The 56,571-nt window shown below is 71.6% G+C and carries 52 protein-coding genes and 1 riboswitch (1 of these 53 cut by a window edge); of the genes, 28 read left to right on the forward strand and 24 right to left on the reverse strand.

Annotated features, from left to right (window positions below; genetic code table 11):
• The 8 genes from ACSQ2D_RS10895 to ACSQ2D_RS10930 all read left to right on the forward strand — a co-directional run.
• Positions 1-1,102, forward strand: the 3' portion of a protein-coding gene (locus ACSQ2D_RS10895; RefSeq protein ID WP_435985965.1) for a DUF881 domain-containing protein. 74 nt of this gene lie to the left of the window's left edge; 1,102 of the gene's 1,176 nt are visible here — the last part of the coding sequence; its start codon lies beyond the left edge, outside the window; its stop codon occupies positions 1,100-1,102.
• Positions 1,103-1,289: 187 nt separating this feature from the next.
• On the forward strand, positions 1,290-1,679 hold the full coding sequence (gcvH, locus tag ACSQ2D_RS10900) for a glycine cleavage system protein GcvH (RefSeq protein ID WP_435985966.1): 390 nt from the start codon (positions 1,290-1,292) through the stop codon (positions 1,677-1,679).
• 107 nt (positions 1,680-1,786) lie between these two features.
• The gene (locus tag ACSQ2D_RS10905; RefSeq protein WP_435985967.1) at positions 1,787-2,257 is read left to right on the forward strand and encodes an FHA domain-containing protein; all 471 of its coding nucleotides are present in this window, start codon (positions 1,787-1,789) and stop codon (positions 2,255-2,257) included.
• The gene (gene ftsR / locus ACSQ2D_RS10910; protein ID WP_435985968.1) at positions 2,254-2,979 is read left to right on the forward strand and encodes a transcriptional regulator FtsR; all 726 of its coding nucleotides are present in this window, start codon (positions 2,254-2,256) and stop codon (positions 2,977-2,979) included. The genes ACSQ2D_RS10905 and ftsR overlap by 4 nt, the downstream gene beginning before the upstream one ends.
• 41 nt (positions 2,980-3,020) lie before the next feature.
• Positions 3,021-3,539, forward strand: coding sequence for a bifunctional nuclease family protein (locus tag ACSQ2D_RS10915; protein ID WP_435985969.1), 519 nt, complete (start codon positions 3,021-3,023; stop codon positions 3,537-3,539).
• A 250-nt stretch (positions 3,540-3,789) separates the two neighbouring features.
• Complete coding sequence (locus ACSQ2D_RS10920; RefSeq protein WP_256795659.1) at positions 3,790-4,374, forward strand: MerR family transcriptional regulator; 585 nt, start codon at positions 3,790-3,792, stop codon at positions 4,372-4,374.
• A 130-nt stretch (positions 4,375-4,504) separates the two neighbouring features.
• Positions 4,505-4,604, forward strand: a riboswitch (glycine riboswitch).
• A gap of 77 nt (positions 4,605-4,681) precedes the next feature.
• Entirely contained in the window at positions 4,682-7,609 is a 2,928-nt protein-coding gene (gene gcvP, locus ACSQ2D_RS10925) for an aminomethyl-transferring glycine dehydrogenase (protein ID WP_435985970.1), read from the forward strand.
• A 106-nt stretch (positions 7,610-7,715) separates the two neighbouring features.
• Positions 7,716-9,203: a glutamate--cysteine ligase gene (locus ACSQ2D_RS10930; protein ID WP_435985971.1), complete on the forward strand. Its 1,488-nt coding sequence runs from the start codon at positions 7,716-7,718 to the stop codon at positions 9,201-9,203.
• Positions 9,204-9,289: 86 nt separating this feature from the next.
• On the opposite strand, the gene ACSQ2D_RS10935 is transcribed toward ACSQ2D_RS10930, so the two are convergent.
• Positions 9,290-9,916 (reverse strand): histidine phosphatase family protein, encoded by a 627-nt coding sequence (locus ACSQ2D_RS10935; protein WP_435985972.1) that lies wholly within the window; start codon positions 9,914-9,916, stop codon positions 9,290-9,292.
• Between the two features lie 72 nt (positions 9,917-9,988).
• Between ACSQ2D_RS10935 and ACSQ2D_RS10940 the strand changes: the two genes are divergently transcribed.
• On the forward strand, positions 9,989-10,933 hold the full coding sequence (locus ACSQ2D_RS10940; protein ID WP_435985973.1) for a PhzF family phenazine biosynthesis protein: 945 nt from the start codon (positions 9,989-9,991) through the stop codon (positions 10,931-10,933).
• A 1-nt stretch (position 10,934) separates the two neighbouring features.
• The gene (locus ACSQ2D_RS10945) at positions 10,935-11,474 is read left to right on the forward strand and encodes a DUF1697 domain-containing protein (protein ID WP_435985974.1); all 540 of its coding nucleotides are present in this window, start codon (positions 10,935-10,937) and stop codon (positions 11,472-11,474) included.
• A 10-nt stretch (positions 11,475-11,484) separates the two neighbouring features.
• Here ACSQ2D_RS10945 and ACSQ2D_RS10950 read toward each other — a convergent pair whose 3' ends face one another.
• A complete protein-coding gene (locus tag ACSQ2D_RS10950) occupies positions 11,485-12,246 on the reverse strand; it encodes a TrmH family RNA methyltransferase (protein ID WP_435985975.1) in 762 nt (253 codons plus the stop codon).
• A gap of 176 nt (positions 12,247-12,422) precedes the next feature.
• Here ACSQ2D_RS10950 and ACSQ2D_RS10955 point away from each other — a divergent pair, with 176 nt between their 5' ends.
• The 4 genes from ACSQ2D_RS10955 (at position 12,423) to ACSQ2D_RS10970 (ending at position 16,866) form a co-directional block, all read left to right on the forward strand.
• Positions 12,423-13,586, forward strand: a complete 1,164-nt coding sequence (locus ACSQ2D_RS10955) for an LLM class flavin-dependent oxidoreductase (protein ID WP_435985976.1) — start codon at positions 12,423-12,425, stop codon at positions 13,584-13,586.
• On the forward strand, positions 13,583-14,203 hold the full coding sequence (locus ACSQ2D_RS10960; protein ID WP_435985977.1) for a CE1759 family FMN reductase: 621 nt from the start codon (positions 13,583-13,585) through the stop codon (positions 14,201-14,203). The genes ACSQ2D_RS10955 and ACSQ2D_RS10960 overlap by 4 nt, the downstream gene beginning before the upstream one ends.
• Before the next feature lie 125 nt (positions 14,204-14,328).
• Positions 14,329-15,591, forward strand: a complete 1,263-nt coding sequence (locus ACSQ2D_RS10965; RefSeq protein ID WP_435985978.1) for an APC family permease — start codon at positions 14,329-14,331, stop codon at positions 15,589-15,591.
• A gap of 96 nt (positions 15,592-15,687) precedes the next feature.
• On the forward strand, positions 15,688-16,866 hold the full coding sequence (locus tag ACSQ2D_RS10970) for a hypothetical protein (protein WP_435985979.1): 1,179 nt from the start codon (positions 15,688-15,690) through the stop codon (positions 16,864-16,866).
• A gap of 89 nt (positions 16,867-16,955) precedes the next feature.
• Here the strand turns inward: ACSQ2D_RS10970 and lhgO are convergent, their stop codons facing one another.
• Both lhgO and ACSQ2D_RS10980 read right to left on the reverse strand, forming a co-directional pair.
• Positions 16,956-18,155, reverse strand: a complete 1,200-nt coding sequence (lhgO, locus tag ACSQ2D_RS10975; RefSeq protein WP_435985980.1) for an L-2-hydroxyglutarate oxidase — start codon at positions 18,153-18,155, stop codon at positions 16,956-16,958.
• A gap of 7 nt (positions 18,156-18,162) precedes the next feature.
• Complete coding sequence (locus ACSQ2D_RS10980) at positions 18,163-18,564, reverse strand: GNAT family N-acetyltransferase (RefSeq protein WP_435985981.1); 402 nt, start codon at positions 18,562-18,564, stop codon at positions 18,163-18,165.
• Positions 18,565-18,589: 25 nt separating this feature from the next.
• Between ACSQ2D_RS10980 and ACSQ2D_RS10985 the strand changes: the two genes are divergently transcribed.
• The 3 genes from ACSQ2D_RS10985 (at position 18,590) to ACSQ2D_RS10995 (ending at position 22,482) form a co-directional block, all read left to right on the forward strand.
• Entirely contained in the window at positions 18,590-19,210 is a 621-nt protein-coding gene (locus ACSQ2D_RS10985) for an L-threonylcarbamoyladenylate synthase (protein WP_435985982.1), read from the forward strand.
• Between the two features lie 63 nt (positions 19,211-19,273).
• Positions 19,274-21,235 carry an amylosucrase gene (locus ACSQ2D_RS10990; RefSeq protein ID WP_435985983.1) on the forward strand — a complete coding sequence of 654 codons (1,962 nt, stop codon included), beginning with the start codon at positions 19,274-19,276 and terminating at the stop codon, positions 21,233-21,235.
• Between the two features lie 59 nt (positions 21,236-21,294).
• Positions 21,295-22,482, forward strand: a complete 1,188-nt coding sequence (locus ACSQ2D_RS10995) for a Fic family protein (protein ID WP_435985984.1) — start codon at positions 21,295-21,297, stop codon at positions 22,480-22,482.
• A 104-nt stretch (positions 22,483-22,586) separates the two neighbouring features.
• Here ACSQ2D_RS10995 and ACSQ2D_RS11000 read toward each other — a convergent pair whose 3' ends face one another.
• From ACSQ2D_RS11000 to ACSQ2D_RS11015, 4 genes are all read right to left on the reverse strand, one after another.
• Positions 22,587-24,686 (reverse strand): CotH kinase family protein, encoded by a 2,100-nt coding sequence (locus tag ACSQ2D_RS11000; RefSeq protein ID WP_435985985.1) that lies wholly within the window; start codon positions 24,684-24,686, stop codon positions 22,587-22,589.
• Positions 24,687-24,939: 253 nt separating this feature from the next.
• Entirely contained in the window at positions 24,940-26,091 is a 1,152-nt protein-coding gene (locus ACSQ2D_RS11005; RefSeq protein ID WP_435985986.1) for a DUF2332 domain-containing protein, read from the reverse strand.
• Positions 26,084-26,617, reverse strand: coding sequence for a mycothiol transferase (locus ACSQ2D_RS11010; RefSeq protein ID WP_435985987.1), 534 nt, complete (start codon positions 26,615-26,617; stop codon positions 26,084-26,086). Before ACSQ2D_RS11010 ends, ACSQ2D_RS11005 begins: the two co-directional genes overlap by 8 nt.
• Complete coding sequence (locus tag ACSQ2D_RS11015) at positions 26,614-27,816, reverse strand: methyltransferase domain-containing protein (RefSeq protein WP_435985988.1); 1,203 nt, start codon at positions 27,814-27,816, stop codon at positions 26,614-26,616. The genes ACSQ2D_RS11010 and ACSQ2D_RS11015 overlap by 4 nt, the downstream gene beginning before the upstream one ends.
• 282 nt (positions 27,817-28,098) lie before the next feature.
• Here ACSQ2D_RS11015 and helR point away from each other — a divergent pair, with 282 nt between their 5' ends.
• Positions 28,099-30,282, forward strand: coding sequence for an RNA polymerase recycling motor ATPase HelR (helR, locus tag ACSQ2D_RS11020; protein WP_435985989.1), 2,184 nt, complete (start codon positions 28,099-28,101; stop codon positions 30,280-30,282).
• On the opposite strand, the gene ACSQ2D_RS11025 is transcribed toward helR, so the two are convergent.
• Positions 30,269-30,805 carry a MarR family winged helix-turn-helix transcriptional regulator gene (locus ACSQ2D_RS11025; protein WP_435985990.1) on the reverse strand — a complete coding sequence of 179 codons (537 nt, stop codon included), beginning with the start codon at positions 30,803-30,805 and terminating at the stop codon, positions 30,269-30,271. The two genes, helR and ACSQ2D_RS11025, sit on opposite strands and share 14 nt — an antisense overlap.
• A gap of 76 nt (positions 30,806-30,881) precedes the next feature.
• Here ACSQ2D_RS11025 and ACSQ2D_RS11030 point away from each other — a divergent pair, with 76 nt between their 5' ends.
• Entirely contained in the window at positions 30,882-31,394 is a 513-nt protein-coding gene (locus ACSQ2D_RS11030) for a hypothetical protein (protein WP_435985991.1), read from the forward strand.
• An 80-nt stretch (positions 31,395-31,474) separates the two neighbouring features.
• Here the strand turns inward: ACSQ2D_RS11030 and ACSQ2D_RS11035 are convergent, their stop codons facing one another.
• Positions 31,475-32,890, reverse strand: a complete 1,416-nt coding sequence (locus ACSQ2D_RS11035) for a M20/M25/M40 family metallo-hydrolase (RefSeq protein ID WP_435985992.1) — start codon at positions 32,888-32,890, stop codon at positions 31,475-31,477.
• Positions 32,891-33,119: 229 nt separating this feature from the next.
• Here ACSQ2D_RS11035 and ACSQ2D_RS11040 point away from each other — a divergent pair, with 229 nt between their 5' ends.
• Positions 33,120-34,496 carry an MFS transporter gene (locus tag ACSQ2D_RS11040; RefSeq protein WP_435985993.1) on the forward strand — a complete coding sequence of 459 codons (1,377 nt, stop codon included), beginning with the start codon at positions 33,120-33,122 and terminating at the stop codon, positions 34,494-34,496.
• Positions 34,497-34,615: 119 nt separating this feature from the next.
• Positions 34,616-34,978: an RNA polymerase-binding protein RbpA gene (locus tag ACSQ2D_RS11045; protein WP_028785601.1), complete on the forward strand. Its 363-nt coding sequence runs from the start codon at positions 34,616-34,618 to the stop codon at positions 34,976-34,978.
• A gap of 146 nt (positions 34,979-35,124) precedes the next feature.
• On the opposite strand, the gene ACSQ2D_RS11050 is transcribed toward ACSQ2D_RS11045, so the two are convergent.
• The 7 genes from ACSQ2D_RS11050 to ACSQ2D_RS11080 are packed head-to-tail and all read right to left on the reverse strand — an operon-like array spanning position 35,125 to position 42,086.
• Positions 35,125-35,688, reverse strand: coding sequence for an FxsA family protein (locus ACSQ2D_RS11050; protein ID WP_435985994.1), 564 nt, complete (start codon positions 35,686-35,688; stop codon positions 35,125-35,127).
• Positions 35,685-36,476 carry a polyprenol monophosphomannose synthase gene (locus ACSQ2D_RS11055; protein WP_435985995.1) on the reverse strand — a complete coding sequence of 264 codons (792 nt, stop codon included), beginning with the start codon at positions 36,474-36,476 and terminating at the stop codon, positions 35,685-35,687. Before ACSQ2D_RS11055 ends, ACSQ2D_RS11050 begins: the two co-directional genes overlap by 4 nt.
• A complete protein-coding gene (gene lnt, locus ACSQ2D_RS11060) occupies positions 36,457-38,043 on the reverse strand; it encodes an apolipoprotein N-acyltransferase (protein WP_435985996.1) in 1,587 nt (528 codons plus the stop codon). The genes ACSQ2D_RS11055 and lnt overlap by 20 nt, the downstream gene beginning before the upstream one ends.
• 38 nt (positions 38,044-38,081) lie before the next feature.
• A complete protein-coding gene (locus ACSQ2D_RS11065; RefSeq protein ID WP_435985997.1) occupies positions 38,082-38,558 on the reverse strand; it encodes a hotdog domain-containing protein in 477 nt (158 codons plus the stop codon).
• Positions 38,555-39,352, reverse strand: a complete 798-nt coding sequence (locus ACSQ2D_RS11070) for an OAM dimerization domain-containing protein (RefSeq protein WP_435985998.1) — start codon at positions 39,350-39,352, stop codon at positions 38,555-38,557. Before ACSQ2D_RS11070 ends, ACSQ2D_RS11065 begins: the two co-directional genes overlap by 4 nt.
• A complete protein-coding gene (locus ACSQ2D_RS11075; RefSeq protein ID WP_435985999.1) occupies positions 39,349-40,962 on the reverse strand; it encodes a lysine 5,6-aminomutase subunit alpha in 1,614 nt (537 codons plus the stop codon). Before ACSQ2D_RS11075 ends, ACSQ2D_RS11070 begins: the two co-directional genes overlap by 4 nt.
• A complete protein-coding gene (locus ACSQ2D_RS11080) occupies positions 40,959-42,086 on the reverse strand; it encodes an L-erythro-3,5-diaminohexanoate dehydrogenase (protein WP_435986000.1) in 1,128 nt (375 codons plus the stop codon). The genes ACSQ2D_RS11075 and ACSQ2D_RS11080 overlap by 4 nt, the downstream gene beginning before the upstream one ends.
• 136 nt (positions 42,087-42,222) lie before the next feature.
• Between ACSQ2D_RS11080 and ACSQ2D_RS11085 the strand changes: the two genes are divergently transcribed.
• The 5 genes from ACSQ2D_RS11085 (at position 42,223) to ACSQ2D_RS11105 (ending at position 46,992) form a co-directional block, all read left to right on the forward strand.
• On the forward strand, positions 42,223-43,668 hold the full coding sequence (locus tag ACSQ2D_RS11085) for a KamA family radical SAM protein (protein ID WP_435986001.1): 1,446 nt from the start codon (positions 42,223-42,225) through the stop codon (positions 43,666-43,668).
• A 162-nt stretch (positions 43,669-43,830) separates the two neighbouring features.
• Positions 43,831-44,568, forward strand: a complete 738-nt coding sequence (locus ACSQ2D_RS11090) for a VOC family protein (RefSeq protein ID WP_435986002.1) — start codon at positions 43,831-43,833, stop codon at positions 44,566-44,568.
• The gene (locus tag ACSQ2D_RS11095) at positions 44,565-45,185 is read left to right on the forward strand and encodes a TetR/AcrR family transcriptional regulator (RefSeq protein WP_435986003.1); all 621 of its coding nucleotides are present in this window, start codon (positions 44,565-44,567) and stop codon (positions 45,183-45,185) included. Before ACSQ2D_RS11090 ends, ACSQ2D_RS11095 begins: the two co-directional genes overlap by 4 nt.
• Positions 45,185-45,682, forward strand: a complete 498-nt coding sequence (ybaK, locus tag ACSQ2D_RS11100; RefSeq protein WP_435986004.1) for a Cys-tRNA(Pro) deacylase — start codon at positions 45,185-45,187, stop codon at positions 45,680-45,682. Before ACSQ2D_RS11095 ends, ybaK begins: the two co-directional genes overlap by 1 nt.
• Positions 45,679-46,992, forward strand: a complete 1,314-nt coding sequence (locus ACSQ2D_RS11105) for a multidrug effflux MFS transporter (RefSeq protein WP_435986005.1) — start codon at positions 45,679-45,681, stop codon at positions 46,990-46,992. The genes ybaK and ACSQ2D_RS11105 overlap by 4 nt, the downstream gene beginning before the upstream one ends.
• A 34-nt stretch (positions 46,993-47,026) precedes the next feature.
• Here ACSQ2D_RS11105 and ACSQ2D_RS11110 read toward each other — a convergent pair whose 3' ends face one another.
• Positions 47,027-47,485, reverse strand: a complete 459-nt coding sequence (locus ACSQ2D_RS11110) for an Lrp/AsnC family transcriptional regulator (RefSeq protein ID WP_056777054.1) — start codon at positions 47,483-47,485, stop codon at positions 47,027-47,029.
• Between the two features lie 131 nt (positions 47,486-47,616).
• Entirely contained in the window at positions 47,617-49,458 is a 1,842-nt protein-coding gene (locus ACSQ2D_RS11115) for an adenylyl cyclase (protein ID WP_435986006.1), read from the reverse strand.
• A 122-nt stretch (positions 49,459-49,580) separates the two neighbouring features.
• Between ACSQ2D_RS11115 and ACSQ2D_RS11120 the strand changes: the two genes are divergently transcribed.
• A complete protein-coding gene (locus ACSQ2D_RS11120) occupies positions 49,581-50,522 on the forward strand; it encodes a 5'-3' exonuclease (protein WP_435986007.1) in 942 nt (313 codons plus the stop codon).
• A gap of 131 nt (positions 50,523-50,653) precedes the next feature.
• Positions 50,654-50,878, forward strand: coding sequence for a hypothetical protein (locus ACSQ2D_RS11125; RefSeq protein ID WP_435986008.1), 225 nt, complete (start codon positions 50,654-50,656; stop codon positions 50,876-50,878).
• Between the two features lie 200 nt (positions 50,879-51,078).
• Here the strand turns inward: ACSQ2D_RS11125 and ACSQ2D_RS11130 are convergent, their stop codons facing one another.
• From ACSQ2D_RS11130 to tatA, 5 genes are all read right to left on the reverse strand, one after another.
• Positions 51,079-51,279: a cold-shock protein gene (locus tag ACSQ2D_RS11130; RefSeq protein WP_020144233.1), complete on the reverse strand. Its 201-nt coding sequence runs from the start codon at positions 51,277-51,279 to the stop codon at positions 51,079-51,081.
• Between the two features lie 220 nt (positions 51,280-51,499).
• Positions 51,500-54,379 (reverse strand): DEAD/DEAH box helicase, encoded by a 2,880-nt coding sequence (locus ACSQ2D_RS11135; protein WP_435986009.1) that lies wholly within the window; start codon positions 54,377-54,379, stop codon positions 51,500-51,502.
• Complete coding sequence (locus ACSQ2D_RS11140; protein WP_435986010.1) at positions 54,376-55,281, reverse strand: diacylglycerol kinase; 906 nt, start codon at positions 55,279-55,281, stop codon at positions 54,376-54,378. Before ACSQ2D_RS11140 ends, ACSQ2D_RS11135 begins: the two co-directional genes overlap by 4 nt.
• Before the next feature lie 9 nt (positions 55,282-55,290).
• Positions 55,291-56,097, reverse strand: coding sequence for a twin-arginine translocase subunit TatC (gene tatC, locus ACSQ2D_RS11145; protein ID WP_435986011.1), 807 nt, complete (start codon positions 56,095-56,097; stop codon positions 55,291-55,293).
• A 39-nt stretch (positions 56,098-56,136) separates the two neighbouring features.
• Entirely contained in the window at positions 56,137-56,508 is a 372-nt protein-coding gene (tatA, locus tag ACSQ2D_RS11150) for a Sec-independent protein translocase subunit TatA (RefSeq protein WP_435986012.1), read from the reverse strand.
• Positions 56,509-56,571: the final 63 nt, after the last annotated feature.

The raw sequence follows: 56,571 nt of genomic DNA on the forward strand, positions 1-56,571 counted from the left end.
TACCGCGGAAGTCACCGGTACCGCGGAAATCACTGACACCGCGGAGGTCGCCGACACCGCGGAGGTCACCGAAACCAGCGACGTCGTCGACGCCACGGACGCACCGCCGACCGAGGTGCCGACGTCGTCCGACCCGGATGCCGCGCCGACTCCAGGGCTCCCTCCCACGGCCGGAGCGACTCCCGAGCTCGCTCCCGACTCCACGGACGAGGCGACTGGGGAGGCGACGTCGGGACCGCCCGGGCCGTCGTCACCCGAGCCGACCGCACCGTCGCTCGAGCCGACCGCCGAGCCCGCCGCGGCTCCTGCTCCGGTCTCCGGGACGGATGTCGGCGAGTCCGCCACGGGCGACGGTCCCGAGACCGGGACGAGCCGGGTGCCCGTCGAGGGCCGGGCCGCCTGGACGCGCCTGCGCAAGATGAGCAGGCCCCGCGCCACCCGGGCCAACGTGCTCGGGGCCCTGCTCGCGGTGCTCCTCGGCGCAGGCATCGCGGCCCAGGTCCAGCTGACCAACCAGCGCGGCCTCGACGAGCTGAGCCAGACCGACCTCGTGCGCGTTCTGGACGACATCTCGCTGCGGTCGTCCCGACTCGACCAGCAGGTCCGCGAGCTCGAGTCCACCCGCGACCGCCTCAAGAACGGCACGGGCACCGCCGCCGAGGCCCTCGAGCAGGCGCAGAAGCGCGTCGACACGCTCGGCATCCTGGCCGGAACCCTCGCGGCCAAGGGACCGGGTATCACGCTGCGCATCAGCGACCCGACCAACGCCGTGACCGGACCGATCGTCCTCGACATCATCCAGGAGCTGCGGGACGCAGGGGCCGAGTCGATCGACGTGGGCGGCGTCAGGGTCGTGGCCTCGTCGTTCGTCGGCGACCGTGACGGCGAGATCCTCGTGGACGGGGTGCAGGTGTCACGCCCCCTCGTGATCAAGGTGATCGGCGACTCGAAGACGCTCTCGTCGGCCATGACGATCCCGGGCGGGATCGTCGAGTCGGTGCGGCAGAAGGGCGCCGAGGCCTCCGTCACCGAGTCGAGCCTCGTCGAGATCACCTCGCTGCACCGGCCCACCGAGATGACCCACGCGAAGCCCGTCGAGTGACCGCACCCGGCTGCCGGAGCACGGCCGGGACGACCGGACGGGACACCCAGTGGGGCCCACTCCCTGCGCTCGCTGCGCGGGCATGGCATCCTCTCAGGTGCCACCGCATCGCCGGCGACACCAGCGCCCAGCAGCACGCGCATCCACCACGACCCCGACCGGGGCCGTCCACTGACGAAGGAGCGACATGAGCGACCTGGACTACCCCTCCGACCTGCGCTACACCAGCGACCACGAGTGGGTCCGCGTCGGCGACGACGGAGTGGTCCGCATCGGCATCACGTCCTTCGCCCAGGACGCGCTCGGCGACGTCGTCTACGTCTCGCTCCCCGCCGTCGGCGACACCGTGACGCCCGGCGACTCGTGTGGCGAGGTCGAGTCGACGAAGTCGGTCAGCGACGTCTACGCACCGCTCGAGGGCGAGGTCACGGCCACCAACTCCGCTCTCGACGCCTCGCCCGAGCTCATCAACTCCGACCCGTACGGTGAGGGCTGGATGTTCGAGCTGCGCCCGGCCGACGCCTCCGCCGTCGACGGGCTCATGGACGCGGCGACCTACACCGCGTCGCTGTCCTGACCGTCCGGCGGGCGCGTGCCCGCCGTGGCGCCGGGCAGGTTCCGACCCCGCCCGGGTCAACTAGAGTGGATGGACCCGAATCCGCCCGCACCACAGAGGAGGACCGCATGTCGAGCGACCTGCCCGACCCCGACGACATGAACGTCGAACCCCGCACCATGCGGTTCCAGGGCGTGCCGTCGCAGGACAGCGACCACGTCGACACCGTCGGCGCCCGAGGCCTCACGGCCGAGGACCAGGCGACCATCGAGGCCCTGCGTCCCGGAACCGCCCTGCTCGTCGTGCTCCGCGGCCCCAACACCGGCGCCCGCTTCCTGCTCGACGACCAGGAGGTGGCCGCCGGTCGCCATCCTGACTCCGACATCTTCCTCGACGACGTCACGGTGTCGCGCAAGCACGCGGCGTTCGTCGCGCAGGGTGGCGGCTACGTCGTGCGCGACGCCGGCTCGCTCAACGGCACCTACGTCAACCGGGAGCGGATCGACGAAGCCCCCCTGCACCAGGGCGACGAGGTCCAGATCGGCAAGTTCCGCCTCGTCTACTACGCGTCCGGAGCACCCCAGCACCCGCCGGCATGACCGCAGGCACGGTGGCCGGCGACGGGGGAGCGCCGGCACCCCGGCGCCTCACGATCGGCAAGGTGCTGGCGGCGCTCTCCGAGGAGTTCCCCGACGTCACCGCGTCGAAGATCCGCTTCCTCGAGGCCGAGGGGTTGGTGCTGCCGCACCGCACGCCCTCGGGCTACCGCACCTACACCGACGACGACGTGCGTCGGCTGCGCTACGTGCTGTCGGCGCAGCGCGACCGCTACTGGCCGCTCAAGGTCATCCGGGAGGCGCTCGATGCGCTCGACCGCGGTCTGTCGGACCCGGGTGAGGAGTCGGGCGGGCGGCCCCGGCCACCCGCGCCGGCACCCGACCCCGAGGTCCCCGCGCCCCAGGACCTGACGGCCCGGAGCGAGGTGTCGCTCACCGGGCCCGAGCTGCGCGAGGCGACGGGGATCGACCGCGACACGATGATCGCCCTCGAGACGTACGGCCTGCTCCAGCCCGACGAGAGGGGCCACTTCGGCCACGACTCGCTCGCCATCGCCGCTGCGGCGCGGACGCTCGCCGGTCATGGTCTCGAGGCGCGCCACCTGCGTCCCTTCCGCACCGCCGCCGACCGCGAGATCGGCCTGGTCGACCAGGTCCTGGCAACGCGTTCGCGCAGTGGCACGCGCGAGGAGCGGGCGGCCGAGATCGCTTCTGCCTGCATCGCGTTGCACGTGGCGCTCGTCCGCTCGGGCCTGGCCCGCTGAGGCCGGTCCCCACCTCCCGCGTGCCGGGGTACGGTGGAGGAGTGAGAGAGGTCGATGTCCTGGGCGTCCGCGTCGAGATGCCCACGAACCAGCCGATCGTCCTGCTGCGTGAGCGGGACGGCGGGCGCTACCTGCCGATCTGGATCGGCGCGGCCGAAGCCGCTGCGATCACGTATGCCCAGCAGGGTGTCGTGCCGCCGCGACCACTGACCCACGACCTCATGCGTGACGTCCTGTCGGTGCTCGGTCACGAGCTGACCGAAGTGCGCATCGTGGCTCTCAAGGACTCCGTCTTCCACGCGGCGCTCATCATCGACGGCAAGGCCGAGGTCAGCTCGCGAGCCAGCGACGCCATCGCCCTCGCCCTGCGCACGGGCGCCAAGGTGCTCGTCGAGCCGGCCATCCTCGACGAGGCGGCCATCGTCGTCTCCTCGGAGGAGGACGACGAGGTCGAGCGCTTCAAGGAGTTCCTCGACCACGTGTCCGCCGAGGACTTCGAGGGGCCGGCTCCCGAGGCGGAGCCCGGCGATCGTCCCGACCTGCCCGACCGGCCTGACTGACCGGCCTGACTGAGCGGCCTGACTGACCGGCCCGGCCGACGACCCGCGCGCCGTCACGCGCACCTTCACCTTCAGGTGACACCTGAAGGTTGCCTCCACCGCCTCGACACGCCGCCGCGTCATGGCCGTGGTGATTGACCGGACGGTGGACGCGGCCTACCGTCAGGAGAACGACGCGACTGTAGTTATCCGGATGTCGTCTGCGCGCACGCACCACCGCGGCCCGCAGCCTGAGCAGGAGGAGGACGGCATGGCCGCCATCGAGGACGCGCACGACGCCGGTCGGGTCATGCCCGCCGGGTCCCAGGGCCTGCTGTTCACCGACGACCTGCCCGAGCTGTCCGAGGACACCGGCTACCGCGGTCCGACCGCGTGCAAGGCCGCCGGCATCACCTACCGACAGCTCGACTACTGGGCCCGCACGGGTCTCGTCGAGCCGTCCGTCCGCAGCGCCACCGGCTCCGGCACGCAGCGCCTCTACGGCTTCCGCGACATCCTCGTGCTCAAGGTCGTCAAGCGCCTGCTCGACACCGGCGTCTCGCTCCAGCAGATCCGCGTCGCCATCAGCCACCTGCGCGAGCGAGGTGTCGAGGACCTCGCGCAGATCACCCTGATGAGCGACGGCGCCTCGGTCTACGAGTGCACCTCCGCCGACGAGGTCATCGACCTCGTGCAGGGGGGCCAGGGCGTCTTCGGCATCGCCGTCGGTCGGGTGTGGCGCGAGGTGGAGGGCGAGCTCGCCCTCCTGCCGAGCGAGCGTGCCGACGAGGACGTGCCGGCCGACCACCCCGACGACGAGCTGAACGCGCGCCGTCAGGCCCGCCGCCTGGCCTGACCGACCACCTGGCGCGCCACCCTCACGCACCACCGTTCGACACGGCCCGACCGGACTCTCCGGCCGGGCCTTGTCCGTGCCGGGACGTACCGTGACCATGGCCGCCTGCTGGTAGATTTGCGGTGCCGATCGACCCTGCGTGGGAGAGTCCTCGGGGTGCCCAGCACCTGCGAGGCGCCGAAGGGGCAACATCCCCGGAACCTCTCAGGCGCCAGGACCATGCGGGCGAGGCAACTCTGGAGGCACCGTCGCGGTGCTCGACAGACGGGGAGCGTGTGTCATCCGCTCGAACCCGTCAGGAGCCCGCATGTCGATCGACCAGCTCGTGCCCGTCACCACCGGAACGTCCACGGAGACGGTGATGGCCGACTTCGTGAGCCGTCACGTCGGCCCAGCCGGCGACGACGTGCGCCACATGCTCGAGGTCGTCGGCCAGCCGAGCCTCGACGCCATGTGCGACCGCGCCATCCCGGGCGCGATCCGGTCCGGGTCGCCCCTGCGCATCGAGGCGGCCGCCAGCGAGAGCGCCGTCATCGAGGAGCTGCGCGGGTTCGCCTCTCGCAACACCGTGCTCACCTCGCTCATCGGGCTCGGCTACTACGGCACCGTGACCCCGCCGGTCGTGCGCCGCAACGTGCTCGAGAACCCCGCCTGGTACACCGCCTACACGCCCTACCAGCCCGAGATCTCCCAGGGCCGGCTCGAGGCCCTGCTCAACTTCCAGACGGTCGTCACCGACCTGACCGGGCTCGACGTGGCGGGCTCCTCGCTCCTCGACGAGTCGACCGCCGCCGCCGAGGCGATGTCGCTCATGCGTCGCGCGAGCAAGGCCGCGGCCGACGCCGTCGTGCTCGTCGACGAGCGGCTCTTCCCGCAGACCATCGCCGTCATGCGCACCCGCGCCGAGGCGCTCGGGCTGCCCGTCGCCGTCGTCGACCTGCGCGCCGTGACCGACACCGACTCCCTGTCTGCAGCAGCGGGCGGCCGGGCCGTCGTCGGGGCCATGGTGCAGTACCCCGACTCCACCGGCGAGCTCGTCGACTGGGCACCGCTGACCGCGGCCGTCCACGAGGCCAAGGGCCTCGTCACCGCCTGCGCCGACCTGCTCGCGCTCACGCTCGCCAGCGCTCCGGGGGAGTGGGGCGCCGACATCGCCGTCGGCAGCGCCCAGCGCTTCGGCGTCCCGATGGGGTTCGGCGGCCCGCACGCCGGCTACATGGCCGTCCACCGCGGGCTCGAGCGCCAGATCCCCGGACGCCTCGTCGGCGTCTCGGTCGACGCCGAGGGACACCAGGCGTACCGCCTCGCCCTGCAGACGCGTGAGCAGCACATCCGCCGCGAGAAGGCCACGTCCAACATCTGCACCGCCCAGGTGCTCCTCGCCGTCATGGCGAGCATGTATGCCGTGTGGCACGGGCCCGCGGGCCTCGTGGCCATCGCGCAGCGCGTCGCCGGCCTCACGGCCGCCCTGCGTGGCGCCCTCGTCGACGGCGGCCTCGACGTCGAGACGACGGCGTTCTTCGACACGCTGACGGTCGTCGTGCCGGGCCGGGCCGAGGAGGTCACCAGCGCTTTCGCCGACCGGGGCATCAACGTCTGGCGCGTCGACGCCGATCGCGTCTCGCTCAGCCTCGACGAGACCTCCACGCCCGCAACGGTGCTCGCCGTCCTCGAGGCCTTCGGCGTTCCCGCCTCCGCCGACGCGGAGAGCACGACCGGCACCCCCGGCGCGAGCGGCATACCCGAGGCGCTGACCCGCACGTCCGAGTTCCTCACGCACCCGGTCTTCCACGCCCACCACTCCGAGACGGCGATGCTGCGCTACCTGCGCCGCCTCTCCGATCGCGACTTCGCGCTCGACCGTGGCATGATCCCGCTCGGCTCGTGCACGATGAAGCTCAACGCCACCACCGAGATGGAGGCGGTCACCTGGCCGGAGTTCGCGAACCTCCACCCGTTCGCCCCGGCCGAGCAGACGGTCGGCATCCGTGCCCTCATCGACGACCTGTCCGCGTGGCTGTGCGAGATCACCGGCTACGACGCGGTGTCGCTCCAGCCCAACGCCGGCTCGCAGGGCGAGTTCGCCGGGCTGCTCGCGATCCACGCCTACCACCAGGCCCGTGGCGAGGGACACCGCCGCGTCTGCCTCATCCCCGCCAGCGCCCACGGCACCAACGCCGCCTCGGCGGTCATGGCCGGTCTCAAGGTCGTCGTCGTCAAGACGGCCGCCGGCGGCACCGTCGACATGGACGACCTGCGCGCCAAGATCGAGGCGCACCGCGACGACCTCGCCGCCATCATGGTGACCTACCCGTCGACGCACGGCGTCTACGAGGACACCATCACCGAGCTGTGCGAGCTCGTCCACGAGGCCGGCGGCCAGGTCTACGTCGACGGCGCCAACCTCAACGCGCTCGTCGGCCTGGCCCAGCCGGGGACGTTCGGCGCCGACGTCAGCCACCTCAACCTGCACAAGACCTTCTGCATCCCGCACGGCGGCGGTGGTCCCGGAGTCGGTCCGGTCGCGGTCCGCGCGCACCTCGCGCCGCACCTGCCGAACCACCCGCTGTCCGCGGAGGCCGGCCCCGAGACGGGAGTGGGCCCGGTCTCGGCCGCGCCGTTCGGCTCGGCGAGCATCCTGCCGATCTCGTGGGCGTACGTCCGGCTCATGGGCGGCGAGGGTCTGCGGCACGCCACCCAGATGGCGGTCCTCGGCGCCAACTACATCGCGGCCCGCCTCCGCGAGCACTACCCGGTGCTCTACTCCGGCAACGACGACCTCGTCGCGCACGAGTGCATCCTCGACGTCCGCCAGATCACGGCCGAGACGGGCGTCACCGTCGACGACATCGCCAAGCGCCTCGTCGACTACGGCTTCCACGCACCGACGATGAGCTTCCCCGTCGCGGGCACGCTCATGGTCGAGCCCACCGAGTCCGAGAACCTCTACGAGCTCGACCGCTTCTGCGATGCGATGATCGCGATCCGCGGCGAGATCGAGGCGATCCGCGCGGGCGAGGTGGCGGTCGGCGACAGCATGCTGCGGCACGCACCGCACACGGCCCTCAACATCGCGGGGGAGTGGGACCACCCCTACGAGCGCACCGAGGCCGCCTTCCCCGTCGGGATCAACGCCGCCGACAAGTACTGGCCGCCGGTGAGCCGCATCGACGGCGCCTACGGCGACCGCAACCTCGTGTGCTCGTGCCCGCCGCCGGAGGCCTTCGAGGGCTGACCGGCCCGCCCGTCCACGGGTCACCACCTGACCGGCGCCCGGTCAGGTGGTGACCAGTCCGTGCGCGCCCCTCGCGCCGCGACCGCGAGTGTGGTTGTCTCGGCACGTGGGAGCCGACGTCGAGCAGGCCAGGTACACACGCGAGCAGCGGCAGCAGTACCGGGAGAAGGTACGCCGCGACCTCGACGTGTTCGAACGCATGCTCGGCAAGAGCGAGTTCGAGTTCGACCGACCCATGACGGGTCTCGAGATCGAGCTCAACCTCGTCAACGAGGACCTCGGCCCCAAGCTCGACAACAAGACGGTGCTCGAGCAGATCGCCGACGAGGACTACCAGACCGAGCTGGCGCGCTACAACATCGAGCTCAACGTCCACCCGCGCCCGCTGCCGGGCGACTCGGCCATCGAGCTGGAGCAGCTGCTCCGCGAGTCCCTCAACCGGGCCTCGGCCAAGGCCGCCGAGGCCCATGCCGGCATCGTCGCCATCGGCATCCTGCCGACGGTCATGCCCGAGCACTTCGAGGGCGACTGGATCAGCGAGAACATCCGCTACGCCGCCCTCAACAACGCCGTGCTCGACGCGCGCGGCGAGGACGTGTGGCTCGAGCTCGAGGGCCCGACCGGTGAGCGCATCGCCCGCTACTCCGACAGCCTCGCACCCGAGTCGGCGTGCACCTCGATCCAGCTGCACCTGCAGGTGCAGCCCGAGCGGTTCGCCGACCACTGGAACGCCGCCCAGGTCCTCGCCGGGCCGCAGCTGGCCCTCGGCGCCAACTCGCCCTTCTTCCTCGGTCAGCGACTCTGGGCCGAGACGCGCATCCCGCTCTTCACCCAGGCCACCGACACGCGGTCGGTCGAGCTGAAGAACCAGGGCGTGCGCCCCCGTGTCTGGTTCGGGGAGCGGTGGATCACCTCGATCTTCGACCTCTTCGAGGAGAACGTCCGCTACTTCCCGGCCCTGCTGCCCGAGCTCTACGACGAGGAGCCCGAGGAGGTCTTCGAGCGGGGCGAGGTGCCCGAGCTCAGGGAGCTGCGCCTGCACAACGGGACGGTCTACCGCTGGAACCGCCCCATCTACGACATCGTCGGCGGCCGCCCGCACCTGCGCGTCGAGAACCGCGTCCTGCCCGCGGGGCCGAGCATCGCCGACGTCATGGCCAACGCCGCCTTCTACTACGGCACGATGCGCGTGCTCGCCGAGGAGGACCGTCCGGTCTGGACCCGGATGAGCTTCTCCGCGGCCGAGTCGAACTTCGAGGAGGGCGCCCGCCTCGGCATCGACGCCCGCACCTACTGGCCCGGGCTCGGCGAGGTGCCCGCCACGGAGCTCGTCCTGCGCCGTCTGCTCCCGATGGCCCACGAAGGCCTCGAGCGCTGGGGTGTGTCGGCCGCCGTGCGCGACCGCTTCCTCACGATCATCGAGCAGCGATGCCTCCTGGGCGTCAACGGCGCGTCGTGGCAGACCGAGTGCGTGGCCCGCCTCGAGGCGCGCGGGCTGACCCGCGACAAGGCCCTGCGTGAGATGTTGCGCCACTACATCGAGGGCATGATGGCCAACGAGCCCGTCCACACGTGGGAGCTCCCCAAGGACTGACGCCCGGCCGCGGACGTCCTGAGCCACGGCGCAGGTGTGCGTATGCCGGGTGCCCGGCGACCCGGCATACGTCCCTCTCGCGGGGCTCAGTCGGAGAGCAGGCGCCAGGGGGAGAGGTTGTACATCCCGAGGCACCGGGTCGACCGGTGGTGCGTCAGCACGCTCATCGAGCCCGCGTCGAGGATGAGCTGCGCGCCGAAGCGGGGGTCGAGCCCGAGGTAGGTCGCGGTGAGGACGCGCAGCGCGTGGCCGTGGCCGAAGAGCGCGACGTCGCCGTGCTCGAGGTCGGGCCACACCTTGTCGATGACCTGCTGCGCACGCGCCGAGACCTGCTCGACCGTCTCGCCCGGGGTGACGCCGGGCTGCACGCCGTCGACGAAGACCTCCCAGGGGTGGCCGATCTCGGCACTGATCTGCTTCGTCGTGATGCCCTCGTAGGCGCCGTAGTCCCACTCGCGCAGCAGCGGCTCGACCTCGAAGTCGCCGAGGCCTGCGAGCTCGGCCGTGCGCCTCGCGCGCTGGAGGGGAGAGACGAGGACCCGCTCGAAGCGGTGCTTGCGCAGCACGTCGGCGAGCTCACGTGCCGCGGCCTCGCCCTCGGGGAGCAGCGGGAGGTCCGTCGTGCCGGTGTGCTGCCCGCTCAGCGACCACTCGGTCTCGCCGTGCCGGAAGAGGTAGATGTTGCCGGGGACGACGCCGTCGGGGGAGGCCATGTCGCCACAGTATCGGCGCGGCGGGCCCTTCGACCCTGCCGCCCGGGCCGGGGCTCGGGCACACTCGGGTGCATGGACCTGCCCTTCCACCTGCTCAACGTCTTCTCCATCGAGGGAGAGCCCTTCTCGGGCAACCCGCTCTGCGTCTTCCCCGAGGCGGGTGGCCTCTCCGACGACGAGATGCTCGCGTGGGCGCGGCAGTTCAACCTCAGTGAGTCGACGTTCGTCACGTCGCTCGGCGACGGCACCACGACGGGCGACGCCGCCGTGCGCATCTTCACGCCCGGCCACGAGATGCCGTTCGCGGGGCACCCGACCCTGGGCACGGCCGAGGTCGTCGCGATGCTGGGTGGCGGCCTCGACGCCGTGCACCTCAGCATGCCCGCCGGGCGCATCCCGGTCGGACGGGTCGACGGCGGCTGGCGCCTCGCGGCCCGACCCGCGACGGTGCGCGAGGTGACCTCGAGCGGCGCGGAGCTGGCCGAGGCGCTCGGCATCGACCGGAGGCTGGTCGTGCGCTCCGACGCGTCCTGGGTCGACGCCGGCGTCGAGCAGCTGCTCGTGCGCCTCGACTCCGTCGACGCCGTGCGCGCCTGCGACCCCGACGCGCACCTCATGGCCGAGCACATGACGTCCCCGCCACGGGCTCCCCACGTCTACGCGTGGGCCTGGACCGGGCCGAAGAGCGTCGAGGCCCGCCTCTTCTACACCCAGGGACAGGCCGTCCTCGAGGACCCCGCGACCGGGTCGGCGTGCGCCAACCTCGGAGGGTGGCTCGTCTACCAGGGCGCCCGCGACGTCTCGGTCGTCGTGAGCCAGGGCACCGCCGTCGGGCGCCCCTCACGGCTGCTGCTCGACATCGACGCCGAGGGTGCCGTCCACGTGGGAGGCCGCGTCGAGACCGTCGGCCGCGGCACGTGCTCGGTCGGCTCTGTCGGCTCGGTCGGTTCGGTCGGTTCGGTCGGTTCGGACAGCACGAGCGGCACGAGCGGCACGAGCGGCACGGTCGGGGCCTGACGTGCCGGTGTGGATCGGCTTCCTCCGTGCCGTCAACGTCGGCAAGCGGCAGGTGCGCATGGCGTCGCTGCGCACGCTGCTCGAGGCGGAGGGCTACGAGGACGTCGAGACCCACATCCAGAGCGGCAACCTCAAGGTCCGCTCGTCCGCGCGCAGCGCGGCCACGGTGGAGACCGACCTGCGCCGTGCCATCAGTGCCGAGTTCGGCTTCGACGTGCCCGTCGTCGTGCGCACCCCCGCGCAGCTGAAGGCGCTGGCCGACGAGGCCGAGGCCATCGAGTCGCCGATCGCCGCGGACGCCAAGCGCTACGTGACGTTCATGACCGGCGACCTCGACCCCGAGGGCGTCACGGCGCTGCATGCGTGGGACGTGGCCACCGAGGGCGCCCGCGTCGTCGGCAACGACGTCGTGCTCTTCCTCTCCGACGGCGTCCAGGCGGCGAAGCTGTCGAACACCCGCATCGAGAAGCTCACCGGCGCGGTGGGCACGGCGCGCAACATCACCGTCGTCCGGGCGCTCGCCGAGAAGTGGGGCGACTGACGCGGTCGCCTCAGAGGCGCGCGCGGCGGACGAGCTCGAAGCAGACGACCGCGGCCGCGGCCGAGACGTTGAGCGACTCGACGCCCGCAGCCATAGGGATCGACACCCAGGTGTCGACGAGGTCGGCCACCTCGGGAGTGAGCCCGGCCGTCTCGCTGCCGAGCACGAACGCGACGGGCTCGGGCAGGTGGGCGGCGAAGAGGTCGTCGTCGCCGCCCGCGTCGAGCCCCACGACGTGGAAGCCGGACCGCTTGAGGTCGGCGACGGCCTCGGCGGCCGTGAAGGCCTTGAGGATCGGCGCCCGGAACGCCACGCCGGCGGAGGCCTTGACGACCAGCGGGTCGAGGGAGGCGACACCCTTGCGCGGGACGACGATGCCGTCGACACCGGCCGCCGTGGCCGAGCGCAGGATCATCCCGACGTTGGCGGGGGTCGTCACGCCGTCGAGGACGAGCACGGCACGGAGGGAGCCGGCGTCCTCGGCGAGCGCCGACTCGAGGGGGCGCATCCGTGGCGCGACGACGTCGGCAAAGACCCCTTGGTCCTGCCGGCCGTTGCCGGCGAGCTTCTTGACGCGCTCGGCGCTCGCGTACTGCACCTCGACACCGCGCCGGCGCGCCGCCTGCTGGATCTCGCGCAGGCCGCTGCCACGGGCCCCGTCGGCGATGACGACCTTGTCGACGTGCAGGTCACCGTCGAGCAGCACCTCGTGGACGGGGTTGCGACCGTAGACCGTGATGAAGCGGTCCTTGGGGGAGATCTCAGCGCTCACCGCGACAGGATCCCACGCGCCCACTGCAACACACCGTGCAGGTCACAACCCGCCGCGATCGGATCCCGGTGGGTCGTGACCTGCACGGTGTGTTGCCCGGGGGAGGGCGCGGGAATGGGGGAGCACCCCTCGACGTTCAGTATGATTGAATCGTCAATCAAAAGGAGCTGGGACACATGCAGTTCGGGATCTTCACCGTGGGCGACGTCACGACCGACCCCACGACGGGGCGTACGCCGACCGAGCACGAGCGGATCGAGGCCACCGTCGCCATCGCCAGGAAGGCGGAGGAGGTCGGGCTCGACGTCTTCGCGACCGGACAGCACCACAACCCGCCGTTCATCCCGTCGGCCCCGACGACGACCCTCGCCTACATCGCCGCCCAGACGGAGCGGATCATCCTCTCGACGTCGACGACCCTCATCACGACGACCGACCCCGTGCGGATCGCCGAGGACTACGCGTCGCTCCAGCACCTGAGCAACGGGCGCATGGACCTCATGATGGGCCGCGGCAACACCGGTCCGGTCTACCCGTGGTTCGGCAAGGACATCCGCGACGGCATCCCGCTCGCCATCGAGAACTACGCGCTGCTGCACCGCCTGTGGCGCGAGGACGTCGTCGACTGGCAGGGCAAGTACCGCACCCCGCTCCAGGGCTTCACCTCGACGCCACGCCCGCTCGACGGCATACCCCCGTTCGTGTGGCACGGCTCGATCCGCAGCCCCGAGATCGCCGAGCAGGCGGCCTACTACGGCGACGGCTTCTTCTCCAACCACATCTTCTGGCCGGCCAGCCACACGCGGCAGATGGTCCAGCTCTACCGCCGCCGCTTCGAGCACTACGGCCACGGCAGCGCCGACCAGGCGATCGTCGGGCTCGGCGGGCAGGTCTTCATGCGCAGGAACAGCCAGGACGCCGTGCGCGAGTTCCGTCCGTACTTCGACAACGCTCCCGTCTACGGGCACGGTCCGTCGCTCGAGGAGTTCACGAGCCAGACGCCGCTGACCGTCGGCAGCCCGCAGGAGGTCATCGAGAAGACGCTCGGCTTCCGCGAGTACGCCGGTGACTACCAGCGCCAGCTCTGGCTGCTCGACCACGCGGGGCTGCCGCTCAAGACCGTCCTCGAGCAGCTCGACATCCTCGGTGAGGAGGTCGTGCCCGTGCTCCGCAAGGAGTTCGCCGCCCTCAAGCCCGCCCACGTCCCCGACGCCCCGACCCACCCGAGCCTGCTCGCCGCCGCCGGGGGCGCCCACGACGCCACGGTCCACGCCGTCGACGACGTGACCGGAGCCTCGCCCGAGCCCACCACCGCAGCCACCCTGGAGGTGACGAAGTGACCGCCTTCCACATCGCCGTCATCACCGCCGGCATCACGCAGCCGTCGTCGACGCGGCTGCTCGCCGACCGCCTCACCGAGGCCACCGTCCGAGCGCTCGCCCGGCACGACCTCGGAGAGGTCGTCGTCGAGGTCGTCGACGTGCGCGACGTCGCCCACGACCTGACCAACAACGTGCTGACCGGCTTCGCGTCACCCGACCTGCAGGTGCGTCTCGACGCGATCGCCGAGGCGGACGCCGTCATCGTCGCCACCCCGGTGTATGCCGCGTCGTACAGCGGGCTGTTCAAGATGCTGGTCGACGTGCTGCCCAAGGACGCGCTGCGCGACACCCCGGTGCTGCTCGGCGCGACCGGCGGCACGGCCCGTCACTCGCTCGTCATCGACCACGCCCTGCGCCCGCTCTTCGCCCACCTGGGCGCGCTCGTCGCTCCGGTGGCCGTCTTCGCCGCCAGCGAGGACTGGGGCAGCGTCGACGCCGGTCGGCTGGGCGAGCGCATCGATCGCGCCGGAGCGGCCTTCGGCGCCCTCGTGAGCGGTTCGCCGCGGGCCGACCGGGTCGACCCGTTCGAGCAGGTCACGCCCTTCGAGTCGATGCTCACCGACCTGCGCGCCTGACCGACCGCACCTGCCGCCACCCGCCCGGCCCGAGGGGACCCTCGGGCCGGGTGGGTGCGACCGGCGTCGTCGAGCGGCGCAAACCCGGTCAAGGCCGTCGACGCGCCGGGCGCCACACTTGGGGCATGGCCACCCACCGCCCAGGCCCGTCCCTCGCACGCCGGCTGACCACCCCGGACGCCGTCGTCATCGGCGTCGGATCGATGGTGGGCGCCGGGATCTTCAGCGCCTTCGCCCCCGCGGCGCGGGCCGCCGGCGGATGGCTCTTCGTCGCCCTCGGCGTCGCGGCCGTCGTCGCCCTCTGCAACGCGACGTCGTCGGCGCAGCTCGCCGCCCAGTACCCGACGTCCGGCGGCACCTACGTCTACGGTCGCGAGCGGCTGGGCCCGTGGTGGGGCTTCACGGCCGGGTGGGGCTTCGTCATCGGCAAGACGGCGAGCTGCGCGGCCATGGCACTCGTCTTCGCGGCCTACGTCGTCCCCGACCGCTGGCAGAAGGCCGTCGCGGTGCTCGCCGTCGTGTCCCTGGCCGCGGTCAACTACCGCGGGATCACGCGGACGGCGCGCCTCACCCGTCTCATCGTCGCGGGCGTGCTCGCTGCCCTCGCCGTCGTGCTCGTCGTGGTCTCCGTATGGGGCGCTGCGCCTCCCGGCCCGCTGACGGACACCGGTGGAGCACCCGGGTTCGGGGGCGTGCTGCAGGGGGCCGCGATCCTCTTCTTCGCCTTCGCGGGCTACGCCCGCATCGCCACCCTGGGGGAGGAGGTCGTCGACCCCACGCGCACGATCCCGCGCGCGATCGTCGCGGCCTTCGCCGTCGTCGTGCCGTTGTATGCCGTCACGGCCGTCGTGCTCGTCCGTTCCCTCGGCACGTCCGGCCTGGCAGCGAGCGACGCCCCGCTGCGCGACGCGGCCGACACCGTCGCCGGCGCGGGTTGGCTGCCGCCCCTGGTCGCCGCCGCGGCGGCCGCTGCGACCCTGGGCGCCCTGCTGGCGCTCGTCGCCGGGGTCGGGCGGACGGCGCTCGCGATGGCCCGCGAGGGGGACCTGCCGCGCCCGCTCGCCGCCGTCCACCCGCGCTACTCGGTGCCGCACGTCGCCGAGGTCGCCGTGGCCGCCGTCGTCTGCCTGCTCGTCGTGCTCGTCGACCTGCGCGGCGTCATCGGCTTCTCGTCGTTCGGAGTCCTCACCTACTACGCCGTCGCGAACGCCGCGGCGCTGACCCAGGCGCCGGCCCAGCGCCGCTACCCTCGGGTGCTCGCGCTGACGGGCCTCGTCGGGTGCGTGACCCTCGCGCTGGCCGTGCCGTCGGGGTCGCTCGTGGCCGGGATCGTGGTGCTCGTCGTCGGGCTCGTCGGCCGGCTCGTCGTCCTCCGTCGTCGGGGCTGAGACCGGCTCGCTGGGCACGACACGCGGGGAGTGCTCCCCATGGACCGTCGGCGGCACCCCACCTACCGTGGGGCCCACCGTCGACAGGAGGCCCACGTGCTCTACCGCAAGGGTGCAGACCCCGAAGCGCTCGAGCGTGCCGCGCGCGAGCTGACCGCGTGCGCCGGCGAGGTGGACGGCATCCGTGCGACCGGGACCCGGGCGCTCGCGGTCATCGGCCGCTCGTGGGGTGGCGACGACGCGCAGTCGGCCCAGGAGAGCTGGCGCTCCACGTCCGCCGTGCTCGTGGCCCTCGGATCGACCCTGGAGACGATGTCCCGTCGACTGACCGACAACGCGCGGGCCCAGCGCGGCACGAGCGGCGACGGTGCGGGTCCGGGCGGCGGCGGCCTCCCCGGCCCGTTCCCGTTCCCCGGTGTCGCCGGGTCATCCACCGGCCCGGATGCCGTCGCCGAGCCGCCGCCCTTCGCCGACGACGTGCGTGGGGACCGTCCGCACGACATCGACCTCGAGCTGGCCGAGCTCGCCCGTGGCGTCTACGACGGCGAGGGCACCGAGAGCTTCGACCCGCTCAGCGACTCCGAGCTCGAGTCGCTCGGCATCGACCCCGACAGCCTCGAGGGATCGGGCGGGTTCCAGGCCAACATCTACCGCGACGACGAGGGACGCTACGTCCTGGCCTTCGCCGGGACCGACCCGTCCAGCGTGCGTGACTGGGGCACCAACCTGCAGCAGGGCGCCGGCGGGCTGAGCGCGCAGCACCTCCAGGCCGTCGCCCTCGCCCAGCACCTCGCCGGGGCCGTGGGCAGCGAGAACATGGTCCTCACCGGTCACTCCCTGGGCGGCGGGCTCGCGAGCACCGCCTCGGTGGCCACCGACGTGCCGGCCGTGACCTTCAACGCAGCCGGCGTGCACCCCAACACCGTCCTGGCCGCCGCGGCGCTCGGCCACGACGACGCCTCGCTCACCTCGGGCCAGATCCGCAACTACCACGTGCGCGGCGAGGTCCTCACGACCGTGCAGAACCCCCTCGGCTCCTTCACCGACCACGTCCCCTTCATCGGCGACAACCCACTGCCCAACGCCCTCGGTACGCAGATCGCCCTCGACCCCGCCGAGGGTCCCGACCTCGACGTCTCGCCGTGGGAGCTGCTGAGTCCCGTCAGCCTCATCGCCGACACCGCCGTCGACCTCGGCGGCTACGCGATCGGCCAGCACGGCGCGCCCTCCGTCATCGATGCCATGGAGGCGAGCGACTACTTCGGCAAGCACTGACACCCGCCGTCCGCAGTGACGCCGCCGGCACGGTGTCGGGACCTCGTCGTCCTGGCCGTGGCGGCTCAGGTGAGGCGCCTGACGGGGGATCAGCCCAGGTCGAGGAGCGTGACGACCCGCTCGGCGATCGCGAGGGATGCCGTGGCCGCCGGAGAGGGCGCGTTGCGGATGCACAGGACCGACCCGACGCGGCTGAAGCGGAAGTCCTCGACGAGCTCACCGTCCGGGTCCATCGCCTGGGCGCGGACCCCCGGGGGCGCCGGCACGACGTCCGACAGGCCGATCTCCGGGACGTAGCGGCGGACCCGCTCGACGAACGCGTGCCGGCTCAGCGACCCCACGACCTCGTGCGCTCCCGTGCGCAGGTTGGCTCGGGCGAACCGCAGGAACCCGCGGGACGAGACGAGCCCACGCACGACCCCGAGGTCGACGTCCCGACGCCGATAGCCCTCGCGAGCGGTGGCGAGGACGGCGTTCGGCCCGAGGAGGACCCGCCCGTCGACGCGCCTCGTCAGGTGGACCCCGAGGAAGGGGTAGCGCGGGTCGGGCACGGGGTAGACGAGTCCGTGCACCAGGTGCTCGGCGGACGGCACGAGGCGGTGGTACTCGCCGCGGAACGGCACGATCTCCGGGTCGGGACCGTCACCGGCCAGCCGTGCGAGCCGGTCGGCCTGCAACCCGCCGGCGATGACGACGCGGTCGGCGACGAAGCGCCGGCCGTCGGCACCCCGGACCTCGACGCGATCACCACGGCGGTCGAACCCCGTCACCTCGAAGCCCGTGACGACCGCGGCGCCGAGGGACGCCGCGTCCTCGAGCATCGCCGCCGCCACGCGGGCGAAGTCGGTGATGGCCGTCGTGGGCGAGTGCAGCGCCGCGCGCCCGACGGCATGCGGCTCGACCTCGCGCAGTGCGTCGGGCCCGAGCCACCGCAGGCCCGGTACGCGGTTGGCCCGGGCGCGGGCCTCGATGTCGCGCAGCCGTGCCTCCTGCACCTCGTCGAGCGCGATGACGAGCTTGCCCACCTCCTCGTAGGGCAGCGCCCGCTCGTCGCAGTAGCGGCGCAGACGCCGGACTCCCTCGCGCGAGAGCGTGGCCTTGGCCGAGCCGGGGGCGTAGTAGAGCCCCGCATGGACGACACCGCTGTTGCGCGATGTCTGGTGCCGACCCGGCGCCGTCTCCTTCTCGACGACGGTCACCTCGGGGCGCGGGTCCGACAGGGTGAGCCTGCGGGCCACGGCCGACCCCACGATGCCACCGCCCACGACGACGACGTGCGGGCGGGTCACCCGGCCCTCACCTCGCGGCCGCCGCGCGCTCCGCCGCGTCGACGTCGTCCCGGGTCGGCGCGAGGACGCGGGCGGCATACGGCTCCGGGTGACGGCGGAGGTACACCTTGATGTACGGGCACAGCGCGACGATCGAACGGCCCGCCGCGACAGTGGCATCGAGCGCGTACGCGGCGAGGCGCCCGGCGAGGCCCCGACCCTCGTAGGCCGGACTCACCTCGGTGTGGAAGAAGACGACACGGGCGGGCGTCCCGGGCGTGGCGCCCGGGACGACGGCATAGCTGGCGACCCCGATGACGTGGTCCCCGTCGCGCAGCTCGAAACGCCCACGCTCGGGGTTGTCGAGCACCTCGATGCCGTCGTGCTCGCCGTCAGCGACGATCCGGCCCTCACCCGTCTGCTCGGTCATGGCACCAGCATGGCAGGGTGGTGCCATGGCGAAGTACTTCGACGTGCACCCCGTGGATCCTCAGCCGCGGGCGATCGCGCAGGCGGTCGAGATCCTGCGGTCCGGCGGGCTCATCGCCTACCCCACCGACTCGTGCTTCGCGCTCGGCTGCTCCCTCGACAACCCGGAGGGCAAGGAGCGCATCCTGCGGATCCGACGCCTCGACGACAAGCACCACTTCACGCTCGTCTGCTCGGACTTCGCCCAGCTGGGCCAGTTCGTGCACCTCGACAACTCGGTCTTCCGGGCCATCAAGGCCGCGACGCCCGGGCCCTACACCTTCATCCTGCCCGCGACGAAGGAGGTGCCGCGACGCCTGCTGCACGCGAAGAAGAAGACCGTGGGGGTGCGCATCCCGGAGCACCCCGTCGTCCGTGAGCTGCTGCGGGAGATGGGTGAGCCGATCCTCTCGAGCACGCTGCTCATGCCCGACGACGACGAGCCGATGACCGAGGGCTGGGAGATCAAGGACCGCCTCGACCACGTCATCGACGCCGTCATCGACTCGGGGGAGTGCGGCCTCGAGCCGACGACCGTCGTCGACTACTCCGACGGCTACCCCGTCGTGACCCGTGTCGGTGCGGGGGACCCCAGTCCCTTCGAGTGACCTGCCGCCGGTGAGGGCCGCGTGCCCCTGTCGCGCAGCCGCCCGGTGCTGTTCAATCGGGCCATGAGCGACGCTGCGCACGACGTCCGGCCGACGGCGGAGTCGGTGACCTCGCTGCTCGCGGGGCTCGACGACCACGACCGCGAGACGCTCGAGCTGAGGCTCGAGCGATGGTCCGACGACCTCGTCGCGGCGCTCATGGTCCTCTATCCGGAGCACGACGTGTCAGCGCTCGCCCTGCGTCTCGTCGAGAGCGCGGTGGCCGGCTACCGTCAGCGCTCGCCCGAGCTGCGCCGCCTCGACCAGCGCCGGCTGCTGCGCCCCGACTGGCTCCAGCAGCCCGGCATGTTCGGCTACGCCTGCTACACCGACCGGTTCGCCGGCGACCTCGACGGACTGCGGGGGCGGGTGGGCTACCTGCGTGACCTCGGCGTCAGCTACCTGCACCTCATGCCGCTGCTCCAGCCCCGTGACGGGGACAACGACGGCGGCTACGCCGTGCAGGACTACCGCACCGTCCGGCCCGACCTCGGCGACGTGGAGGACCTGCGCCGGCTCGCGAGCGACCTTCGGGGGCAGGGCATCTCGCTCGTGCTCGACCTCGTGCTCAACCACGTCGCGCGCGAGCACGACTGGGCCCGTCGCGCCCGGGCGGGGGAGTCGCGCTACCGCGACTACTTCCACGTCTACCCCGACCGGGTCATGCCGGACGCCTACGAACGCACCCTGCCCGAGGTCTTCCCGGACTTCGCACCGGGCAACTTCACGTGGGACGACGAGCTGCGCGGCTGGGCGTGGACGACCTTCAACGAGTGGCAGTGGGACGTCAACTGGGCCAACCCCGACGTCCTCGTCGAGTACGCCGACATCGTCCTGTACCTCGCCAACCTCGGTGTCGAGGTGCTCCGGCTCGACGCGATCGCGTTCACGTGGAAGCGGCTCGGCACGAGCTGCCAGAACCAGCCGGAGGTCCACGCGGTGACCCAGGCACTGCGCACCGTGGCGCGCATCGCGTGCCCGGCGCTCGCCTTCAAGGCCGAGGCGATCGTCGGTCCGCGGGACCTCGTGCTGTACCTCGGGCAGGGCGAGCACGCCGGCCGGGTCAGCGACCTCGCGTACCACAACAGCCTCATGGTGCAGGTGTGGTCCATGCTCGCCACGGGCAGCACGGGGCTCGCCAAGCAGGCCCTCTCGGCGCTCCCGGCGACCCCGCCGAGCGGCACGTGGATCTGCTACGTCCGGTGCCACGACGACATCGGGTGGGCCATCGACGACGGGGACGCGGCCTCCGCCGGCCTCGACGGCTACGCCCACCGGCGCTTCCTGTCGAACTGGTACTCCGGAGACCACCCCGGGTCGTGGGCCCACGGTCTCGTCTTCCAGCACAACCCGGCGACCGGCGACAAACGCATCAGCGGCACGGCCGCATCACTGACGGGCCTCGCCGACGCGGAGGCCCGCGGTGACGCCGACGGGGTCGGTCAGGGACTGGCCCGGCTCTTCCTCGCCCACGCCGTGGTCGCCGGCTGGGGTGGCATTCCCGTCGTGTGGAGCGGCGACGAGCTGGGGATGCCCAACGACCCGGACTGGGCGAGCGAGCCCGGCCACGAGGACGACAACAGGTGGGCGCACCGCGAGCGGCTCGACTGGGCCGTCGCTGCGGAGCGGGGTGACCTCGACACCGTGTCCGGGAAGGTCTTCCAGGGACTGCGTCACCTCGCCGGCGTGCGCGCAGACCTGCCGCAGCTCCATGCGTCGGCGCAGACGAGGGTGCTCCTCGAGACCGACGACGGTGTGCTGGCCGTCGTCCGCACGCACCCGAGCGGCTCGATGGTCTGCGTCTACAACGTCACCTCGTCGTGGCAGCGGGTCGAGGTCCGCCACTTCGCCGACGTCGGCATCGCGCATCCCTACGACGCGCTCGGGGGATACCCCGTCTTCGGTGGGGCGGACGGGCTGGCGTCGTTGAGCCCGTATGCCGCGTGGTGGGTCGTCGAGGCCCCGGTGGACGTCGCGCACGCCTAAGCACGGAGCCTCCTTGATAAAGGTTGTGCGATAACCTTAACCAAGGAGGTGTCACCGACATGGCAACGACGTGGCCCGCACTCGGCTCGACGACGATGGCCTGGCAGCCCGTCGAGGGCCTGCTCGACCTGTCCCGACGTGCCCTCCGGTCGACGCCGGCCACGTTCGAGGCCGCGGTCGTGCCCACGATCGCGGAGGCCGAGCTCGTGCTGCCGGGCGACCTCGCCGCGGACCTCGACGAGGCCACCCGGCTGCTCGCCACCTTCGACGCCGGGGGAGCGGGGGAGATCGCGCCGTTCGCCTCGGTGCTGCTCCGGTCCGAGAGCGCCGCGAGCTCGCAGATCGAGAACCTCACCTCGTCCGCACGGGCCCTGGCCGAGGCCGAGATCGGCGAGGGCAACCGGGCCAACGCCGCCGTCATCCTCGGCAACGTCCGCACCATGCAGGCCGCGCTCGACCTCGCCGGGCGCCTCGACGAGGACGCCGTCCTCGCGATGCACCGGGCCCTCATGGCGCAGCAGTCGCTGCACCCGGGAGGTCGCTGGCGCGAGCAGCAGGTGTGGGTCGGTGGATCGGCCCTGCACCCGGGGGAGGCGCACTACGTGCCGCCCGGGGCGACCGACGTGCCGGCGCTGATGGCCGACCTCGTCGCCTTCATGGACCGCGACGACCTGCCCCCGCTGGCGCACGCGGCGCTGGCGCACGCGCAGTTCGAGACCATCCACCCCTTCACCGACGGCAACGGCCGCACCGGTCGGGCGCTGCTCCACTCGGTCCTGCTCCACACGGGGGCGATCCGGCGGGTCACCGTCCCGATCTCGGCCGGCCTGCTCGCCATCCGCGACGACTACTTCGACGCGCTCACGGCCTACCGCAGGGGAGACGTGGAGCCCATCCTGCGATGCGTGGCCGAAGCCGCGCGCAACGGCACCCACATCGGCGAGCGGCTCGTCGGGACCCTTCGACAGGTGCGCGCGGACTGGGCCGCGAAGCTCACGGCACGAGCGGGATCCACGGCGTGGTCGATGCTCGACCTCCTGCTGCGTCAGCCCGTCGTCACGGCACGAGTCGTCGCGCGCGAGCTCGAGGTCTCGCCCCCGACGGCGCAGGCGGCCCTGCAGCGACTCGTCGACGACGGCATCCTCGTGGAGTCGACCGGGCACCGGCGCAACCGCGTCTACCGCGCCCCCACGGTGCTCCGGGCGCTGGACGCGTACGCGGCAGGTCTGGGCCGTCGCATGCGGTGACGAATTTCCTTGCAGCCCAATATGATTCGCCCATAATCGACATTATGCAATCGGCATGCAGTGGGCCCCGGCGTCGACCACGTCGACGTCGGGACCCACCGGGCTCAGAAGGCCTTCGGGACGAGCAGGATCTTGACCGCCTCGACGCGCTTGGCCTGGTTCACCGTGCCGGCGGTGGCCCCGTCCGTGACCCACGGCTGCCACCCGACGTCCTGGACGTGAGCGGAGTAGCGGACGGAGTAGTGCTGTGCCAGCTCACCCGTCAGCCGGATCTGCAGCGCCTCCAGGCGTCGTGCCTGGCCGACCGTGCCGATCATCGTGGGCGGCGTCGTCCAGCTCATCCAGCCGAGGCCCTGGACGTTCGCGCGGTACTCGACGTGACCCGCGAAGGGCAACCGAGCCGTCGACATCCGCAGCGCCTCGAGGCGCAGCGCGCGACCCGTCGTGCCGCTCACCGCACCGTCGGACACCGTGGCCATCCACCCGATGTTCTGCACGTGCGCTGCATACGACGTCGACGGCGCCTTGGCCAGCAGGCGCACCTGGATCGCCTCGATGCGCAGCGCTCGACCCGTCGTGCCGGCCGTGGCGCCGTTCTTGACCCACCCCATCCAGCCGACGTTCTGGACGTGGACGCGGTAGGAGAGGTCGTAGCGCGTCGCCAGCTGGTCGGTCAGGCGCAGCTGGACGGCCTCGAGCCTCAGCGAGCGCCCGGTCGTGCCGACGAGGGCACCCGGGGAGCCCCAGCCCGTCCAGCCGACGTTCTGCACGTGGCCGTTGCCCTGGACCCCGCCGGTGAAGGCGGTGTTGGACACCGCGAACCGCAGGGCCTCGAGGCGACGCAGCTCGCCGGTGGTGCCGGCGATCATGCCGGAGGAGACCGCCGGCTGCCAGCCCGTGCCGGCGAGGTAGGCCGGGAAGGTCAGCGTCGGCATGGTCGAGCCGTACGCGAGGCGGAGGTAGGCGGCGCGGGCCGAGATCCAGTTCTTGAACGACGTGACGCCCTTGTCGAACGTGGTCGCCGAGTAGCCGAGGTTGCCGTCCCAGCGCTGGAAGTTGAGGCGGGCCGACGCGTCGATCTGGGTCTTGAGCGTGTCGATCTGCGCCAGCGTCGTGTCGATGCGGCTCGCGAAGGTCGAGGCGTACATCTGGTTCGTCAGGGCGACGAACTGCTTGTTGCGCATGAGCGTCTCGAACCAGTTGTGGCGCTTGGCCCTGAGGTACGTCGTGGACTTCACGTACTCTGCCGTCGGGTCGCCGCCCCACTCGCGGGCCGAGAAGTTGCCCATCGCGACGTCCATGTCCCACACCGGACCGGCGTGGAGCTTGTCGTTCGGGCCGTCCTTGTAGAAGTAGACGCTCGACCGGTCGAAGTCGTAGTTCTCGGTCAGCTCGTGGATGAAGTAGTACTTGACGAACGAGTCGACGTCGATGAGCGAGCTGATCTTCTGCCAGTCGGGACTCGGGGCGTAGAGCTGCGTCTCGAGCGCGTTGACGTCGGCCTTGATCTCCTCGTAGGCGATGGCGACCGTGGGGTCGAGCACGTCGTCGACGCCGAGGGTGGCGTCCTTGAGCACGAAGAGCGTCGTGGTCCGGTCGGTGAGGAAGTAGTGCGGCTCCTCGGTCCCGTGGACGTAGTCGAGCTCGAGGAGCACGCCGTGGTCGTCGGTGAGCTCGATCCGGTTGGTGCCGACCTCCGTCTTCTCGACGAGCAGGTAGTTGCCGAGGTACTCGCCGTTGATCGTGAGGTCGACGAACCGCGACTCCGGTGAGTACTGCAGCCCGAAGGCGTTCGCGAGGTCGTAGGAGATCTTGTTGCGCAGCAGCGAGGGGTCCTGGTGGTTCGCGAGAAGGACCCACGTCCGGCTCGTCTGCATCCCGAGCGGGCCGACGGCGGTCGTGAACTTGATCTGGTAGGGCCGCTTGTCGAGGGTCCACGTGTGGTTGCCCCGACCCTTGATGGTGGCGCTGGCGTCGACGATGTCGTTGGCAGCGTTGGAACCGTCGACGAGGTTGACCGTGGCCTTGACGGAGTTGTCCTTGGAGGCGTGGAGGTAGTCGAGCGTGTTCTTCGTCGGGTCGGGGTCGGTCAGCGCCACCGACACGAGAGGCAGGGTCGTCGGAGGCACCGGCGCCTCGGCCGCCAGGCTCGAGACGGTTGTCACCGGCCCCGAGGCCTGCGCGACGGCGGCCGTGCCCGGCACGAGAAGTGTGAGTGTCGCAAGGGCTGCGAGAACGCTGCGTCGTCGAAGTCTCATGGTGGCCAGTCCCTCCCCGTGCCCGGTATGGGCGAAATGCCGTGCATCAGCGTATTTGCTTATGCACCAAGGGAATTGCCCTCCCCGGCAACGTCCTCTGCGCAGAGGTTAGGCCGACAAACGGCCCGTCGTAGCCAGATGCGGGAATGTGTGTCCTGCGGAACATCCGCGGGCACCGGGGAGCGGCCCCGGGTGGGCGTCAGGCAGGGGGTGCCGGGAGTGTGGCGTCGATCCAGGCGCCATGCGGATGGCAGTTGCCGAGGAGGGCGGAAGGGAGAGCGCGTCCGTGGCGCCACCGATGCAGGCCGAGCACGGTGTTCCCCTCGATGGCGACGGTGGACCCCTCGAGACCCGGCACGCATCCCGGCGGCTCGGCGGTGAGCCAGGACAGGTAGGGGACGTCCCGGGCCAGCTCCTCGAGGGCCGCCGCGAGGTCGGTCCGGCGCGGTGGGGCGAGGTAGGTCATCGCCCACGAGCTCAGGACCACGGCGTGGGCATCGCCACCGGCCTCGGAGAGGGCGAGCCGCACGGCCTCGGTGAGTCCGTCGACCATGTCCCCACGGAGCACCGTCGGGGGATCGTCCCGGAGCAGGTCACGAGCCGTGCGGAAGCGGTCGATGCGGCCGGCCACCTCCGGCCAGAGGCACGCCTCGAGCCAGCGCACCTCGTCGGCCGAGGCGAGGTCGACGGGATGGAGGTCCAGCCCCACGCGGCCGCGCACGGTCGGGGCGGTGGCACCGGCGGCTGTGATCACGGCCCCCACACCGGAACGGTCCTCACCGGCACACCGGACCGGTGAAGCCTCGTCGCCGAGGAGCACGGTCCCGTCGGGGGAGGACAGCTCGACGGCGTAGCGGTCGACGCCGAGAAGCAGGCCGGCACTCGCGCCGAGCTCGACCAGTGCGAGAGGCACGTCGCCACAGTCGGCCGTGGCCGCGGCCAGACCCACCGCGACGTAGACGGCGCGGTTGACCTCGTTGGTCTGGGTGCCGTGTGTCCCGATGAGCCGGGTCAGCTCGTCGACGTGCGCGCGAACGGTGCCGCGGACGTCTGGCCACGGGTCGCCGAGCGGTGCTGAGGCTGCCCCGGTGACGCTCGGGAACCACTGTGCCGCAGGAACATCCGGGTTGCACAGGACCAGGTGGTGCAGGGCTGCGAGCCAGAGCACGGGTCGGGCCTGTCCCGGTCTGGCCGCGAGCAGGAGGGAGGCGGTCTCGTCGTCTTGGGACACGTGTCTGCAGATGGTCGAGTAGAGCGGGAGGGCGGCATACTCCTCGGCGAACTCGGCGAAGCGTCGCCGGATCCGCGCGAGCCGGACGGGGTCCGGTGACGGTCGCGTCGGCTCAGGCACCGGTGGCACCGTCGACGCGCTCGCGCACGAGGTCGGCGTGGCCGTTGTGCCGGGCGTACTCACCGATGAGGTGGAGGTAGACGAAACGCAGCGAGAAGGGGTCGCCGCCGGCCTCGACGACGTCGTCGAGGCCGCGCCCTGCGACGGCCCGGTCGGCCAGCATCCACTCGTCGAGCAGTGCCTCGTAGTCGGCCTGGGCCGTGGTGGGGTCGAGGTCGTCGAAGTCGAGATCCCGGCCACTGCCGAAGCCGTGCAGCGGCTCGACGTCCTCGCCGGCCACCCGCTGGCGCAGCCAGATCCGCTCGACCTTGCGCAGGTGGCGCAGGAGGCCGAGCAGGCTGAGGCCCGAGGGGGCGACGGACCGCTCGGCCAGCTGCTCGCCCGTCAGTCCGGAGCACGTGGACAGCAGCGTCGAGCGGTGCCAGGCGAGCATCTCGGGCAGCATCGTCGCCTCGGGCGCCACGAGTGAACCGCCCGGGCGCACGACGTCCGGTGCCGTCCAGGGTGTCGCTGGGGGACTCGTCATGAGCGCGCGGCCGCCGTGGTGAAATCGCTTGGTCGAGAATGGGATTCGCGCTCAAGCAGGACGATGACCTCATGGTGTGACGTCTGCGGGAACATGTCGAAGAGCCGGGCCTCGCGGGCCGTGTACGAGGGCAGCAGGGCGAGGTCCCGAGCGAGGCTGTCGACGTTGCAGCTCGAGTACGTCACGTGCGAGGCGCCGGAGCCCTCGAGCCACCCAGCGAGGTCCGGGCCGATCCCGCGACGGGGCGGGTTGACGACGACCATCGACCGTCCGGTCCCCAGCAGCTCCCGGTCGAGCGCGTCGACGTCCGTGGCGTCGCCGGCACGGAACTCGACGCTGCCGAGGTCGGGATGGTCCTCGCGCAGCCGGGCCGCGCTGGTCTCGGCACTGCGCACCGCCTCGGGCGAGACCTCCACGCCGACGACGTGGGGAGCGCCTGCCTGCGCACTGTGCAGCGCGAACCCGCCGACGCCGCAGTAGAGGTCGAGCACCGCGGCCGGGCCGACGGTGCGCGTCCAGGCCTGCGCCTGGCGGTAGAGGCCGGCGGCGACGGTGGTGTTGGTCTGGAAGAAGCTGTTGGGGCGCAGGTGGAGGGTGACGCCGCCGACGGGCATGGCGAGGTCGTCGTGCTCGGTCAGGACGAGCTCGGTGTCGCCTTCGAGGACGGCCTTGTGCTCGGGCTGGAGGTTCACGGTGACGACGGACACCTCCGGCAGCCGTGCCTGCAGCGCCGTCAGACGCGACTCCAGCAGGGCCTGGTGGCGGCGCGACCGCAGGACGATCCGGAGCATGACCTCGCCGGTGGGGGAGAGGGTGAGGATGAGGTGCTTCAGCTCGCCTCGACGGGCGGTGACGTCGTAGGGCTCCAGACCGATCTCGTCGACGACCGCCGCGAGACGAGGGATGAGGTGCTGCAGCGGCTGCTCGTAGAGTCCACAGCCGCGCAGGTCGACGCCGTTGGCGTCGGCGTCGAGGATGCCGACGGTCACCGCGCCGGTGACGCCGCCGACGACGAGCTTGGCCTTGTTGCGGAAGGCCGACTCGGCACTGGGGAAGGGCTCGAGCCAGGAGACGCTCGGGGCCGCGCCGGCCAGCGTGCGTCGACAGCGCTCGTCCTTGTCGGCGAGCTGGACGGCATACGGCACACCCATGAGGGCGCACGAGCGGCAGCGTCCGGCGTCGAAGTAGTCGCACTGCATCAGGGGGCAAGGCTACGGCGCCGAGCCTTCGTCCAGGACCACGGGTAGCGCGCCGCTTCGGGGAGGGCCCCACTCAGTCAAAGTGACATAATGTCGATTATCGGCGTTATGGGGGAAGCGACGAGAGCGGACGACCCGTCCGTCGGGCCCGAAAAAAGGAAAGAGGCGCCGAGCGCTTCCTTCCACTCCCAACGTATAGCGCACCCGGGGTCTTGCGGCAAGACCCCGGTCGTCACCGAGAATCACTGGCCGACACCAGAAACCTCGGGACGGAGCCCCTGCGTGAACCCGCTGACGACCAGCGCCTTCGACCTTCGCGACCACCTGGCGCCCAAGGCCGACCCGGCCCTCATCGCCCACGACGACGCCCACTTCGCCGCCATCGCCGAGACGCTCGACGCGACGGTCGCCGAGCTGTCCGAGCGCCTCGACGCCGTCCGGCGGGCGCCGGCACGCACCGGCCAGGCCGCCCTCGACCGCGACCAGGAGGTCCACCGCCTGTCGGCCCGCCTACGGGCGCTGCGCCGCTACGGGATCGACCTGTGCCTCGGCCACATCATCTCTGAGAACGGTTCTCACCCTGTCTACATCGGCAGGCTCGGCCTGACCGACAGCGACGGGCACCGTCTGCTCCTCGACTGGCGCTCCCCCGCGGCCGAGCCCTTCTTCGGCGCCACCCACGGCAACCCCATGGGCCTCGCGAGCCGCCGACGCTACCGCTGGACGCGCGGACGGGTCACGGACTACTGGGACGAGGTCTTCTCGACCGACGGGCTCGACGGACGCGTGGCGCTCGACGACGAGTCCGCCTTCATCGCCTCGCTGGGTGCGAGCCGCTCGCCGCGGATGCGTGACGTCCTGAGCACCATCCAGGCCGACCAGGACGCCATCATCCGCGCCGGGTCCCGGGGCGCGCTCGTCGTCGACGGAGGGCCCGGCACGGGCAAGACGGTCGTCGCACTGCACCGGACGGCATACCTGCTCTACTCCGACCCGCGCCTCGGCCACCGACGGGGCGGGGTGCTCTTCGTCGGCCCGCACGAGCCCTACCTCGCCTACGTCTCGGACGTCCTGCCCAGCCTCGGCGAGGAAGGTGTGCAGACGTGCACGCTCCGAGACCTCGTCGCCGAAGGCGCCACGGCGGCACCGGACACCGACCCGGAGGTGGCCCGGCTCAAGGCGTCCATGGACCTCGTCAGGGCCATCGAGCCGGCGGTGGCGCTCTACGAGGAGCCACCGACGAGCGGGATGGAGGTCGTGACGCCATGGGCGGACGTGTGGCTCTCCCCCGCGGACTGGGCCGAGGCCTGCACCGCCGGCCTGGGCACCCCGCACAACGAGGCCCGCGACGACGTGTGGGAGGCGCTCCTCACGATCCTCGTCGAGCGACACGACCTCGAGGGGCGGATCGACGACGACGGCGCGGACGTGGAGGCCGAGGCCACCCCGGCCATGGTGCGGCGTTCGCTCGAGCAGAACCGTGAGCTGCGCACCGCCTTCGACCGGACGTGGCCGCTCCTCGACGCCGAGGACCTCGTCGGCGACCTGTGGAGCGTCCCCGCGTACCTGCGTCGGTGCGCCCCGGCGCTGACCGTCGAGCAGGTGCGGCGACTCCAGCGGGCCGAGCCGAACGCGTGGACGGTGTCGGACCTCCCCCTGCTCGACGCGGCCCGGATGCGCCTGGGCGACCCGGAGGTCGCGCGGCGGCGGCGGCAGCGCGACGCCGCCCTCGCCGCGGAGCGGGTGGAACGGGCGGCCGTCGTCGAGCACCTCATCGCCTCGGACGACTCCGACATGCACGTCATGTCGATGCTGCGGGGTGAGGACCTCCGGAGCGCCCTCGACGACGACGCGGCCGGGCCCGGCGTCGATCCTGACCTGCTCGCCGGCCCGTTCGCCCACGTGGTCGTGGACGAGGCGCAGGAGCTGACCGACGCCGAGTGGCGGATGCTCCTCAACCGGTGTCCGTCGCGGAGCCTCACCATCGTCGGCGACCGAGCCCAGGCGCGGCACGGCTTCACGGACACGTGGCAGGAGCGCCTCGACCGCGTCGGCCTCGACCGCGTCACGGTCTCCTCGCTCAGCATCAACTACCGCACGCCCGAGGAGGTCATGCTCGAGGCCGAACCCGTCATCCGTGCCGTGCTGCCGGATGCCAACGTGCCCACCTCGATCCGTGAGAGCGGCGTGGCCGTGCAGCACGGCTCGACGGCAGACCTCGCATCGGTCCTCGGGACGTGGCTCGACGCGCACCCCGACGGGACGGCCTGCGTCATCGGCGACCCCACCGTCGAGGAGACGAGCCGCGTCCGGTCGCTCACGCCGGTGCTCTCGAAGGGCCTCGAGTTCGACCTCGTCGTGCTCGTCGACCCGGAGGCCCTCGGTGACGGCATCGAGGGCGCGGTCGACCGCTACGTCGCCATGACGCGCGCGACGCAGCAGCTCGTCGTCCTCACACCTTCGTGACGTCGGCTGCACCGTGGCCGGGGCCGGGCTCCAGCGCGTCGAGCCACGCACGCAGCAGCTCCTCCAGGGCGGCCCGCTGCCTCGGCTCCAGCCCGGACAGGAGCGACTCGTCGCCGGCAATGACGTCCGCGAAGATCCCGTCGAGCCGAGCCAGACCCTCCGGGGTGAGCTGGACGTGCACGGTGCGCCGGTCCGGCTCCTCACGGACGCGCTCGACGAAGCCGAGCGCCTCCATGGCCTGGACCCGCTGGGTCGTGGCCCCGGCCGTGACGCGGCAGCGCCGGGACAGCTCGCCGGCCGTGAGCCGGAAGGGCGCGCCGCTGCGCCTCAAGGCCGCGAGGACGTCGAGGTGGCTCTGCTCGAGGCCGTGGCCGGCCAGCACGTGGGCGCGGTGGTCCGTGACGAGCGCGGCGAGCCGCACGACCGGCGTGATGATGCCGATCGACGACACGTCCACGTCGGGCCTCTCCCGACGCCACGCCTCGATGATCCGCCCGACCTGGTCCCCCGGTGCACTGCCCATCCCGATACTTTAGGGCTAAACGAGGGGGTCGACACCCATCGGCGGTGGGACGATTCCGAGGGGGAAAGGAAGGCGCATGGACCTCTCCACGTTCTATGCCGTCGTGTCGGCCACCTGCTTCACGCTCGTCGGGCTCTGGTGGTCCGCCGTGGACCGCCGCCGTGAGCTGCTGGCGGGCGACGAGACCCGTCGGCTCGTGGGTGGCGTCTACCTCACCTTCCTGCTTCCCGGCGTCATGGGCCTCTTCGCCCAGGTCGCGCCCACCCAGCCGTGGCTCTGGCGATCGACCTTCGGCCTCGTCGCCCTCCTCGGAGCGTGGTCGACGCTGCGCCTCATCCGCGCCGACAGCGGCCCCGGCGTCCGCGGTCCGTTCCGGCACCATCGCTGGCTCGTCGCCGTGCTCTACGGCGTCATCGTGGTGCTCGGTGTCGCGCCCGAGCTGGCCGGTGCCGTCGGGCTGAGCGGCCTGCAGGCGCCCGCCCTCGCCGTCGTCTGCCTCGTCGTGCTCGCCCACGGTCTGGCGTGGGAGCTGCTGACGACGACGCCCGACGTCCGGGAGCGACCCCTCCCCTCCCCCGCCGGCGACTGAGCAGGGGAGGCGGAGGAGCGCCGTGCCCGGCGTCGGTGAGGTGGTGCCCAGGTGGTGCTCAGGTGGTGCTCAGGTGGTGCTCAGGTGGTGCTCAGGGCCGTGTCGTCGATGACGAACGACGTCTGCGCCGACGAGTCCTCGGTCGCGAGGAACTTCACCGTGACGCTCTTGCCGCGGTAGGCCGTGAGGTCGAAGGTGCGCTGCGTCCACGTCGCGTCGGCGCCGACGTTGCTGTACGTCGCCAGCGTCGTCGTGACGCCCGAGGCCACCACCTGGACCTTCAATGTGTCGTAGACCGTCGACCCCGTCTCGGCGGTGTCGAAGCGGCCCCAGAAGGACAGCGAGGCCGTCGTCGCGGCGGACGGGATCGTCACGGTCTGCTGCTCGGTCTCGGTCGCGATGGTGCCGTTGCCACCGAGCCACAGCTTCCACGTGCCGGAGTGCGCCGGCCGGCCCGCCCCGCTCGTGATCGGCCCGCTCGTCCCCGTCCACGAGACGGCACCGGACTCGAAGCCCGGGTTGGCGAGCAGGTTCGACCCGGTCGGCGGCGTCGTCGTGCCGTAGTCCTTGGCGGCGTAGCGCCACACCATGTAGCCGATGGTGTCGACGTTCTTGTCGAGCGCGACGAGGTCGAGGTTGGTGTTCGTGTCGCACGAGCGGTGGTAGCAGGCGTCGAACGCCCGCCCCGCGGTGCCGCCCCACTTGCTCGCCTGGGCGCTGGTCTTGATCGACTCGGCCCCGCTGAAGATGCCACCGGTCGCGATGCCGCTCGAGCGGAAGGCCGCGTGGTCGCTGCGACCCTGCACGTCGATGTACTCCCAGGGGATCCCCTGAGTGTCGTAGTACGCCGTGAAGTCGTTGCGGACGCCGTTGCCGACGGCGTTGTCGTCGTAGACGAAGTAGCCGACGTTCGGCGAGGCGATCATGTCGAAGTTCTGGTAGCTCCTGATCGCCGTGCGCTGCGCCGTCGTCAGCTGGCCGACGTAGTACTTCGAGCCGAGCAGGCCGAGCTCCTCGGCGCCCCAGAAGCCGAAGCGCACGTGGTTGCGAGGCGTCTGGCCGCTCGCGGTATACGCCAGCGCCGTCTCGAGGATGCCGGCGCTGCCGCTGCCGTTGTCGTTGATGCCCGGGCCGACCGACACCGAGTCGAGGTGGGCACCGAACATGACGACCGACGACAGGTCGCCGCCCGGGAGGTCCGCGACGAGGTTGTAGGACGTGCCCGACGAGGTGCTGAAGCTCTGGACGGTCGTCGTGTAGCCGGCCGCGTCGAGCTTGGCCTTGACCCAGTCGACGGACGCCTTGTAGCCGGGCCTGCCGGTGCTCCGGTTGCCTCCGTTGGCGTTGGCGATCGACTGGAGCTGGTCGAGGTGCGCCTTGGTATTCGTCACCGAGATGTCGGGGCCGGCGGCCAGCGCGGGCGTCGGGGCGATCGTGAGGCCGGCCGTCGTGACAGCGGCGAGCACCAGCGGGGTGAGCAGGGCGCGCGTGCGCATGGATCTCCTTGTGGGTGTGGGGGGGTCGGGCGAGCGAAACCCTGTCGAGCCGCGGGCGCGCCGGGCAATGCATCTGGCGAAGACTTGGCACCTGGTGACCAAGTCCTGACGCCCCCGCGGTCGCCCGCTGAGTGGTCGTATGCCGTCCGCTGACCACGGGCGCCCGACGCTGCGGCGTGTTTCGGCCTCTCCCCCTGTCCCCGCCGCGGCCGTGTGGGACAGTCCTCGCATGTCGAACGTCGTCGTCAACGCCGCACGCCCGGAGACCCGGGAGCAGCGGGCCTGGTACTGGTACGACTGGGCCAACTCGGCCTACGTCACCACGACCGCGACGGTGCTCATGAGCCCGTACCTCACGTCCGTCGCGGAGCAGGCGGCCTGTCCCGGCCTGCCCGACGGCCAGGACTGCACGACCAACCTCTCGGTGCTCGGCGTCCCCGTGGCGCCGGGCTCGCTGTGGTTCTTCACCGTGACCTTCACGACGATCCTGTCGGCGATCGTGCTCATCTTCATCGGCGCCGTCGCCGACCGCAGCCCGAGACCGACCCGGCTCTTCGCCGCCTTCGCGTGGGCCGGCGCCCTGGCGGCGAGCCTCATGTTCTTCGTCGCGGGCACGAACTGGCAGCTGGGCGCCCTGCTCGTCGTCGTGGCCGGCATCTGCCTCGGCTCCTCGCTCGTCATCTACGACTCGATCCTGTGTCGCATCGCCAACGAGAACGAGCGCGACCGCGTCTCCTCGAAGGGCTGGGCGTTCGGCTACCTCGGCGGCGGCATCCTGCTCGCGCTCAACTTCGCCCTCGACTTCTTCCACGAGGACCTCGGGCTCGACCGCGCGCTCAGCACGCGCATCAGCATCCTGTCCGCGGGTCTCTGGTGGGCCGGCTTCACGCTCATCCCGTACCTCGGCCTGCGCCACCTGACGGGCACGGTCGAGACGCCCGTCGACCGCTCTGCCGGGGTCGTCGGCGGCAGCATCGCCCAGCTGCGGAGCACGTTCCGCGACCTGGCCGGCTACCCGCAGACCAAGCTGTTCCTCGTCGCCTACCTCTTCTTCAACGACGGCATCCAGACGGTCATCGGCAGCTCGAGCGTCTACGGGTCCAAGGAGCTCGGCTTCTCCGAGACGACGGTGCTCGGCGTCTTCCTCTTCGTGCAGTTCGTCGCGTTCTTCGGTGCACGGCTCGCCGGCCGGGTGGCCGCCACGAGGGGGGCCTGGCGCACGGTCCTCTACGGCATCGGCCTCTGGACGGTCGTCGTCGTCTTCGCCTTCCTCGTGCCCTCCAAGTCGCTCGTCATCTTCCTCGCGCTCGCGCTGCTCATCGGCCTCGTGCTCGGTGGCACCCAGGCCCTGTCCCGCTCGCTCTACAGCCAGCTGATCCCCCGCGGCCGAGAGGCGGAGTACTTCAGCCTCTACCAGGCCATGGAGCGGGGCACGAGCTGGTTCGGGACGCTCATCTTCGGCCTCGTCTACCAGTTCACCCTCAGCTACCGCTGGGCGATCATCGCGCTCATCGTCTTCTTCGCCATCGGTGGCGTGCTCCTGTCGAGGGTGCGGATGCGGGAGGGCATCGAGCAGGCCGGCAACCCGGTTCCCGCCGTGATCTGAGAAACGCCTACACTTCGCCGCGCGCCGGGGAACAAGTGGGCCGTTTCGCTCGTTCAAGCGTCTGTGAGGGTAAGACACCAGCGAGGTGTCACACGGGCATACGTCTTGGAGGGGTCCACATGGCCGATCGAGCACTACGCGGTTCCAACCTCGGCGCGAGGAGCATGGAGTCCGACGAGAACGTCGTACCGAGTGAGCGTCAGCTCACCGTCTACGTCTGCGCCGACGGGCACCGGACCGAGCTTCCCTTCTCGATCGAGGCCGACGTGCCTCCCACGTGGGAGTGCCGCTGCGGACTCGACGCGAAGCTGCAGGGCGGCGGTCCCGAGCCGGAGGCCAAGCCGGTCAAGCACCAGCGCACGCACTGGGACATGCTTCTCGAGCGTCGTTCCATCCCCGAGCTCGAGGAGCTCCTCGAGGAGCGCCTGACGCTCCTGCGTGAGTCGCGTGGCGAGAAGCCGCGCCGCCGCAAGACCGCCTGACCTCGCCAGAACGCACCACCGAGAAGCCCGCCCCGTTCGTGGAGGCGGGCTTTCTCGCGTTCAGAGGCTTGTGCATGCCGTCCGCCCGTGGCTCGAGGTGAACCTGACAGCGCGGAGCACGACGAGCAGGCACCGCCGAGGCGCGCTCAGTCCTCGTCGTCGATGATCTCGCCCTCGACGACCTCGTCGCTCGTCGTCGAGCGCTGCGGGCCGTGGGGCGTCTGCTCCTGCTCCCACGTGGGCGCGGCGGGCTGTCCCGCGACCGTGGGGCCGGTGAAGCGCTCGGTCTGGGCGAGCAGGCGACGGGAGATGACCGCGGCGAGCATGCTGCGCGCGACGGGCCGGGTGAACGGGAGCACGAGCACGAGAGCGAGCACGTCGGTGACGAAGCCCGGCAGGACGAGCAGGCTGCCGCCGACGAGCACGACGACGCCGTCGGCGATCTCGCGGGCCGGCATCCGACCGCTGCGCAGGGCCTGCTCGAGGGCGCGCCAGGCTCGGCCGCCCTCGCGTCGGATCAGCCACGCACCGAGCAACGAGGTCGCGACGAGCAGCAGGAAGGTCGGCCAGCCGCCGATGGCCTGACCGACCGCGACGATGACGACGACCTCGATGATCGGAAGGAGCAGGAGCGCGACGACCGCCAGGCGGGTCAGCCGCACCCGCCGGACCCGTGACGGGCCGCGCGACGGGCCGGAGGTCGCACTCACGACCGGTCCCCGACCGGCTCGCGCCCACGCACCCGGCCGGCGACGGAGCGCAGCTGGCCGAGCCGGTGCTCGACGCCCCACCGCGTGACGCTGGTCAGCGCCTCGCGGACGATGTCCTGGCCCATCTTCGAGACACCGACCTCACGCTCGACGAACGTGATCGGCACCTCGACGACGGTGAGCCCGGCGCGGACGGCCCGCAGCGTGAGGTCGATCTGGAAGCAGTAGCCCTGGGACTCGACGCCCTGCAGACCCATGGCCCGCAGCGCGCTCGCGCGGTAGACGCGGTAGCCGGCCGTCGCGTCGTTGACCGACATCCCGAGGAGCACCTTGGTGTAGAGGTTCGCCCCGACGGAGAGCACCTTGCGACGGGCCGGCCAGTTGCGCACCTCGCCGCCCTTGACCCAGCGGGCGCCGATGACGAGGTCCGCCTCACCGAGCGCGGCGAGCAGCGACGGCAGCTGCTCGGGAAGGTGGGAGCCGTCGGCATCCATCTCGACGACGGCGTCGTAGCCGCGCTCGAGGACGGTGGCGAACCCGTCGAGGTAGGCCTTGCCGAGGCCCTCCTTGGCGGTGCGGTGCACGACGTGGACCTGCGGGTCGGCGGACGCGAGGTCGTCGGCGATCTGTCCGGTGCCGTCGGGAGAGCCGTCGTCGAGCACGAAGACGTCGGCGGCGGGCACGCTCGCGCGCACCCGCGCGACGATGCCGGGCAGGTTGTCCCGCTCGTTGTACGTCGGGATGAGCACGGCCACTCGGGTCACCGGCTCACGCTGCGTCGTCGTCATCCTCTTCCTTCGTTGTCTCCGGCGCTGCCGGGCGGCCGCTGCGAAGGCCCAGGGCGAGCATCGTCAGCAGTGCGGCGGCGGCGACCCACTCCGGGGCCTCGCCCACCCGGGTCGCCAGCGTCGTGGCGTCCCGCAAGGGTAGTGCCCCTCTGACCACCGCCTGTGTGAACAACGACGTCACCTGGTGCGCGGTTCCGTCGGGTGTGATGAGGGCGCTCTGTCCGACCGTCGACACGTGGACGACCGACCGGCCGAACTCCATGGCCCGCAGGCGGCTGATCGCCAGCTGCTGGGGCGACTCGGCGGTGTAGCCGAAGGTCGCGTTGTTCGTCTGGACCACGAGGACGTTGGCACCGGTCTGCACGGCGTCGCGCATGATGTCGTCGTAGGCCACCTCGAAGCAGATCGCGAGCCCGGCCCGGATCTGCTGGCCCGAGGCCGTCGTCACGCGGAAGACGCCGGGCGCCGGGCCCTGGACGAAGTCGCGGGTGACGAGGTCGACCTCCTTGCTGAAGGTGCGCCAGAACGACCGGTTCGGGATGTACTCGGCGAAGGGCACCGGATGGCGCTTGACGTAGCGGTCGGTGTTGCCCTTGCCGGGCTCGAAGAGCAGCGCCACGTTCGAGACGAAGCCCACGGGCTCCTCGAGCAGGCCCCCGACGATGAGCGGCCGCTTCAGCGCGTCGACGGTCTCGAGGATGAGGTCCTTGGCGTCGGCGTTGCGCAGCGGGTCGATGTCCGAGGCGTTCTCGGGCCACACGACGAGGTCCGGGGCCGGCGCCCTCCCGGCGTCGACGTCCTCCTGCGCCTCGAGCGTCGCGGTGACGTGGTTGTCGAGGACCTGGCGGCGCTCGGCGTTGAAGTCGAGACCCGGCCGCGCCACGTTGCCCTGCACGCCGAGGAACTGGGCGGTCGGGCCGTCGGTCGGCAGCGGGACGGCCAGACCGACGAGGCCGAGCACGAGCGCTCCCGCGACGGGCAGCACGAGGGGACGGGACGGCATACGCGACCGGGGCGTGGCGGTGGCGCCGCTCCCCCGCCGGTCGGCGAGGGCGGAGACGGCGTGCTGGCCGGCGAGCGCGAGCAGGCCGCCGCTCAGGGCGATGACGAACCCGACGAACGGCGCTCCGCCGAGGGCAACCAGGCGACCGAAGGGCGAGTCGGCCTGGCCGAAGGCGAGCTTGAGCCAGGGGAAGCCGCCGTAGGGGGCCCGGGCCCGGAAACCCTCGGCGACGACCCACACGAGCGCGAACGCCAGCGGGCGGACGCTCCCCCGGCGGCCCAGCCAGCCGTAGAGCGCGCCGGCGACGCCGACGAAGAGGGCCTGCAGCGTCGCGAGCGCGAGCCACGGCAGCGAGCCGACGTAGATGCCCGACCAGCTGAGCGTCGGCACGAAGAAGACGAGCCCACCGGCGACCCCGAGCAGGAAGCCGCGACGGGCCCCGGTGCCGGTCCAGGCCCACGCCCACAGCGCGAGGGCCGCAGGTGCGGCCACCCAGATGTCGAAGGTCGGGAACGCGAAGCAGAGGAGTCCACCGCCGAGCAGGGACACGAGGAGACGCCGCACGGGGTTCACCGTATGCCGTGCGGCCGGGACGTCAGCGCTCAGGGCACGACGACGACGCCACGGGCGGTCGTGGCGACGATCGGCGGGTCGAGCATCTCGGCCGCCGACTCCCCGCGCTCCTGGTTGCCGCGCCCGACGACCCGCACCTCGAAGTCCATCTCGCGCGAGCGGGTGCCGACACGGACGATCTCGGCCGAGATCTCGATGACGTCGCCGGCCGTGATCCGAGAGCGGAACTGGACGTCGCTGTAGGAGGCGAACAGGCCCTCGTCGCCGTCGGTGACGATGCACATCTCGGTGGCGACGTCGCCGAAGGCGGCCATGGAGTAGGCGCCGTCGACGAGGTTGCCGGCGTAGTGCGCGTGGCCGTAGGGGACGTAGCGGCGGTGCGTGATGCGCAGCCCGACCTTGGCCTTGGTCAGCGTGGCCGGCGTGGTCGACGCCGTGGCCGGCGTGGTCGGCGCGGTGGCCGACAGGGGCTCCGGCGCCGCGGCGTCGGTGGTGCTCTCGCTCATGACTTCTTCCCCTTCCGGAGGCCGATCTCGTGGACCAGGTAGCTGGCGACCTCGCCGGGGGTCGTGCCCCGGCCGAAGATCCGGTCGACGCCGAGGGCCTTCTCGGAGCCGTCCTCGAACCGCGGGCCGCCGGCGATGAGGATCGGCACCTGCCCGGCCGGGTAGGCCTCGCGGAAGGCGGCCGACATCTGCGTCGTGTTGTGGATGTGGGCGTCCTTCTGCGTGACGACCTGGCTGACGAGCACGGCGTCGGCCTTCTCGGCGCGGGCCCGGGCGACGAGCTCGGGCACGAGCACCTGGGCGCCGAGGTTGACGACCTTGATCTCGCGGTAGTACTCGAGGCCCTTCTCGCCCGCGAAGCCCTTGATGTTGAGGATCGCGTCGATGCCGACGGTGTGGGCGTCGGTGCCGATGCAGGCCCCGACGACGACGAGCTTGCGGCGCAGCTGCTTCTTGATCGTCAGGTTGGCGTCCTTGGCGGACAGCAGGGGGTACTCGCGCTCGACGACGTGGACGTCGTCGAGGTTGACGAGGTGCGTCGAGCTGCCGTAGACGACGAAGAAGGTGAAGTCGGGGCCCATGGCCTTGGCGTGCACGAGCAGGGCGGGGTCCAGGCCCATCTTGCGGGCGAGCTGGAGCGCGGCGCCCTCGGCCTTCTTGTCGTGCGGCAGGGGCAGCGTGAACGACATCTGCACCATGCCGTCACCGGTCGTGTCGCCGTAGGGCCGGATGACGGAGCCCTGCGGGGCGGCGGTGGTGGCTGCCTGTCCGGGCTGCTGCTTCGCGGCGCTCATCGGCCGGCCCCCTTCGCCGGCGGCGTCCACGCGTCGAGGGCGGTGGTGGCCGGGTTGTCGTAGTCGTCGGCGCGCTCGCTGACCCCGTCGAGGCCCTTGCCCCCGGTCGCCGGCCGCTTCATGAGGCCGAAGGTGCCGTCGGCGATGGCCGCGAGGAGCGGCGCGTCCCCGGCGGCGTCGGTGTCGCTGACGATGCGGTCGAGCAGGTCGACGGCCTCGGAGAGCACCTGGCGCGCGCGCGTCTGGATGAAGCCGTCGCGCGGCGGGTGGAAGTCCTCGGTGAGGCCGCTGGCCGCGTTCATGACGTAGCGGACGTTCTGCAGCGCCAGGTCGCGGTCGGAGAGGAAGGGGGTCACGACGGCCTCGGTCATCATCCCGACGAGCAGGATGCCCTGACCGGTCATGGCGCCGACGAGGTTGAAGAACCCGTCGAGCAGGTAGCCGCGGAAGACGTCGCCCGTCATGTGCTTCGTCGGCGGCATCCACTTCAGCGGAGCGTCCGGGAAGAGCTGCCGGGCGAGCATCGCGTGGGCGAGCTCCATCCGGAAGCTGTCGGGGATCTCGGGATTGATCTCGAAGGCGTGGCCCAGGCCCAGCTGCCAGTCCTCGAGACCGGCCTCCTTGGCGAAGCGCTCGTTGAGCAGCTGGCTCACGGTGACGGTGTGGGCGGCCTCGACGGCGTCGGCGGTCGTGAGGTAGTTGTCCTCACCGGTGTTGATGATGATGCCGGCGCGGGCGTGGACCTGGCGGGAGAAGCGCTGGTCGACGAAGGTGCGGATCGGGTTGATGTCGCGGAAGAGGATGCCGTACATCGAGTCGTTGAGCATCATGTCGAGACGCTCCATGCCCGCGAGGGCCGCGATCTCGGGCATGCACAGGCCCGACGCGTAGTTCGTCAGGCGGACGTAGCGGCCGAGCTCCTTGCTGACGTCGTCGAGGGCCGACCGCATGAGCCGGAAGTTCTCCTGCGTCGCGTACGTCCCCGCGAAGCCCTCACGGGTCGCGCCCTCCGGCACGTAGTCGAGGAGGGACTGACCGGTCGAGCGGATGACGGCGATGATGTCGGCGCCCTCGCGCGCGGCAGCCTGGGCCTGCGGGATGTCCTCGTAGATGTCGCCGGTGGCGACGATGAGGTAGATCCACGGCTTGGTCTTCGGGTCGCCGTGCCGCTTGATGAGACGGTCACGGGTGGCGCGCGAGCGGTCGATGGTGCGCAGCCCCGCACCGACCCCCTTGGCGGCGGCACGACGGGCCGCGGTGGCCTCGCGCCCGGTGGGCAGGCGGAAGGAGACGTTGCCGCTCGCGGCCTTCTGCGCGAGCGTCGTGAGGTCGGGGGCCTCGCCGCGGAGCAGCGCGTCGTAGACCGGCGTCGTGACGCCGTGCTCGAGGCCGACCTCGTCCCGGACGGCCGTCACGAGGTGGTTGACCCACGGCACGCGCTCGTGGTCGGCGCCGGCCAGACCGGCGAGGCGCAGGGTCGCGCGCTCCACCGACACCGTGGTGTGGCTGCGCGCGATCTTCACGACGGGGGCGGCGGCCTTGCGGGCGAGCGAGCGGGCCCGGCGCACGACGGCCGGGTCGAGCTCGAGCATGGCGTTGGGGCGGGTCATGCGTCAGATCCTGCCTTCTCGGTGGCGAGGCGACCCTCGAAGAGGGCCCGCACGGCCGGGACGTCGCGCACGAGGCGCAGCGCCGTCTCGGCGTGGCCGGGCACGTAGCCGTTGCCGACGAGCATCCGCACGTCGGCGGCGAGGCCCTCGGCGCCGAGAGCGGCCGCGGCGAAGTTCGTGGCCATGCTGAAGAAGATGATGGTGCCGCCCTGGGCGGTCGCGAGGATCGCCGGCTGCTCGCAACCGGGCACGTCGACGCACACGACCGTGACGTCGGCCGGTCCGCCTGCGGACTCGACCGCGGCCGCGAGACCGAGCGGCGAGCGCGCGTCGGCGAGGACGACGGCGTCGGCGAGTCCACTCGCCTCGAGGACCGAGCGCTCGCGCTCGACGGGGACGACGCCGATGGTCCGCCCTGCGCCGGCGGCGCGAGCGGCCGCGAGCGAGAGCGAGCCGGACTTGCCCGCCCCGCCGAGGACGGCGACGGTCGGCGCGACGCCGCGGGCGGCGTACTCCCCCACGACACGCTCGACGAGCGCCGGGGCGCCGCACACGTCCATGACCATGAGCGCCAGGTGCGGGTCGAGGTCGGCGGGCAGGGTGGCCGCGATGCTGCGCCCGAAGAGGATGGCGTGGCCGGCGGCGGGCACCTGCTCGGACCGGCCGTCCCAGCGGGCGAGGCCGTCGGTGATCGCGAGCGGCGTCAGGGAGAGCGACACGAGGGTCGCGACACGGTCGCCGACCGCGAGTCCGAGGGTGCTGTCCGGCCCGACCTCCTCGACGGTGCCGATGAGCATGCCGCCCGAGCCCGTCACGGGGTTCTGCATCTTGCCGCGCGTCGCGACGATGTCGAGGACCTCGGCGCGGACCGCCTCCCCGTCCACGGTGCCGCCCGTGCTGTGCTTCTCGGCGAGCTGACGGTAGGACGCCGCGTCGAGGTTGAGGGTCTCGACGGCGATGCGGACCTCGTCGGACCACAGCTCCGGTCGGGCGTCGAGGCGCTGGGCTGCCTGAGGAAGGGTGATGGCGTCGCCGGTGGGCTCGAGCACGCGGTGCAGGCCGACGGGCGACGACACGCGGGCGGCGTCCGTGCGATCCGGGGCGGCCGACGTCGGGTCTGACACGTTCACAAATCCTTCTGTATGTACGGACGGGGACCGAAGATCTTGCGTCAGCATAGGGCTAGGTCGGAGGTATCTTCACAATTTCGTGAGCCGGACGTGTTTGAGCCGGACCGCACCTGCCGTTACTGTTCTCCGCATGAGCAAGGTTGAGCAGCCCTACGCGTACCGCCGACGCGAGCTTGTCGAGCCTGACTGGACGCGTTTCCCGGGCTGGGCGAGTGTCACCCAGGCCGACTGGGACAGCGCACAGTGGCAGCGGGTCAACTGTGTCAGGAACATCAAGCAGTTGCGAGCCCTCATGGGCGACCTGCTCGACGACCGCTTCTACGACGACCTCGCCAAGGACCAGAGCGAGCGCGCGACGATGTCGATGCTCGTCCCGCCGCAGATGCTCAACACGATGGTCCCGTCCACGGACTCGCCGATGCCGTCGGCCGGGCACGACTTCACCGAGGCCTTCTACGCCGACCCGATCCGCAACTACATGCTGCCGGTCTTCTCCGACCGCCGCACCGACTGGCCGTCGCACCCGCACGCCTCGCGCGACTCACTGCACGAGCACGACATGTGGGTGGCCGAGGGCCTGACGCACCGCTACCCCACCAAGGTGCTCGCCGAGCTGCTGCCCACGTGCCCGCAGTACTGCGGCCACTGCACCCGGATGGACCTCGTCGGCAACTCGACGCCCCAGGTCGCCAAGCTGAAGTTCGACCTCAAGCCGGTCGACCGCTACGCCGCGATGCTCGACTACCTCCGCACCTCCCCCGTCGTGCGCGACGTCGTCGTCTCCGGTGGCGACGTCGCCAACATGCCGTGGAAGAACCTCGAGGCGTTCATCGACCAGCTCCTCGACATCGAGAACATCCGCGACATCCGGCTCGCGACGAAGGCCCTCATGGGTCTGCCGCAGCACTGGTTCGCCGAGGACGTCGTCGAGGGCGTCGCCCGGGTGTCGGCGAAGGCGCGCTCGCGGGGCGTCTCGCTCGCGATCCACACGCACGTCAACAACGCCCAGTCGCTGACCCCGTCGGTCGCCCGCGCGTCGAAGGCGATGCTCGACGCCGGCGTCCGCGACGTCCGCAACCAGGGCGTCCTCATGCGCGGCGTCAACGACACGACCGAGCAGCTGCTCGACCTGTGCTTCGGGCTCGCCGACGGCGCCCAGATCACGCCGTACTACTTCTACATGTGCGACATGATCCCGTTCGCCGAGCACTGGAGGCTCTCGCTCGCCGAGGCCCAGCACCTCCAGCACTCGATGATGGGCTACCTTCCCGGCTTCTCGACGCCGCGCATCGTCTGCGACGTGCCCTTCGTCGGCAAGCGCTGGGTGCACCAGGTCGAGGAGTACGACACCGAGCGCGGAATCTCCTACTGGCGCAAGAACTACCGCACCTCGATCGAGGGCGACGACACCGAGGCGATGTCGCGCGAGTACGTCTACTACGACCCGATCTACACGCTGCCCGAGGCCGGTCAGCAGTGGTGGCACCAGTCGGTGGACCACGAGTCGGTCCTGGCGCAGGCGACCGAGCAGGCCGCCACGAGCCGTGCCGCTGCCGAGTCGCAGCTCGTCGTCTGACACAGCACGAGAGCACGTATGCCGTGTGGCCCGGGACCGTCGAGGTCCCGGGCCACACGTCGTCCGGGGTCGAGGACCGGGCATCAATTCCGTTGTCGCCCTCCCCCGGGCCGCCTACCGTGGCTCGGGTCCGTGCACCAGCCGACCGGAGACGAGGCCCCGATGACCAGCAGCCTGACCGAGCTGTGCGTCGACGCGAACGACCCGCTGGTCCTCGCCGGGTTCTGGGCGGGGCTGCTGGGGCGGGAGACCGACGCCGACGGCGTGGTCATCCTCCCGAGGGAGGACCCTGAGCTCGCGATCCGGTTCCTGCCGGGGCCGGTGCGCAGGACGGGGCCGAACCAGATCCACCTGCACCTGACGAGCGCCACGCCCGAGCAGCAGCAGTCGACCGTCGACCGGGCGCTCGCGCTCGGCGGCCGGCACCTCGACGTGGGCCAGAAGCCCGAGGAGGGGCACGTCGTGCTCGCCGACCCGGAGGGCAACGAGCTCTGCGTCATCGAGGCGGGCAACTCCTTCCTCGCCGACACCGCGTTCCTCGGGGAGCTCGCCTGCGACGGCACGCGCGCGGTCGGTCTCTTCTGGAGCCGGGCCCTGGACTGGCCGCTCGTCTGGGACCAGGACGAGGAGACAGCGATCCAGTCGCCCCTCGGCGGCGCGAAGATCGCGTGGGGCGGCCCGCCCGTGCGGCCGAGATCCGGGCGCAACGTCATGCACTTCCACGTGAGCCCGCCGTCACCCGACGAGCAGGAGGCGGAGGTCGAGCGGCTCGTCTCGCTCGGGGCCACCCGGCTCGACGGCGCACGCGGGGACGCGTGCGGGATCGCCCTCGCCGACCCGGACGGCAACGAGTTCTGCGTCCAGACCCCCGGTCACGGCCCCCGTAGACTGCGGCGGTGACTTCCCGCTCCCCCGGCACCCGCGTCCGCATGCCCCGCGCCGAGCGGGAGGCGCAGATGCTGGCGGTGGCCGAGCAGGTCTTCTCGGCCCGTGGCATCCAGGCCGCGACGATGGACGAGATCGCCGAGCTCGTCGGCGTCACCAAGCCCCTCATCTACGACTACTTCGGGTCGAAGGAGGGCCTGCTCGCGGCGACGATCGAGCGGGCCCGCGGGCAGCTGCTCGCGGCGCTCATCGACTCGTGGGTGGCCCAGCCGGGCGCGCCGGCCCGTGCCCGGGTCCGCGGCGTCGTCCACGCGTTCTTCTCCTTCATCGACGAGCACGACCAGGCGTTCGCGCTGCTGCGCACCGAGGGCGCTCTCATCGGTGAGGCCTCGGCGTCCGTCGAGCGCATCCGCCAGCAGACCGCCAAGGCGTTCGCCGAGGGCCTGCGCACGCTCCCGGCGTTCGAGGCCCTCGAGGCCCGACGGGTCACCGTCATGGCCGAGATCCTCATCGGCGGGTGCGAGCGCCTCGCGGTCTGGCGCAGCACGCACCCGGGCACGACGGCCGACGAGGCCACCGACCTCGTCGTCACGACGATCTGGGACGGGCTCGCATCCGTCGCCGACGCCTGATGGCGAGGCACCGCCCGGCCGACGGGCCGTCGACGCCGGCCACCGTCGCGCTCGACCGTGCGGGCATCACGTACTCACGCCACCCGTACGAGCACGACCCGGCGGCGGCGAGCTACGGCCTCGAGGCCGCCGCAGCGCTGGGGGTCGAGCCGTCGCACGTCTTCAAGACCCTGCTCGTCGACACCGGCACGACGCTGGCGGTGGGCGTCGTCCCGGTCGACGGCCAGCTCGACCTCAAGGCCGTCGCGGCAGCGCTCGGCGTCAAGAGCGTGACGCTGGCCGACCCCGCGGCGGCCGAGCGCAGCACCGGCTACGTCGTCGGCGGCATCTCCCCGGTCGGGCAGAAGCGCGCGCTGCCCACGGTCCTCGACGAGACGGCATACGACCACGGGACCGTCTACGTCTCCGGCGGGCGACGCGGCTTCGACATCGGCCTGTCACCTGAGGACCTCGCGGCGGTCACCCGCGCCCGCCGGGCCCGGATCGGTCGCGCATGACCGTCACCCAGGACACGTCCCGGGACGCGTCGTCCGGTGCGTCTGCACGGTCCCGTGTGCCGCGACTGCAGCTCGTCCTCGTCCTCGCCGCCCTGACGATGGTCGGGCCGTTCACCATCGACGCGATCTTCCCTGCGTTCGAGGTGATGACCGGCGAGCTCGGCGTCGACAAGGTCGCGATGCAGCAGACGGTCAGCGTCTACCTCGTCGCGTTCGCGGTCGCGAGCCTCTTCCACGGGTCGCTGTCCGACGCGCTCGGCCGTCGACCCGTCATCCTCGTGGGCTGCGCGCTGTATGCCGTCACGAGTGCCCTGTGCGCGCTGGCGCCGAGCATGCCGCTCCTGCTCGGCGCCCGCGGCGCGCAGGGCCTCGTGGCGGGTGCCGGGATGATCGTCGGGCGCACGGTGGTGCGCGACCTCTTCGACGGCGCGCAGGCGCAGCGCTTCATGAGCCACATCTCGATGATCTTCGCCATCGCTCCGGCGCTCGCGCCGATCGTCGGTGGCGCGATCCTCGGCTGGGGATCGTGGCGCACGATCTTCTGGGTGCTCGCGGGCTACGGCGTGCTCCTCGTCGTGCTGACGCTGACGTCGCTGCCCGAGACGCATCCGGCGGGTGAGCGCGTCCCGTTCCGGCCGAGGCCGCTGCTCGCGTCGTTCACCTCCGCGGCCGGTGACGGGGCCGTGCTGCGCCTCAGCGCCGCGATCGCCCTCAACTTCGGCGCCCTCTTCCTCTACATCTCCTCGGCGCCCGCGATCGTCGTCGACCACCTCGGGCTCGGCGAGCGCGACTTCGGCGTGCTCTTCGTTCCGCTCGTGGTCACCATGATGATCGGCTCGTTCCTCACCGGACGGCTCGCCGGACGTGTGCGTCAGGGTGCCTTCGTCCTCGTCGGCTTCCTCGTGGCCCTCGCCGGTGGCGTCTTCGCCGTCGCCTACCAGGCGGTCGTCGACGTGCCTGCTCTGCCGTGGACCGTCCTGCCGGTGGCGGCCGCCTCGCTCGGCGTCTCCCTCGTGTTCCCGATCCTCACGATCGCGCTGCTCGACCTGCGCCCACGCGAACGCGGGGCCGTCTCCTCGTTCCAGTCCTTCCTCAGCACGTGCGTCAACGCGCTCGTGGCGGGGGCGGTCTCGCCGCTCGTCAGCGGGTCGCTGACGACCCTTGCCGTCGTGGCAGGGTCGATGACGCTCTCCGCGCTCGTGCTCTGGTGGTGGCACCGGCGCCGTATGCGTGCCCGCGCAGGCGCTGCCCATCGACGGGACGACGTCGTGGTCCCGTCACCCGCACCGGAGCCGATCGACCAGCTCTGAGCACGGTCCCTCGGGTCGGTCTTCGAGGGGTCGGTCAGGGGGTCTCGCGCGGCATGGCCGACGCGCTGCGGGCCTCCCACGGCGTCGACAGCACGACGGTCGTGCGTGTCGCGACGTTGGCGGCCGACCGGATGCGCGCGAGCAGGTCCTCGAGGTTGCCCGGCGTGGCGACCCGCACCTTGAGGATGTAGCTCTCGATCCCGGCCACCGAGTGGCAGTCCTCGATCTCGGTGATGTGCCGCAGCCGCTCGGGCACGTCGTCGGGCGCGCTCGGGTCGAAGGGCGTGACCGAGATCAGCGCCGTGAGCGGCAGGCCGAGCGACTCCGGCGACACCTGCGCCGTGTAGCCCGTGACGACCCCACGCTCCTCGAGTCGACGGACGCGCTGGTGCACCGCGGACGTCGACAGGCCCGTGGCCTTGCCGAGGTCCGTGTAGCTCATCCGGCCGTCCGCGAGCAGCAGGCCGACGAGGCGACGGTCGAGATCTTCCATGGCCGAAGGGTAGACCAGCGGTTACCTGACGGGTGCTCCATTCCTCATGCCGGTACGACCGCCCCGGGACGGGCGGGCGCACCGGCATGCTGACGGAGGTTCAGGGAGACTCAGCGGAGGTCCGGGGAGGCTCAGGGGAACGACGTGACCGTGCTCGGCACCCCGACGGCCGCCGAGCTCACCGGCGCCCCGGTGTCGTTGACGACGTGGTCGAGCGTGCCTGCCCCCAGCTGGACGGTGAGGAGGGAGTGCAGGCGTACGCCCGGGGTGACGGGCACCTCGAAGCCGCGCGTCGCGTGGATCGTCGGGTCGACGTTCGTGTAGATGTAGCTGCCGCCGCCCCACAGCTCGTGGGTGCGCACCGTGTCGGCGACCTTGTAGCCCGCCCACCCGAGCACGCCGTCGTGCTGCCAGGCGGCCTGGTTCGGCGCGTCGTACGGCAGCTCGTTCTGGTAGAACACGGTGCGCCCGCGCTCACCGTTCCACACGGTGTTGTACTCCCGGAAGTGCTCGGAGAAGAGGCCGGTCGCGGTCACGTCGTCGCCGTTGACGACGACACCGTTCTCGGACGGGTTGACCGTCCAGCCGACGCCCTCGCCGTGGTCGGCGCGCCAGGCCCAGATGTCGTCGAGCAGCGTGTGGTCGCTGTTGACCTCGAGGCCGACGGTCGCGCGGCCCGCGAAGGGGCCACCGACGCGGAGGAAGACGTCGAGCAGGGTCGTGGGGTTGGCGGCGTCCGACCGGGTCGCCGCGCGCCCGGAGCCGACGCGCACGAGCGCCGGTGAGTTGACCGGGCCGGCGTCGACCATGAGGCCGGCGACGACGACACCGGGGACGTCCCCGATGACGAGCGGCACCGCTCCCCCGCGGGCCGTGAGGCTCGCGAGGCCCATGGCGAGGACGACGGTGTCGGCCCGGCGCACGGTGATGCTGCGGTCGACGTCGTAGACACCGGGCGTCAGCAGCAGGTGCTTCCCGCGAGCCAGCTGGCTGTTGATCGTCGACACCGAGTCGGAGGGGCGGGCGACGTAGAAGTCCGAGAGCGGCACCGATCGGCCGGGGGTCTGGCCGTCCGCCCAGGTCACACCGGACGAGTCGGCCGTGGCCGAGGGGACCCGCACCTGCCACGTGCCGGAGGCGTCGACGTAGAGGAAGGGCCGCTCGCGGCTCACCGGCGTCTTGTCGAGCGTCGTGTAGGGCGGGCTCGGGAAGGAGGTGGCCGGCGCCCCGTCGACACCCGAGAAGACCTGGTTCCAGACGGCGTTGGACCAGCCGCCGATCTCGCTGTTGCGCACGAGGTACTGCTGCTGGGAGCCGTTGATGACGAAGCCGGTGCGCGTGTCGGCGATGAACCCGCCGCTGGCGTACTGGGGGCCGGCCGTGCAGTAGTCCATGAGCGTCAGGTTGCCGCCGACGATGTTGACCCGGCGCATGGGCGCGGCCTGCGAGGCCGCCCAGAAGTTGCCCGAGGCACGGCAGTCCGACAGGCCCGTGACGTTGATGGTGAGGTTGGACAGCGACCGCCAGAAGTTGTTGAGGGCGATGCAGTTGTCGGGTGCCAGGCACCGGTTGTAGACGTCGACGTGCCCGTTGATGACGACGTCGGTGGGCAGCGCGCCGAGCCCCGCGACCTCGGTGTAGTAGCCGACGCGCACGATGAGCGGGTCGGCGGCCGTGCCGTACGTGCCGGGCTTGAACAGCAGCGTGTAGCGGGAGGGGCCCATCTCGTTGTCGACCTGCTCGTCGTAGACGGCGTCGACGCTCGCGCGGATGTCGGCCACCGACATGCTCGGGTCGTAGACGCGGACGTTCGGGCCGAGGTCGGGCCCCGGGCGCGGTGGGGGTGCCGCCGAGGCACTGCCGGCACCCACGAGGGCGACGGCGGCCGCGATCGCGACGAGCACGGCCGACGCGCGGCGCGCCCAGCCTGCACGGGCGGGGGTGGACGTGGGGCCAGCACTGCGAGACGTCATCGTCGTCGTCGCCTCTCCGCGAGGGGGGTGCGCTCCGGGTGGTCGCGCTCTCACGCCATCATCGTGGCCCCACGGGGCCGCGGCAAGGTGCGCTCCCGTCGTGGCCCGGTACCCTCTCGCGTATGCCGTCCCGAGCCCCCAGGATGCTCCTGCTCGACTCCGCGTCGCTCTACTTCCGCGCCTTCTTCGGCGTGCCCGAGGTGATCGGTCCGAGCGGGGTGCCGACCAACGCGGTCCGCGGGCTGCTCGACATGATCGCCTCGCTCGTCGAGCGGGGTCGCCCGACGCACCTCGTCGCCTGCTGGGACAACGACTGGCGTCCGGCGTTCCGCGTCGAGGCCATCCCGTCCTACAAGGCCCACCGCGTGGCGGAGCCGGGGCCCGACGAGCTCGCCGGCGAGACGGTCCCCGAGGCCCTCGGCGTGCAGGTGCCGATCATCGTCGACGCGCTGACGGCCCTCGGCATCGCCCGGGTGGGCGTCGACGGCTATGAGGCCGACGACGTCATCGGCACCTTGGCCACCGCGTTCAGCGGCCGCATGCCGGTCGACATCGTCACGGGCGACCGGGACCTCTTCCAGCTCGTCGACGACGCGAACCAGGTGCGCGTCATCTACACCGCCCGTGGCGGCGTGCGCTCCCCCGACCTCGTCGACGAGGCCTTCCTGGCCGAGAAGTACGGCGTCGGCACCGGACCGGCGTACGGCGACATGGCGATCCTTCGCGGTGACACGAGCGACGGTCTGCCGGGCGTCGCGGGCATCGGCGAGAAGACCGCGGCCAAGCTCATCACGACCTACGGGACCCTCGCGGCGATCCGGGCGGCGATCGACGACGGCGACCCCGCGATCAAGGGCGCCCAGCGTGCCCGTCTCGAGGCCGCCGGCGACTACCTCGACGCCGCCCCCCGCGTCGTGGCCGTGGCCAAGGACGCCGCCGTGCCCGACATCGACCTCGCCGCACCGTCGGCCGTCGCCGACCCCGCCCTGATGTCGCGGCTGGCCGTCGAGCACGGCCTCACGTCGTCCTTCGACCGCGTCATCTCCGCCCTCGGCATCGACTGACCCGCGGCACGTGCGCCGGACCGTCCGCGACGTCACGGTACGGTCACCTTTCGGTCGGCCGGACGCGTGCGTGAGCGTCCGAAGGCGACCCGGGGTTCACCACCCGGGCGCAGAAAGGCGCATACTGAAGGGTGCCCACCCATGGAACCCCCGACCGTCGTCGCCACCTGTCCAGCAGCCCGTTCAGGCCGGCCCCGGCTCCGGACATCGAGGAGTTCGCGGTCGGTGACCGGGTCTCCCACCTGCGTCACGGACTCGGCGTCGTCGTCTCGTGCACTCCCGCCACCGTGACCCTGAAGTTCGAGTCCGGCGTGGTCCGCGTCAACAGCCCGTTCGAGCGTGTGACCCGGCTCTGAACGCACGCTGAACGATCTTCGCGGCGAGCCCGGAGCTGCTGCGGACCTGCCATTCGGCCGTCCGCCCGCCACCGGACGCCGCCCCGGACCGCGACCGGCACACGGCACGACGCGGACCCGGGCATGACGAAAGGCCGGTCCCCACACGGGGACCGGCCTTCGTCGTACGGACTCTTGGGTCCGACGAGATCAGCGAGCGATCAGAGAGCGCGGACGCGCATCGCCTGCGGGCCCTTGGGGCCCTGCTCGACGTCGAACTCGACGGCCTGGTTCTCCTCGAGGCTGCGGTAGCCGTTGCCCGTGATCTCCGAGTAGTGGACGAAGACGTCGGGACCCTCGGTCGGGGCGATGAAGCCGAAGCCCTTCTCCGAGTTGAACCACTTGACGGTTCCCTGTGCCATGTTTTTCTCCTTTGGGTGGAAGTGAGTCGTTGCTTGTCAGCGACCCCCGGTCGGCAGAGACGCGACCACTTTCCAGAAACCCTGAAGAAACAGTTGCGCTCGCAATGGCGTTCCTTGCGAGCGTGTGAAGACACGAGCACCAAAAACGTCGACCGGTGCCCCAACCATAGCCGACCGGGCACCCCCGACGACAATCGCGACGGGGGCGCAGCAGCGCTGCTCAGTCGAGACGGTCGGCCGCGACGACCCCGCGCAGGACGCCGTCGCTCGCCCGGCGCGCCGTCGTCGCGAGGTCCGGGTCCGCCGCGTCGGTCAGCTGCCCCAGCAGGTCGATGACCTGCTTGCAGCGGCGCACGAAGTCGCCTGCGGCGAGGTCGGTCCCGCGCAGCACGTCCTCGAGACGCTGCCCGCTCGCCCACCGGTGCATGGCCCACGCGAGGCCACCGTCCGGCATACCGGTACGCGGGAGCGCCAGGGCGCCCTCGGCGTCCTCGAGGTCGGACCAGATCCGGATCATCCGGTCGTACGCCTCGCGCACGTCGTCGTTGGGCCAGCGCGGGGTGAGCCCGGTCTCCTCCCGACGAGGCTCGTGCACGAGCGTCGAGACGACCGCCGCGAGCGACGGCGGGTCGAGACGTCTCCAGACCCCCTCGCGCAGCGACTCCGCGGCGAGCAGGTCCTTCTCGGTGTAGAGCTGGCGCAGGCGGTCGCCGTCGGTCGTGACCGTCTGACCCCCCGGGCCGAGGTAGCCCATCTCGACGAGCAGCTCGCAGATGCGGTCGAAGGTCTTGGCGACGGAGTTCGTGCGCCCGTCGATCTTGCGCTGGATGCCGTCGGTCTCGCGACGCAGGCGCCACCATCGCTCGGCCCAGCGCGCGTGGTTCTCGCGGTCTGGGCAGCGGTGGCACGGGTGCGTCTTCATCTGCCGACGCAGCTCGTCGACGCGGTCGTCGGACGGGTCCGCCTCGGCCTGTCGCCGCCGTGACGGCGGGTCGTGCGGCATCGTGGCGCGCAACGTCGCCGCGAGGTCACGACGCGCCTTGGGGTTGCGGGCGTTGAACTGCTTGGGCACGCGCATCGAGCCGAGCGGCTCCAGGGGCGTCGGGACGTCGTGCAGGGTCAGGCGGCGCAGCTGGTGGTCCTCGGTGACGACGGCCGGGGACGCCGACTCCCCCTTGCCGCCCCGGTTGGGCATGACGACGACGGCCAGGCCGCTGTGGCGTCCCGCGGGGATGCGCACGATGTCGCCGATCTTCAGCGACTCCAGGGAGATCGCCGCAGCCGTGCGCACCGACGCGGAACGGGCCCTCGCCCCCTCCTTCTCGACGTCGCGGATCTCGTTGCGGATGGCGGCGTACTCGGAGAAGTCACCGAGGTGGCACGTCATCTGCTCGGCGTAGCCGGCCAGGGCCTCCTCGTTGCGGCGGACCGTGCGGACGAAGCCGACGACGGCCCGGTCGGCCTGGAACTGGGCGAACGAGGTCTCGAGGATCTCGCGGGCGCTCTCCCGGCCGAACTGGCGCACGAGGTTGACGGCCATGTTGTACGTCGGCCGGAAGCTCGAGCGCAGCGGGTAGGTGCGCGTCGACGCGAGGCCGGCGACGCCCGCTGGGTCGAGCCCGCGGTTCCACAGCACGACGGCGTGACCCTCGATGTCGATGCCGCGGCGACCGGCACGCCCGGTGAGCTGGGTGTACTCGGCCGGCGAGATGTCGACGTGGCTCTCGCCGTTGAACTTCACGAGCTTCTCGAGCACGACGGTGCGCGCCGGCATGTTGATGCCGAGGGCCAGGGTCTCGGTCGCGAACACAGCCCGCACCCGGCCGGCGGTGAAGAGCTCCTCGACGATCTCGCGGAACGTCGGCAGCATGCCGGCGTGGTGGGCGGCGAAGCCGCGGGACAGCCCGTCGACGAAGTCCCAGTAGCCGAGCACCGAGAGGTCCTCCTCGGCCAGACCCTGGATGCGCTCCTCGACGAGGCGCCGGTTGGCCTCCCCCTCGGACTCGGGGATGAGGCGCATGCCGCTCGACAGCAGCTGGCCGACGGCGCCGTCGCAGCCGGCGCGGCTGAAGATGAAGGTGATCGCGGGCAGCAGCCCCTCGCGCTCGAGGCGCTCGATGACCTCGGCTCGGGTCGCGCCTCCACCGGGCCGGCCACCGCGGGCGAAGCCGCGTCCACCGTCGCCGCCACCGGGTCCGCGCCCCGACGGGGAGTCGTTTCCGCGACGGCCTCGGCCGGCCCAGTCGTCCCGTCCGCCGCGGCCGCCGCCACCGGACCCACCCCGCGCGCCCTTGCCGCGTGGACGGCCCTTGTCGCGCCCACCCCGCGAGCTGACCCAGTGCGAGTCCCACGCGCCACGACCCTCGGTGCCGCGGATGGCGTGCACGAGGTCGGGGTTGACGCTCACCGAGTAGCGGCCGGGTGCGGCCACGAAGTGCTCGTCGTCCGCGCGGGCGTCGCGCTCCTCGACGAAGAGGTCGAAGAGGGTCTGGCCGACCATCATGTGCTGCCAGAGCGGCACCGGACGGTGCTCCGAGACGATCACCTCGGTGTCGCCGCGGACCTCGCCGAGCCAGGCGCCGAACTCCTCGGCGTTGCTCACCGTCGCCGACAGCGAGACGACGCTGACGTCGGGGGGCAGGTGGATGATGACCTCCTCCCACACCGCCCCGCGGAAGCGGTCGGCGAGGTAGTGGACCTCGTCCATGACGACCCAGCCGAGCCCGCGCAGGGTCGTCGACCCGGCATACATCATGTTGCGCAGGACCTCGGTCGTCATGACGACGATCGGGGCCTCGCCGTTGACCGAGGAGTCACCGGTCAGCAGGCCGACCTTGGCGGCGCCGTGGACGCGCACGAGGTCGGCGTACTTCTGGTTCGACAGGGCCTTGATCGGCGTCGTGTAGAACGCCTTGCGTCCCGTCGCGAGGGCCAGGTGCACGGCGAACTCGCCGACGATCGTCTTGCCGGCACCCGTCGGTGCCGCCACGAGGACTCCGCGGCCCTCCTCGACCGCCCGACAGGCCTCGGTCTGGAAGTCGTCGAGGGGGAACTCGAGCTGCGCGGCGAACTCGGCCAGCCTCGGCCACGTGGCGATCACGCGGGCACCTCCATCGGGGTCACGACGTGCAGGGCACCGGGCACTGCCTCGGCGTCGATCGGTAGGTCGGCGAACGTCTCGCCATCGGCCTGTGAGTGGATACCGCTCGCCTCCAAGCGAACTCGCCGGGCGCGATGGATCTCGACGGCCGGGTGGGTGGTGTGCGTTCCGGAGTAGACCTTGGGGAAGACCCGCAGGAACGCGGGGATCGACAACGCGTGGACGATCAAGACGTCGAAGAGGCCGTCGGTGACGTCGGCATCGGGACAGACCCGCATGCCACCACCGAAGGAGGTCGTGTTGGCGACGGCCACGAGCATCGCCCGCGTCTCGAGACGACGCCCGTCGAGCTCGACGGCATACGGGATGGGGCGGAAGACGGGGAGCTCACGCAGCACGGCGAGGTTGTAGCGCATCTGCCCGCGCGGCCACGTCATGCGCTGGGCGCGGGCGTTGACGACGGCGTCGAAGCCGGCGCCGAGCACGCCGCCGAACCACCTCTCGCCGGCCACGCCGTGGGTGACCCGGCCGAGGTCGATCTCGCGCGTCCGACCCTCGGTGAGCAGCGCGACCGCAGCGCGCGCGTCACGGACGGGGAGACCGAGGTTGCGCGCGAAGTCGTTGCCGGTGCCGGCAGCGACGACGCCGAGCCGAGAGGGCGTGCCCGCGCAGAGGTTGACCCCGAGGTGGACCATCCCGTCGCCCCCGACGACGAGCACCGTGTCCACGCCGGTGGAGACGACCTCACGGGCCCGCGCGCGGGCCTGCTGGTAGTCGCTGCCCGACACGTCGACGACGTCATGACCCGCCTCGTGCAGCAGCCTGCGCGTCTCGTCGCCCATCTGCCGTCCGACGCCCTTCCCGGAGGTGGGGTTGACGATCAGGGCGACACGCTGGGACACACCCGAACGCTACAGGGCAGAGGCCTGGTCGTCGGGGACGTCCAACCAGTCGGGCTTGTGCTCCTGCTTGCGCCGGTCGAGCAGGTAGGCGATCCCGACCGAGGCGAAGTAGAGCAGCACCATGGGACTGGCGAGGAAGAGCATGGTGTACGCGTCGGGCGTCGGGGTCATGATCGCCGCGAAGACGAGGATGATCATGACGGCCGGCCGCCAGCCCTTGAGCATCGCCTGCGCCGACAGGACGCCGACGAGGTTGAGCGCGACGAGGAAGACCGGGAGCAGGAACGCGCAGCCGAAGGCGACGATGAACTTGAGGACGAAGTTGAGGTACTGCGACCCGTCCTGCAGGTTGTAGGCGCCGTCCGGAGTGAAACCGAGCAGGACCGCGACGGCCTTGGGCACCATGATGAACGCGAAGAAGCAGCCGGCGAGGAAGAGCGGCACCGCGGCGACGACGAAGAGTCGCGCGATGAGCTTCTCCTTCTTCGTCAGGCCCGGGACGATGAATCCCCAGATCTGGAAGAGCCAGACCGGCGACGCGACGATGAGCCCGACGAAGAGCGACGTCGTCAGCTGGAGCGCGAACGCGTCGGTCATGCCGGCGAAGTTGATGTTGACGACACCCTCGCGGCCGACCTGGAGCTCACGCAGGGGCTTGGTCAGGGCGTTGATGACCTGGTCGTAGTAGATCCAGCCGAGGACACCGCCGATGATGATCGCGATGGCGCTGATCGTGATGCGGTTGCGCAGCTCACGGAGGTGATCGCCGAGCGACATCCGCCCCTCGGGGTCGCGCTGGCGTCGCAGTGACGGCATTCAGGTGATTCCGTGTGAAGGGTTCGGGATCCGACCCACTCAGAGCGTCGTGTCGCGACGGACGTCGTCCGTGCTGCTGGTCGGCGTGGGGCTCGTCGTCGGCGTCGGGGCGCCGGCCCGGAGGCGGTCGGCCTCGGCGCGGGCCTCGGCGGCGCGGCGCTCGGCGTCGGCGAGGCGGGCGTCGGCGGCGCGGCGCTCGGCCTCGGCGTCCACGACGTCACCGGGGACGGTGGTCTGGGAGGCGTCGCTCGGGACGGGCTTGCCGTCCTTCTTCAGCTCGTCGACCTCGGACTTGAAGACCCGGGCGGAGCGGCCGAGGCTGCGGGCCATGTCGGGGAGCTTCTTCCAGCCGAACAGGGCGATGAGCACGACCGCGATGATGATGAGTTCGGGGGCACCCAGGTTGGGCATGGTTACGTCTCCTCGTCGAAAGCCGGTCCGGATCCGAACCGTCATGGTGCAGCCTCGGTGCTG

Source organism: Terrabacter sp. LjRoot27 (assembly GCF_964254175.1).
Taxonomy (GTDB): Bacteria; Actinomycetota; Actinomycetes; order Actinomycetales; family Dermatophilaceae; genus Terrabacter.

What these genes read in the sequence shown, in the direction of transcription:
- ACSQ2D_RS10905 (WP_435985967.1), top strand. Translation starts at nt 1,787, where the DNA reads ATGTCGAGCGACCTGCCCGACCCCGACGACATGAACGTCGAACCCCGC.
- ACSQ2D_RS11010 (WP_435985987.1), bottom strand. Translation starts at nt 26,617, where the DNA reads ATGACGAGTCCCCCAGCGACACCCTGGACGGCACCGGACGTCGTGCGC.
- ACSQ2D_RS10965 (WP_435985978.1), top strand. Translation starts at nt 14,329, where the DNA reads ATGGCCACCCACCGCCCAGGCCCGTCCCTCGCACGCCGGCTGACCACC.
- ACSQ2D_RS11035 (WP_435985992.1), bottom strand. Translation starts at nt 32,890, where the DNA reads ATGCGCACGCGCGCCCTGCTCACCCCGCTGGTGCTCGCCGCTGTCACG.
- gcvP (WP_435985970.1), top strand. Translation starts at nt 4,682, where the DNA reads ATGTCGATCGACCAGCTCGTGCCCGTCACCACCGGAACGTCCACGGAG.
- ACSQ2D_RS10995 (WP_435985984.1), top strand. Translation starts at nt 21,295, where the DNA reads ATGGCAACGACGTGGCCCGCACTCGGCTCGACGACGATGGCCTGGCAG.
- tatC (WP_435986011.1), bottom strand. Translation starts at nt 56,097, where the DNA reads ATGCCGTCACTGCGACGCCAGCGCGACCCCGAGGGGCGGATGTCGCTC.
- ACSQ2D_RS10990 (WP_435985983.1), top strand. Translation starts at nt 19,274, where the DNA reads ATGAGCGACGCTGCGCACGACGTCCGGCCGACGGCGGAGTCGGTGACC.
- ACSQ2D_RS10955 (WP_435985976.1), top strand. Translation starts at nt 12,423, where the DNA reads ATGCAGTTCGGGATCTTCACCGTGGGCGACGTCACGACCGACCCCACG.
- ACSQ2D_RS11115 (WP_435986006.1), bottom strand. Translation starts at nt 49,458, where the DNA reads ATGACGTCTCGCAGTGCTGGCCCCACGTCCACCCCCGCCCGTGCAGGC.
- ACSQ2D_RS11105 (WP_435986005.1), top strand. Translation starts at nt 45,679, where the DNA reads ATGACCGTCACCCAGGACACGTCCCGGGACGCGTCGTCCGGTGCGTCT.
- ACSQ2D_RS11040 (WP_435985993.1), top strand. Translation starts at nt 33,120, where the DNA reads ATGTCGAACGTCGTCGTCAACGCCGCACGCCCGGAGACCCGGGAGCAG.
- ACSQ2D_RS11130 (WP_020144233.1), bottom strand. Translation starts at nt 51,279, where the DNA reads ATGGCACAGGGAACCGTCAAGTGGTTCAACTCGGAGAAGGGCTTCGGC.
- ACSQ2D_RS11075 (WP_435985999.1), bottom strand. Translation starts at nt 40,962, where the DNA reads ATGACCCGCCCCAACGCCATGCTCGAGCTCGACCCGGCCGTCGTGCGC.
- ACSQ2D_RS11030 (WP_435985991.1), top strand. Translation starts at nt 30,882, where the DNA reads ATGGACCTCTCCACGTTCTATGCCGTCGTGTCGGCCACCTGCTTCACG.
- ACSQ2D_RS11045 (WP_028785601.1), top strand. Translation starts at nt 34,616, where the DNA reads ATGGCCGATCGAGCACTACGCGGTTCCAACCTCGGCGCGAGGAGCATG.
- ACSQ2D_RS11110 (WP_056777054.1), bottom strand. Translation starts at nt 47,485, where the DNA reads ATGGAAGATCTCGACCGTCGCCTCGTCGGCCTGCTGCTCGCGGACGGC.
- ACSQ2D_RS11025 (WP_435985990.1), bottom strand. Translation starts at nt 30,805, where the DNA reads ATGGGCAGTGCACCGGGGGACCAGGTCGGGCGGATCATCGAGGCGTGG.
- ACSQ2D_RS11120 (WP_435986007.1), top strand. Translation starts at nt 49,581, where the DNA reads ATGCCGTCCCGAGCCCCCAGGATGCTCCTGCTCGACTCCGCGTCGCTC.
- ACSQ2D_RS11070 (WP_435985998.1), bottom strand. Translation starts at nt 39,352, where the DNA reads ATGAGCGCCGCGAAGCAGCAGCCCGGACAGGCAGCCACCACCGCCGCC.
- ACSQ2D_RS10920 (WP_256795659.1), top strand. Translation starts at nt 3,790, where the DNA reads ATGGCCGCCATCGAGGACGCGCACGACGCCGGTCGGGTCATGCCCGCC.
- ACSQ2D_RS11085 (WP_435986001.1), top strand. Translation starts at nt 42,223, where the DNA reads ATGAGCAAGGTTGAGCAGCCCTACGCGTACCGCCGACGCGAGCTTGTC.
- ACSQ2D_RS10940 (WP_435985973.1), top strand. Translation starts at nt 9,989, where the DNA reads ATGGACCTGCCCTTCCACCTGCTCAACGTCTTCTCCATCGAGGGAGAG.
- ACSQ2D_RS10935 (WP_435985972.1), bottom strand. Translation starts at nt 9,916, where the DNA reads ATGGCCTCCCCCGACGGCGTCGTCCCCGGCAACATCTACCTCTTCCGG.
- ACSQ2D_RS10985 (WP_435985982.1), top strand. Translation starts at nt 18,590, where the DNA reads ATGGCGAAGTACTTCGACGTGCACCCCGTGGATCCTCAGCCGCGGGCG.
- ACSQ2D_RS10980 (WP_435985981.1), bottom strand. Translation starts at nt 18,564, where the DNA reads ATGACCGAGCAGACGGGTGAGGGCCGGATCGTCGCTGACGGCGAGCAC.
- ACSQ2D_RS11090 (WP_435986002.1), top strand. Translation starts at nt 43,831, where the DNA reads ATGACCAGCAGCCTGACCGAGCTGTGCGTCGACGCGAACGACCCGCTG.
- tatA (WP_435986012.1), bottom strand. Translation starts at nt 56,508, where the DNA reads ATGCCCAACCTGGGTGCCCCCGAACTCATCATCATCGCGGTCGTGCTC.
- ACSQ2D_RS11015 (WP_435985988.1), bottom strand. Translation starts at nt 27,816, where the DNA reads ATGCAGTGCGACTACTTCGACGCCGGACGCTGCCGCTCGTGCGCCCTC.
- ybaK (WP_435986004.1), top strand. Translation starts at nt 45,185, where the DNA reads ATGGCGAGGCACCGCCCGGCCGACGGGCCGTCGACGCCGGCCACCGTC.
- ftsR (WP_435985968.1), top strand. Translation starts at nt 2,254, where the DNA reads ATGACCGCAGGCACGGTGGCCGGCGACGGGGGAGCGCCGGCACCCCGG.
- ACSQ2D_RS11065 (WP_435985997.1), bottom strand. Translation starts at nt 38,558, where the DNA reads ATGAGCGAGAGCACCACCGACGCCGCGGCGCCGGAGCCCCTGTCGGCC.
- gcvH (WP_435985966.1), top strand. Translation starts at nt 1,290, where the DNA reads ATGAGCGACCTGGACTACCCCTCCGACCTGCGCTACACCAGCGACCAC.
- ACSQ2D_RS11055 (WP_435985995.1), bottom strand. Translation starts at nt 36,476, where the DNA reads ATGACGACGACGCAGCGTGAGCCGGTGACCCGAGTGGCCGTGCTCATC.